Here is a 55438-nt window from a genome sequence, read left to right as displayed (position 1 = left end):
GGCGACGGGGGCGTGGGCCGGTATGCGGACGGCGGGCGGATCGCCTGCCGGGTGGTGGGCAGGGGTGGTGCCCGGGGTGCTCTGACTCGTGATCATGCTCGGTTCTCGGTGCTCTCTGTGCGGTCGGTGCTGCGTGCGCCGGTGGTGCTCCGGTGGCCTGTCGCCGTTCGGCTAACTGCCGTCGCTCTCCTGGAGGTTGGCGTTGTCCGACGCCACGCCGTCCCGTACGGACCCGACCCGGCCGCGTACCAGGAACCAGCCGCCGAACAGGAGGGCCACGATCACCGGCAGGGAGAGGATGGTGGTGCGCCCTGCGCCGCCGTCGGCATACATCAGGACCAGTACCAGGGCGAGGAAGGCCAGGGTCACCAGCTCGGTCCAGGGCGATCCGGGGAGCCGGTAGGAGGGGCGGGAGAGCTGACCCGCCCGCGCCTTCCGCCAGAAGAGCAGATGGCAGATCATGATCATGGCCCAGGTGCTGAGGATGCCGATCGCCGCGAAATTCAGCACGATCTCGAACGCCTTGCTCGGCACGAGGTAGTTGAGGCCCACGCCCAGCACGCAGACCCCCGACGTGAGCAGGATCCCGCCGTACGGCACCTGGCTGCGGCTCATCACGCCGGTGAACCGGGGAGCGGATCCGGACATCGCCATCGAGCGCAGAATCCGCCCGGTGGAGTAGAGACCGGAGTTGAGGCTGGACATCGCGGCGGTCAGCACGACGAGGTTCATCACCCCGCCCGCGGCCGGGACGCCGACGTGGGAGAGCACCGTGACGAACGGGCTCTGGCCCGCCGAGTACGCGTTCCACGGCAGCAGCATCGACAGCAGGACCACCGAGCCGACGTAGAAGAGCGCGACCCGCCACATGATCGAGTTGATCGCCCGCGGCATGATCTTCTCCGGCTCCGCGGTCTCACCCGCCGTGACGCCGACCAGCTCGACCGAGGCATAGGCGAAGACCACGCCCTGGATCACCAGCAGCATCGCCAGCGTCCCGGTCGGGAAGATGCCGCCGTGGTCGGCGATCAGCGCGGGGCCGGGGTGGTGGCCGTCGACCGGGTGCTGCGTGACCAGCAGGAAGACGCCGATGAGCAGGAAGACGACCAGCGCCCCGACCTTGATGATGGCGAACCAGAACTCCAGCTCGCCGAAGATCTTCACCGAGATCAGGTTCACCGTCAGCACGACCCCGAGCGCGATCAGCGCGATCACCCACTGCGGGATGGTGGAGAACATGCTCCAGTAGTGCGTATAGGTCGCCACCGCCGTGATGTCGGCGATCCCGGTCGTCGCCCAGTTCAGGAAGTACATCCAGCCCGCGACGAACGCCCCCTTCTCGCCGAGGAACTCCCGGGCGTAGGAGACGAAGGCCCCGGACGACGGCCGGTGCAGCACCAGCTCGCCCAGGGCCCGTACGACGAGGAAGGCGAAGAAGCCGCAGAGCGCATACGCCACCGCCAGCGAGGGCCCGGCGTCCGCGAGCCGGCCGCCCGCGCCGAGGAACAGCCCGGTGCCGATCGCGCCGCCGATGGCGATCATGTTGACGTGCCGTGATGTCAGGGACTTGCGGTATCCGGCGTCACCGGCGTCGACATGTGCGCCCGGTGCCCGCTGCCCTTCCTTCTCCTGCGGGTCCGCCTGTTGCAGGGCTTGCTCGCTCACCCGTGGTCCTCGTCTTCCGTGGCAGGGGCCGTACGGTCTGCCGGCCGCACGATGGTGGTCAGCGTCGACTCGACGCGTGCGAGGTGGTGCTTCATGGCTTCGACTGCGTCGTGCTCGGACCGGTCGACGAGCGCCTCGACGATCGCCCGGTGCTCCCGGTTCGACTGCTCGCGCCGGCCGCCGACGTCGTTGAGGAAAGCCGACTGGCGGGCCAGGGCGTCCCGGATCTCCTCGATCACCCGGCGGAAGACCGGGTTCCGCGCCGCCTCGGCGACCGCGAGATGGAAGAGCGTGTCCATGGCCACCCAGGCCGTGGTGTCGGTCTCCCGCTCCATCCGCTCCAGGAGATGCGTGAGGTGGTCGAGATCCTCCGGCGTACGGCGGACCGCCGCGTACCCGGCCACCGGGATCTCGATATGGCGGCGGACCTCCAGTAGATGGCTGGCCGCGTAGTCGCCGAAGGTCGGGTCGGCCACCGCACCGTCCGAGACGACGAAGGTGCCCTTGCCGGTGCGCGAGACCGTGAGCCCCATCGTCTGGAGCGCACGCAGTGCCTCGCGCAGCACGGGTCTGCTCACCTCCAGCCGCCGGCAGAGTTCGGCCTCGGAGGGGAGCTTGTCGCCGACGGCGTACTCGCCGCGCTCGATGGCGCCGCGCAGATGGGTCAGAACCGCTTCCATCGCGCTCACACGCCGGGGGATGTCGCCAGCTGTCTGGCTGTCTGACAGGTTCACCCGGGGATAGTCGGACGGGGGCGGGGGAGCTGTCAAGGGATCCGACGGGACCGGTTCACCTGGAGCGGCGTGGATGTTCACCGTCGATGTTCACGCGGGCCGGTCGCCCGGCCCGCCCCACCCCGTAGCGGTTCCGCCCGGCCGCTACGGCGTCTGTGCGGCGCGGGCGCGGTCCGCGCCGCGCCCGCCGTCCGCGCGGAGGTCCAGCATGTAGAACACCTTGTCCCAGCGCTGCTCGCCGACCGCGACGAAGCCGGGAATCCGGCCGTACTCGCGAAAGCCCAGCGACCGGTAGAGGCGCAGCGCCCGCGCGTTGTCGGCGCGGGCGTCCAGGGTGAGGACCTCGATGCCGGTCGCTCTGGCGTCGGCGACCAGGGCGGTGGCCAGCGAGCGGCCGACCCCGCGGCGGTGCGCGGTGCCGGCGACCGCGAGCTTCACCAGGTCCGCGTGCGGACGGTTGGTCTCCTGGGCGTAGCGCAGCCAGTAGCCCAGACCGATCAGCCGCCGGCCGACATAGGCGGCACGGAGCGCCCCGTCCCCGGTCCGGGCCGCGGCGAGAACCCGGCCGAAGAGCTCGGCCACCTCCTCCGGCGTGGGCGGGTCGACCCAGCCGAGCGGCGCCCCGTCGCGGACCAGGTCCGCGAGGATCCGGTGCGCCGACTCGGGGAAGACGGCGGCGAGTCCGGGGTCGGCCGTGAGCTCGCGGGCATCGAGGATCCGGGGTTCGGTGCCCGCGTCGGCGGCGGTGGCGGTCGTCATGGGCGGAGCCTACTCACGTGCCGCGTCGCACGGCTCCGCGGTGCGCGGCGGCGCCGGGCCCCCGGCCCGCCCTGGCGGGCGCTGGTGGACGGCCGGTCGGGCAGGGCGGAGGCCGGCCGGAGGTCCGCCGCAGCTCTGCCGCGGATCTCCGGCCGGACTGCCGGCCGGGCCTCAGGCGCCCGTGAGGCCGTCGATGCGCTCCCGGAGCAGGTCCGCGTGGCCGTTGTGGCGCGCGTACTCCTCGATCATGTGGACCAGGATCCAGCGCAGGGAGATCCCCTGGTCACCGACCTGCCGGGCCTCCTCGTCGGAGAGCTTGCCGGAGTCGTCCAGCGAGGCGCCGGTGATCAGTTCGCGGCCCCGGGCCACCTCCGCGCGCCAGGTCGCCAGCGCCTCCTCGATGCCGCGGTCCGGGGCGAGCGCGAAGCCGTCCCCGCCGCCCTCCTCGTACACCTGCGGCAGGTCGCGGCCGGCGAAGACCCGCTGGAACCAGTTGCGTTCCACCTCCGCCAGGTGCTGGACCAGGCCCAGCAGCGTCATCGGCGACGGCGCCACCGAGGCCACCCGCAGCTGGTCGTCGTCGAGCCCCGCGCACTTCAGCGCGAGCGTCTCGCGGTGGAAGTCCAACCAGCTCTCCAGCGTGGTGCGTTCATCAGCGTGCGGGGGTGGGACGGTGCGTCCGTCCGGTGTCGTTCCCATGCCCGCCACCCTCGCACGGGCCACTGACAGGCACCAGGGACATCCCCGTGGCGAGGCGGCGGAGCCGCGGCACGGGACGCCTGGGGACCGGCCGGGGGCGCGGGTCCGCGGGATGTCAGGCCGGTGCCGGTGCCGCCCGATCCGCCATCGGCCCTTCGTCCGGCTGCTGTTCGGCGAGGAAGCCGGCGATCCGGGCCACGAAACCGGCCGGGTCCTCGGCGGGCGCCCCGTGCCCGGCGTCGATCTCCGCGTAGCGGCTGTGGGAGATCCCGGCCAGCAACTGCTGCTGCTGAGCCGCGCCGATCACCCGGTCGTGGGCGCTGGCCAGCACCAGAGTCGGTGCCGTGACGGAGGCGAGCAGCGGGCGCAGGTCCACGGCCAGGTCCACCGCGGTCTGCCGGTCCGTACCGGGGGCCAGCGCGGTGGCGAGCGCCCGGACCAGCTCCTCGTAGGCGGCGGTGTCCGTGTGGTCCCAGTAGCGGGGGCCGAACGCCATCAGCGGCAGCATCCGGGCGAACAGCGAGGTGCCGTGCTCCGCGTCGGCGCGCAGGAGGTCGAGCCAGTAGGTGAACTCGGCCCGCATCCGGCTGTCCGTGTACGCCCAGCCGGCGTGCAGCACCAGGGAGCGGACCCGCGCCGGGTGGCTGCCCGCGAGGTGGGTGGCGATGGCGGCGCCGAGGGAGTGGCCGACCAGGTGGAAGGTCCCCAGCCCGGCGTGGTCGGCGGCGGCCAGGACCTCGTCGGCGAGGTCCGCGAGCGTGAGCGGGCCGCCGTGATCGATGGTGCCGCCCGAGCCCGAGTAGTCCGGTGCGACCACGGTGAAGCGGTCGGCGACCGCCTCGGTCAGCGGCAGCCACTGCTCGCGGGTGGCGCCGGTGCCGTGCACCAGCACCAGGCCGGGGCCGGTTCCGGTGCGGTCGTACTCGACGACGGCCTCGCCGCCGCTGATGCGTACGCGGGTGGTGGGCATGGGGTGATCTCCTTTGCGAGCGGGGGGTGTTCAGGCGGTGGCGCGGGCGGCGGGTGCCATCCCGGTGAGCGCGGTGCGCAGCGCGGCGTTGAAGGCGGCGGGGCGTTCCTGGTGCGGCATGTGGCCGGCGCCGGGGATGATCGAGACCTCGGCGCCGGGTGTGAGCGCGGCACAGGTACGGGGCACCTCCAGCGGGATCGCGGCGTCCAGCTCGCCGTGGAGGTAGTGGATCGGCACCTTCAGCCCGGGCAGGGTCGGGCGCGGGTCGTAGCCGCCGGCGGTGGCCTGGTGCTCGTCGATGTAGACGCCGGAGTCCAGGATCTGGCGGACCGTCCAGTCGATGAGCGCGGGCGCGGTGCCCGGCGCGTACCATCCCGGCACCCAGCCGGCGACCGTACCGGCCCGGTCGCGGCGCAGATCGGCCACCAGCCGGGCCTGCGTCCGTGCCGAAGGCCAGTACCCCGGCGCACCCACCGGGACCACGCCGCCGATCAACTCGGGGCGGCGTACCCCCAGTTCGACTGCGAAGGACCCGCCGATCGACGAGCCGACGACCACCGGCCGGTCCAGCCGCAGCGCGCCGATCAGCGCCACCAGGTCGCTGACCACTCCGGCGATGGTGTTGCCGCGGGCCGGACGGGCAGACCGCCCGCAGCCCCGCCAGTCGACGGTGAGCACCCGGTGGTCCGCGGCGAACTCGGGCAGCTGCGCACCCCAGGTGCGCCCGCTCGTTCCCCAGCCGTGCACGAACAGCAGCGCCGGGCCGGTCCCCTCGTCCTCGTAGTGGAGCGTGGTGTCGTTGACGTCCAGGTTGGGCATGCCGATTCCCCTGCTTCCTGTGCTTCGCCGTCCGCCGCAGCACCGTGCCTGCGCTGCTGCCTCCACCCAACCGCGATCACGGGTGCCGACCAATGAGCGATCCGCGCCTACACTGATCGCCGGCAGTGATCAATGAGTGATCAACAGGGGTCACGGCGAACGGGGGGCCATGGAAATCCGGCAGCTGCGCTACTTCCTCACCGTGGCGGAGGAACTGCACTTCGGCCGTGCCGCCGAGCGGTTGCACATCGTGCAGTCCGCGGTGAGCCAGCAGCTCCGACGGTTGGAACGTGAACTGGGCACCGAGCTGTTCACCCGCTCCACCCGCACCGTCCGGCTCACCGAGGCCGGCAGCCGGCTGCTCCCGTACGCCAGGGAGATGCTCGCCCTCCAGGCGCGCGCCAGGGAAGCCCTCGACGAGCTGCGCGCCGAACAGGCCGCGACGGTGCGGCTGGGCACCAGCTCCGGGCTCGGCGCGCGCCTGGACGCGGTGCTCGCCGCATTCGCCCGGCTCGCCGGCCACGCCCAGCTGGAACTGGTCACCGGAAGCACCGAGGAGCGCCTTCGGCAGGTGCGCTCCGGCGAGCTGGACGCGACCTTGCTGCGCGGCGAACGGGACGACCCCGGGCTGGAGTTCCTGCCGCTGTGGCAGGACGCGCTGATGGCGGCGCTGCCCGCCCGCCATGAACTCGCCGCACACGAGACCGTCGAGCTGGCCCGGCTCGCCGAGCTGCCGCTGCGGCTGTCGCCGCACTCCCGCAACCCCGCCCTGCACGACCTGGTCATGCGCTCCTGCCGGGAGGCCGGCTACGAGCCCGTACCGGGGCCGGAGTTCACCAACGCCCAGGACACCCTGGCCGCCATCGGCTACGGCAAGCCGTCCTGGACGGTGTTCTACGCCCCGCACGCCGACCAACTGCCGGTATCCGGCGTGGTGTTCCGCCCGCTGTGCGACCCCGCCCCCAGGATGCGGAGCTATCTCGCCGTACGGCCCGACCCGCCGAGGGCCGGGCTGCGCGCACTGATCGAGGCGTGCCATGCCGCCGCGGAGGCGGGGCCGGACCAGCCGGGCCGAGCGGACCCCGGCCGGGCCGAACGGGCCACCCGCCCTCCTCAGCCGGCCCGCGACCGGGTATAGAGGTGCTCGGGCCGCCCGGTGTCGCCGTACTTGAGGGTCAGCCGGATACGGCCGGTGCGTTCGAGGTGCTTGAGGTAGCGCTGGGCGGTGGAACGGCTGACCCCGGCGCGCTCGGCGACCTCGTGGGCGGAGAGCGGGAGCCCGGCCTCGTCCAGGATCCGGCGGATCAGGTCGACGGTCGCCGCCGAGTGGCCCTTGGGCAGCTCGGAGTGCGGGGACTCGGGGGTCCGGAGGGCCGCGAAGATCCGGTCCACCTGCTCCTGCCCGGCCTCGCCGCGCCCGCTCACGCCCTCGACGGTGCGGCGCAGCGCGGCATAGCCGTCCAGCTTGGCGCGCAGCCCCGAGAACCCGAACGGCTTGACGAGGTATTGCAGCGCGCCGCACCGCATCGCGGCCTGGACCGTGGCCACGTCGCGGGCCGCCGTCACCATGATCACGTCGGCGTGGTGGCCGAGTTGCCGCAGCCGCCGCACCAGCGTCAGCCCCGTCTCGTCCGGCAAGTAGTGGTCGAGCAGCACCAGATCGATCGGGGAGCGTTCCAACGTGGCCAGCGCCTGGGCCGCCGTATGGGCCCGGCCGGCGACGCGGAAGCCGGGCACCTGGGACACATACGCGGCATTGATCTCCGCAACGCGGAAGTCGTCGTCCACGACAAGGACATCGATCACGGTGACTCTCCAGTGGCCGTGAGCTGACGGGGGGCACCAGGTAAGGGGGCGTGGTCGACGGCGAGCCGCTCGGGCGCGAGCGCTTCGGGCAGCACGACGGTGAAGACCGCCCCGCCGCCCGCGCGGGCGGTCACCCGGGCCATGCCGCCGTAGCGCTCGGACAGCCGGCGCACCAGGGCGAGGCCGATACCCCTGCCCCGGGAGGAGACGGTGGCGCTCTTCGTGGACCAGCCCTCGGCGAAGATCTGCTCGCGCATGTCCGGCGGCACCCCGGGCCCGGTGTCGCTGACCCGCACGACCGCGGTGGTGCCTTCGGCACGCAGCTCCACCTCGACGAAGGGCTCGGCGCAGCGGCGCTGCGCGGTGGCGTCCAGCGCGTTGTCGATCAGATTGCCCAGGACGGTCACCAGGTCGCGCGGGTCGACCACCGCGTCGGGCAGCAGCGTCGCCGGGGACATCCGCAGCGCCACACCGCGCTCGGCGGCGATGGCCGCCTTGCCGACCAGCAGCGCGGACAGCAGCGGGTCGTGCACCCGCTCGGCGATCTGCTCCGCGGACGCCCGGTGCGCGCTGGCGACCTCGGCGACGAACTCCACCGCCGTGTCGTACCGGCCCAGTTCGAGCAGTCCGCGGACCGTGTGCAACTGGTTGGCGTGCTCGTGGTCCTGGGCCCGCAGCGCGTCCAACAGGCCCTGGGTGCTGTCGAGTTCCCGCCCCAGCAGCTCCAGTTCGGTGCGGTCGCGCAGGGTCACCACGGCCCCGCCGTCGCGGGTCGGCACGCGGTTGGCGACCAGCACCCGCCGGCCGCTGACGGCCAGCAGATCGCTGCCGTCCACCCGTCCGGCCAGGACGTCCGTGGTGCGGCCGGGCGGCAGCACCTCGTCCAGGGCGCGCCCCGCGGCACCCGCGTCGAGCCCGAGCAGCCGCCCGGCCTCGTCGTTGACCAGCCGGATCCGGCCCTTCCGGTCGAAGGCGACCACGCCCTCCCGGATGCCGTGCAGCATCGCCTCGCGCTCGGCCAGCAGCGCGGAGATATCGGCGGTGGCGACCCCGTGCGTACGGCGGCGCAGACTGCGGGCGACCACCACCGCGGCCAGCACCCCGACCGCGAGCGCGGCGCCCGCGTACCGCAGCAGACCGGGGATGGCGTTGAGCAGCAGCCCGTGCACCCTGTCGTAGGCGATCCCGACCGAGACCGCGCCGATGATGCCCCCGCCGGGGCCGCGCAGCGGCACTTTCGCGCGGGCCGAGCGGCCCAGCGTGCCGGTGTCGATCTGCCGGACCTCCTGGCCGGCCAGGGTCTGACTGGGGTCGGTGGAGACATGGCGGCCGATCTCGGCGGTGTTGGTGTGCGACCAGCGCACGCCGTGGGTGTCCATCACCACGACGTACAGCGCCCCGGTGGACCGGCGGATCCGCTCCGCGGTGGACTGCACCGGGCCGTGCGGCACCGGTGCGGAGGAGACCAGACCGCGGGCCAGATCCGGGTCCGCGGCGGCGGTCTGGGCGATCGACAGGGCCCGGCGCATCGCCTGGTCGTCCAGCGCATGGCTGAACGGGGCCAGGAACAGGCCGGTGGCCAGCACCATCACCCCTGTCGTGATGGTCACTTGGGCGATCAGGACCTGTGCGAAGACGCGACGGGGCCAGTGGATCCGCAAGCGGTCCCCCTTGTCTCGGCGGCCCTTCGCAGCAATGCGGAACCGACTCTTCCTGGTGATCTTCGACTTACGCAACGTAAGCCGCCGCAGCCCGGCTGCGCAGCCGATGTCGAACTTTTGTTGTTCTAGCGTGAGCAAAATGGGCACAACAGGGTTTGCGCGCAGAAAGACTGCTTGCGCCCACAAGGCTGCCGCTGTGGCCCGGCTCACTCCTAGCCTCCCGCTCCATGAACAGCCACACGAGCCCCGCCATCGAGCTACGGGGAGCGAGCAAGACCTTCCGCACTCCCTCGGGCGGACTGCACACCGCCGTCCGCGACCTGGACCTGACCGTCGGCCGCGGCGAGTTCGTCGCCGTGGTCGGCCCCACCGGATGCGGTAAGTCGACGACCCTGACCCTGGTCAGCGGACTGGAAGAGCCCACCGAGGGCGACGTCCTGGTCGCCGGCGAACCGGTCCGCGGCATCGGCGACAAGGTCGGCTTCGTCTTCCAGCAGGACGCCGTCTTCCCCTGGCGCACCGTGCTGTCCAACGTGATGGCCGGCCCCCGCTTCCGCGGCGTCCCCAAGGCCGAGGCCAGGGAGCGGGCTCGCGAATGGCTCGCCCGGGTCGGCCTCGCCGCCTTCGGGGACCGCTACCCGCACCAGCTCTCCGGCGGCCAGCGCAAGCGCGTCGCCCTCGCCGCGACCTTCGTCAACGACCCCGAGATCCTGCTCATGGACGAGCCGTTCTCGGCGCTCGACGTCCAGACCCGGGCCCTGATGTCGGACGAACTCCTCGACCTGTGGTCCGGGACCGGAGCCTCCGTCGTCTTCGTCACCCATGACCTCGAAGAGTCCATCGCCCTCGCCGACAAGGTCGTCGTGATGACCGCAGGACCGGCGACCGTCAAGGAGGTCTTCGCCATCGACCTGCCGCGCCCCCGCCGGGTCGAGACCGTGCGGCTGGAGCCCCGGTTCATCGAGATCTACCGGGAGATCTGGTCCTCGCTCGGCGAAGAGGTCCGCATCACCCGCGAAAGGGGTGCCGCCCATGCCGCCTGAGACCGCCACCGCACCGGCCGCCACCACCAGGACCGGCGCCGCCGGAACCCGTACACAGGCCAGGGCCCGGGCCGCACGGAACCGCAGGATCCTCGTCCACGGCACCCGGGTACTGCTCCTCGTCGGACTGCTCGGCCTCTGGGAAGGGCTGGCCCACGCCGCCGTCATCGACCCCTTCAACTTCTCGATGCCGTCGAAGATCTGGGACCAGATCTCCCAGTGGGCCGTCAACGGCACCCCGCAGGGCCCCCTCGTGGAGCAGATCTGGTACACGCTCTACGAGGCACTGCTCGGCTGGGTCATCGGCGTCCTCGGCGGTGTCCTCCTCGGCATCGTGCTCGGCCGGATCCGCTTCCTGGCCGATGTGCTCGGCCCCTACATCAAGGTCCTCAACGCCCTGCCGCGGATCGTCCTCGCCCCCATCTTCCTCATCTGGTTCGGCCTCGGGCCGGCCTCGAAGGTCGCCTCCGCCGTCGTCCTGGTCTTCTTCCCGGTGTTCTTCAACGCCTTCCAGGGCGCCCGCGAGGTCGACCGCAACCTCGTCGCCAACTCCCGGATCCTCGGCGCCAGCAACCGCCAGGTCACCCTCCAGGTCGTCATCCCCTCCGCCACCTCCTGGATCTTCACCAGCCTGCACGTCAGTTTCGGCTTCGCCCTGATCGGCGCCATCGTCGGCGAGTACATCGGCGCGACGAAGGGCCTGGGCCTGCTGGTATCCGCCTCCCAGGGCACCTTCAACGCCGCCGGCGTCTACGCGGCCATGGCCATCCTCGCCGTCGTCGCCCTGCTCGCCGAAGGGCTGCTGGCCTTCCTCGAAAAGCGGCTCTTCCGCTGGAAGCCGGCCGACCCCGGTGAAGCCCGCTGACCCCTCTTCCCATCCGCCCCCTCACAAGGACGTGACCATGCGCACCCAGCTCAAGATCTCCGCCGCCGTGGCCGCCGCGGCGCTCGCCCTCACCGGACTGACCGCCTGCGGCGGCTCCTCCCAGGGAGCCTCCGCGGACGTCAAGGACGGCAAGCTCAAGATCATGGTGGGCGGCCTCGACAAGGTCATCTACCTCCCCGCCCGGCTCACCCAGCAGCTCGGCTACTTCAAGGCCGAGGGCCTCGACGTCACCCTGCTCACCGAACCGGCCGGCGTACAGGCCACCACCTCCATGCTCTCCGGCGACGTCCAGGGCGTCGTCGGCTTCTACGACCACACCCTCGACCTCCAGGCCAAGAACAAACAGGTCGAATCCGTCGTCCAGTTGGCGCAGACCCCCGGCGAGGTCGAGGTGGTCGCCAACAAGGCCACCGGTGACCTCACGTCCCCCAAGGACTTCAAGGGCAAGACCCTCGGCGTCACCGGACTCGGCTCGTCCACCGACTTCCTCACCAAGTACCTGGCGGTCGACAACGGCGTCAAGACGGAGGAGTTCCACACGGTCGCGGTCGGCGCCGGGCAGACCTTCCTCGCCGCCCTCCGACAGGGCTCCATCCAGGGCGGAATGACCACCGAGCCGACCGCCGCCCAGGTCGTCGACAAGAACCTCGGCAAGGTGCTCCTCGACATGCGCACCCCCGAAGGCTCCAAGCAGGCACTCGGCGGCCTCTACCCCTCCTCCAGCCTCTACATGAGCACGGACTGGGTGAACAGCCACAAGGACACCGTCCAGAAGCTCGCCAACGCCTTCGTCCGGACCCTCAAGTGGATGTCCGCCCACACACCCGAGGAGATCGCCGCGAAGATGCCCGCCGACTACGCGCAGGGCGGCAAGGAGCTCTACGCCAAGGCCATCAAGGACACCCTCCCGATGTTCACCAAGGACGGCGTGATGCCCGCCGACGGCCCCGCGACCGTCGAGCGCGTCCTGAAGTCCTTCAACCCCAACCTCAAGAACGCCACCATCGACCTGAAGAAGACCTACACCACCGAATTCGTCAAGAAATGACGGCACGGCAGAGAGCTGCGACGCGGACGCGGTGAGACCCCTCGGGATCAGTTGCCGAAGCCCATGTGCACATGATCCCGATGGGTGTCGTCCGAGAAGAACTGGTCGGCAGCTCCACCCGACAACTGGAGCGGCCCACCGACGTTGTACGACCCGGCACCGGCCGCCGCCCGCATGAACTCCTCGACCAGTGCCCGCGACGTCCCCGGATCGACCACCGCATGCCCGTCGATCCGCCACACGTCGACGGCCCGCCCCCGCGGATGGTCACTGGGCCGGTCCGTCCCGAACACCTTCAGCGGATGCCCGGACCGCACCACGCTCACGTCCATCCGGTACGTACGGGCCAGGTTCAGCAGTGCCCCCAGGACGCTTGCATGGACCTGCCCGCTGCGGATGTCGGCAACCGCCGCCGGCGGCAGGCGGATTGCCGACCCCGCATCCAGCACCCGCTGCGCCTGTGCACTCAGCGCCGCCGCCGGCGCCCCGGACTCGGCCGGATGCAGGGCCGTCACCTCCCACCGCGGCCGGGCCCGCCGCAGCCGCACATCCACCGTCGTCCCCCCGGCCACCACCGCCCCGTCCCCGCGCCGCACCCACTGCCGGCACACCACCAGCACACTCGCCGAGTCCGCCAGAATCCCCCCGTACTGCGCATCGACCACCTCCAGCACCGCCGCAGCGCCCCCGGGCCGCAGCGCCCCGGCCTGATCCACCAGCGTCGGCTCCAGCCCCAGCGCCCCCACCCGCGCCATCGCCGCATCCCGCTCCCCGGCCGGCCAGGCACCGACGGCCTCCACCAGCTCCACGGCCCGCACCTTCACCTCCGGCTGAACGTCCCCCGGACTGGGCCGCCAGACCGGGACCTGCGGGAGCCGAGAGCGGGTGGTTGTCACGGACGGGCGCGGCGAGGCGGGCGCGCCGCCCCGGGTTCCCCCCGAGCACCCGGCCACTCCCAGCAGCACCGCGGGCGCCCCTTTGAGGAGTGTCCGCCGACGGGGGTGCGGGCCGGCCGGATCGCGGCTTTCGGCGATGCTCATACGAAGTTGACCTCCGCCCGCGCCAGCATCGGATCGTCGACCAACTGCCACAGTGGCACGGCGTAGTTGCCCTGGCCGTAGCGGCCACCGAAGTGGAGGCCCAGGACGCGGTGGTCGGCGAGGTCGATGACGGGGGAGCCGCTGTTGCCGCCCAAGGTGGAGCAGTCGTGGCGCATGACGTTTTCCTCCGGTTCCAGCCCGGTGGTCATGCCGGGCTGAAGGCGTTTGACGTTGTAGACATCCATGAAGATCCGGCGCATGGACTCCGGTTCGTTGCGGCGGCCGTCCCAGGCCGGGTAGCCGACGCAGTACACCGGGTGCCCCGGCAGGTCGGCGGGGGCGTCCGCGGCCACCGCCAGGGGAGTGGGGAGCGCGCTGCCGCCGAGGTACGGGGATATCCGCAGCAGGGCCAGGTCGACGTCCTCGTGGATGCCCAGGACCTCGGTCACCTCGTACGAGGGGCCGCCGTCCGCCGGGTCGTCCGTGTCGGTGTACTCCTCGCCCATGTCCAGTGCGGCACCCAGGCCCCGCTGGAAGGTCCAGCCTCCGTCGGCGCCGTGCGCGAACTCCGCCGCGACATGGCGGTTCGTCATCACCACGTCCGGGCCGACCAGGAACCCCGTACCGAGCCAGTCCAGGCTCACGTGTCCGGAGATCTCCACCCGGCCCACCCGGGCCAGGGTCTCCCGGATCGCGGCCCGGTGGCCGTCCAGCACCGCCCAGTCGCCCTGCTGCGCTGCGAAGTCGTGGTTCTGGACGAGGATGGCCGGCCGCCCTTCGAGGAGGACGATGGCCTCCATGCCGAAGGACTCGTCGTCGCTGATCTCGTCGGTGCGTCCCGCGGCGAGCTTCTCCAGGCCGCTGGCGCCCGCCGACAGCACCCGGGTCCGCTCCTGCCGGGCGTACTGCGAGATCTGGTCGGCGGGCAGTTCGTCGGCGGGCAGCCCCACCGAGGATTCGGGGATCTCCCAGGACAGCTGGTCCCGCACCCGTGCCGCCACCTCGCACAGATCCGAGAAGACCCGCTCGGTCCCGGTCGCCACCGGTGATCGGCTCAGGTTCTGCATCTCGCCCTCCTCCGTCGCGCTGTCGAGGTTGCCGTGTGCCTTTCGGTCGATGAGCCGGCCGGTCGATGGGTCGGTTGTCCGGTCGGCCGGATTCGGTCAGGTGCATCAGCTCCGTTGCGCCGCCGCGATCTCGGCGTGGACGTCGGGGCTGTGCGCTTCCAGATGCCGCAGCACGCTGGTCATCTGCGTGCCGACGTTGACGAACGCCGTCGTACGGCCCTGGAACACCACGTTCTCCACCCGCCGCGTCCCCCGGTGGAGCGCCACCACCCGCCAGTCGTCGGTCAGTACCGGCGAGCCGGACGATCCGCCGCGGGTGTCGGTGAAGTAGCGGACGTCGTGTTCGTCCGCCTCGTAGACGAGGTTGTTGCGCAGTGCCACCCGCTTCGGCAGGCCGCCCGGGTGCTGGATGATGTTGACGGCCACGAAATCGCCGTCGGCGAGCGTCAGCGGCCGGTCGGCCAGCTTCAGTGCGGGGCGGGCCGGCGAGTCGGCCAGGCGCAGCACCGCGTAGTCCAACTCCTGGTCGGCCGCCGCGAGTTCGGTGACACAGGCTTCGGCGGTCGCCTCGTCGTCGGTGTCGTAGTCGAAGCGGGCGTGGGTGTGCCGGGCCTGGAGGCGCAGATCGTCGGGGTCGGCCAGCGGGCGTGTGCCGCCGGTCCCGGTACGGGCGTTGACCACATGGTGGTTGGTGATGAGGAGCTCCGGCGCGATGAGCCAGCCGGTACCGGCGTGCGGGAAGCCGTTCGGCTGGAGCGGGGCGCCGCCCTGGTACGGGGGGACCTTGAGGCGGGCGACGGCCGCGCCTGCCAGGTCGCCGCCGCGGAGGAACCCGATGGGGACGGTGTCGTCCCGGTGGACGATCTCCTCCTTGATCTCCGGGGCCGCCCGCCCGGCCAGTACGTCCGGCTCGCCGCCGGCCTGCCGTGCCACGTCGTCCAGGGCGCGCTGGAACGTCGCGAGGGGGGCAGCCTCGGTGGTCTGTGCCACGGCGTTGCGCAGCCAGATCTCCAGGGGTACGGAGCCGTCCACCAGCCGCTCCACGCGGTTCATCTGGTTGAGGTCGGAGTGCAGTTGATGCCCGGGGGCGGGCAGCACCGGGAGGGTGCCGCGGTAGCGGGTCATGATGCCGTCGAAGAGCAGCGGGCGGAGGGCGGGGTCGCCCAGTCCGGTCTCCAGTGCGGTGTCCCGCAGCTGGAGGATGTCGTCCGCCGGGAGATATGCCGTCATGGTCGGCCACCGGGCCCTGCCGGGCCGCTTCCCTTCTCGTCACCGGCCGGTTCCGCCGGGTACGGTTCGGCTCGCTCCGGCCGGTCCTGTGCTTGCCGGTACGCCGCGTCCGGCTCCGGAGTCGTCCGTCCGCGGGTTCCCACGCCCATCGCCGCGGCCACGCCGGCCACGATCTCGCCGCTCTTGTCGGAGACGGCCAGCAGCCGCCGGGCGAGCGAAGTGAGGGTGCCGCGGTCGCGGGCCAGCCGCAGGATGTCGCTGATCCGGGTGGGGCCGTGGGGTGCGGGCGCCGTGGCCGGGCCCGTGGTCCCGGCGGCCTCGCCCGGCCCGGCCGCATCGTGCAGGATCCCCATCACGGCGCCCAGCAGTCCGGGCTGACGGTGCGTCGCCCGGCGCATCGCGGCGCCCAGGGTGTCCAGCGTCTCGTCGTCCGTCGGCAGCCCGACGACCTCCAGTGCGTGGTCCAGCGCGCCCGGGTCCTGACCGTAGATCTGGGAGGCGACGGCGCGGACGAGTACCGGCTGATCGGCCAGTACGGCGTCGGGCAACTCACGTAGCTGTGTGGAGAGTTGGTGGCCGGCCTCGGAGCCGGAGTGCTCGGCGGCGCCGGTGCCGGACGGCAGCCGGGCCCGTGCCAGCCGTGCGCCCATCGCCTCCAGGTCCTCTCCGAGGCCGACCGCGACGTCCTCCGCCGCCCGCAGCTGCCGGTCGGCGCCCGCCAGGTCGCCGGCCTCCTCGGCCAGTCGCGCGGAGAGCAGCAGCAGCTCCAGCCGCCGCTCGGGGCAGCCGCCCTGCTCGGCCTGTGCGATGGCCTCGGCGACGGCCGTGCGTGCCTCGCCGCGCTGCCCGAGCCGGTTGTGAGCCTCGGCCATCAGGGCGTGCAGCGGGCTGCACGGTGTCCAGGGCCGCCGCTGTCCGAGCCGTACCAGCGCGGCCTGGGCGAAGCCCTGGGCCAGCAGGTCCTCGACCTCGCGCGCCGCGATCCGCTCCCAGTCCTCCTGGTCGGCGCCCGCGGCCACCCGGTCCGGTGCCCCGCCGCCGAGCCGCGCCGTCAGCAGCCCCGCGGCCCGGGGGGACATGTCCTGCTGCGCCCCGGCCAGGAACCGTTCGACGCCGGGCAGCCACCGCTCCTCCACCGTCCGCGGATTCTCGTCCAGCCGCAGCCGGTGGTAGATCTCCTCGGCCCGTGCCTCCAGCCCGTCCCGTGCCGCGTAGTACTCCACCGCGCGCTGCTCGACCGCCCGCATCACCTCCGTACGGTCGCCGCCCGGCAGCCGCAGCATGATCGCCCGTACGTCGCCGCGATAGCGCACCGCTTCCGGCCGGGCCGGCTCCACCATGTCCAGTCGGCTGAGTTCGCCGTACAGCCGGCGCGCCTCGTCCGCCGACGGCACATGCAGTCCGCAGGGTTCGGCCAGCACGTCCTTGATGATCTCCGGGGTGATGATCCGCAGCGCCAGGCCGGGATAGGCGAGCCGGCGCACGTCGTCGTTGGCGATATGGCTGAGGATCCGGTCGTAGAGGATGCCCTGGACGAGCATCTGGTCGACGCGCCGGAACACCTCCTCGCGGCGGGCCGGCAGGCTGCGGATCAGGTCGCCCGTCTGCTCGGCCTCGCTCCCGGCGAGTGCCGCGGCCCGCGCGGCGAGCCGCAGGCTCAGCGGATGGCCGCCGACCCGCTCGGCCAACGCGGTTGCCACATCGGGGTCGTTGACGCCCAGGGACTGCAAGAGGGCGACGGCCGCCGGCGGGTCCAGTTCGTGGAGTCGGATCTCCAGGGAGGTGACCCTGCGTGCCGGATGATCGACCGGTGCCCGGCCGGAGACGATCACCCGAAGCCGTGGATAGACGCGCTGGAATGACGTGCAGATCGCCCACATGCGTCCCAGCACCGGCGATCCGCGGTACTGCGCCTCCTCGAAGGAGTCGACGGCCAGCACGAACGGCGGGTCCTGCCGGCCGGCCGCGGCCACCGCCCGCACCAGGACGTCGGCCACCCGCCGGATCAGATCGGTCTCCCGCTCGGTGGCCAGGGTGTGGAACTCCTCCGAGGAACTGCGCCCCAGCACCCGGGTGGTGGCCAGCTGGTGCAGCTGGGCCACCCGCTCCTGCTCCTCCCGCTGGCTGCACGCCGCCTGCTGGCACTCGTCCGCCAGCGCGTCCAGCTCGGCGCGGAACTCCGGGTACTGGACGCCGAGTTGACGGGCGGCCTCGGCGATCAGCGTCACCGGCTCCTGGATGGACAGGGTGGGCCGCTCGAAGTCGATATAGGCGAACGGAAAGGCGGAGGCGTACGCGACCGGGGACCCGCGGGCCGGATCCGGCACCGTGTCCAGCAGGAACTTGGCGAGCAGGGTGCTCTTGCCCATCCCGCCGGGACCGTGGATGACCAGCGGCGGCGCCGGTGCCGAGTGCGCGCCCGTACTGAGGAGCCGGCCGGCCGGCTCCCTGCGGGCCGCAGCGTACCCGGCCGGTAGGCCGACGTAGCTGCGCAGCTGGTCGAGTTCCCGGCCGCGGCCCTGGAACGGCGCGCGCACCAGGCGTTCCAGCGGATCGAGCAGCCGGGCCCGCTCCAGTGCGCTCTGGAGCTCGCCGGGGTCGGGCAGTCCGCGGACGTCCGGCACCTGTGACAGCCACAGCACCGCCTGGAGGGTGTCGGCCAGTTCTTCGACCGAGCGGTGTGCCGTCCGGTGTGCCGTCGCCGACAGGTTGCCGGTCAGGAACGCCAGGCAGATGGCCTCCGGGCCTCCGGGCTCGGTGGGGAACTGCTCGCGGTTGGCTTCCAGGGCCAGCCGGGCGGCCTCCGGTCCGGCCGTCGCGCGTAGCGCCGCTTCCCTGATCTCGGACTTGAGCGACCACTCGGCGTGTCCCGTGGCGCCCAGGGTGGTGCAGTCGTCGAGGAGTTCCAGGACGGCGCCACCGGTCGGGGCGTCCGTACCGGGCAGCCGCAGCCGCAGCGGATCGAAGCGGGACAGCAGGCAGGCCGCCTCGCGGTAGGCGCGGCGGGTGTCCGGTACGGCCGGCGGTGATCCCTTGCCCGTCCGCAGTTCCTGCCGCAGCCGGGCGCTGAACAACTCCCGTACGTCGGCGGAGCACGGTCCGGGGCGGTCGGGGTCAGAGGGTTTGGTAGACACGGATCGCCTTCTCCGCTGCCGTGCAGATCTTCCGCATGTAGCTGTCGCCGTCGTCGTCACGCGCCCTGGAGTCCTGGAGCACCGCGTCCACCGCCTCGTCGACCAGACCGGCGATGACGGATTCCTCGGGCTGCGCCGTATCGGTCAGCCGGGGCGGTGATTCGTGGAAGTACTGGTCGAAGAAGCTGTGCAGATCCTGGCGTTCGACCACCCGCGCGGTGTCCCAGCACAGGCTTCCCCGGAGGTCGTACGGCAGTTGGTACATCGACCGGCCGTATCCGAGGAGGACGAGCCGCGGCGCCTGGTCGCCGCGCACGGCGGCGTGCTCGTAAATCGCCAGCGCGAGTTGGCCGATGAAGTCCCAGACGTCGGAACGGGGGTCGAGCTTGTCGCATTCGTCGAGGACCAGCCAGTAGTGCTCGTCGGCGGCGGTCGCCTGGCCGATCACCCAGTGCACCGCGTCGTCGATCGCCGGGAGGAGGTCGTTGAGCTGGGTGGGGTCGAACGGCTGGGCTCCGGTGTGCGGATCGGAGAGGAAGGCGGCCAGCCGCCGGATGACCTGCGAGGCGGTGGAGGTGTGCGACAGGACGACGCGGACCGGGTGGAATCCGCTGTGCTGCGCGATATGGCGCAGAAAGGTGTAGGTGTACGACCGGCCGCTGCCCGGATCGCCGTCCACCGCCAGGACGAACTTCTCCCGGTCGTCGACGAACCGGCGCAGCGTCTCGCGCAGTTCCTTCCGGTCGATGAACGCCTCGGTGCCGTTCTTGAGGACGCAGGTGCGGAAGGTGTCCTGCCGGGCGTGGATCTCCAGGTCTTCCTGCAAGCGGTGGAGGAATTCCCGGGCGGTGCCGATTTCGGGCAGCGTGGACAGCTGGTCGAGGTGGTTTACGACCTTCAGGAGTTCCACCTGTTGCCGGATATTCCGGCGGGCTGCCCGCACCAGGGAACGGGCGTTTTCCGCGCTGACCGTCGTGATGGGGAGTGCTGTGACGAATTCCTCGGAGAAACCGTAGTTCAGGAGCTCGGTACGAGGGTGGTCGGTGTCGAGAAAGAGGTACTGCGCCAACCAATTGGTGACCGCGAACCATTCCGCTTCATTCAGTGGCATGCCACACCTACCCACCCGCCCCTCGGTAGCGCGGAACGGGCCGACTCCTGCACTTCCTCCTCTTTGTCATGTTTCCACCCGGTCTGTGCTCACGCAAGGTGATCGAAGATCCGCTGTACCGGCTCTCTGACCGGCGGCTGCGTCAGATACTGACCGATCCCGTGGTGGTTCCCGCTGTCGTTGGTGACCAGCAGATCGGTGATCCGCTCCGGCGGTCCGAACTCCGGCCGCAGGGTGTGGTCGAGCGCCACCAGATCCCGCAGGTCCGACGCGTTGCGCCAGGCCAGCACCCCCTCCGGAACCGCCGGCGGACGGGCCAACTGGTCCTGCACCTCGGTGATCGCCAGCGGCGACCCCAGCGTGACCAGCAGCTCCACCTCCTGCCCCCGCTCCGTCAGTACCTCGTAGGCCACCACCGATCCGAGGCTGTGGCCGACGACCACCAGCGGCCCGCCGTCCAGCCCGTCCAGCGCCTGCTCGACCACCCCGCGGATCGCCGGTCCGGCGCCGCCGAAGAAATACGCATGGACATCCTTGAACGTGTGCCTGGCCAGCTCCCGGAACACCCCCGTGCGCAGCGGCCGGGGCAGCGGCAGCAGCTCCAGCGGAAGTGCACCGCCGTCGCCCTCTTCCGCCTCGCCGCCGGTCTCCGCGTTGCCCAGGGTCTCGGCCAGATACGTCATGTCCCGCAGCCAGTCGACCAGCGCGCCTTCCACCACCGCCCGCTCGTCGTCCAGCCTCTCCCGGCCCCCGCCGGCCCGGCCCTCTGGTCCGACGGCGCCGCATTCCCGCCACGCCTCGGAAACGGTCAGCGCCACGAATTCCTCGGGATCGGCGAATACCCCGGACTCGGCCGCCCGCGCGGATTCCGTCATTTCCGTCGTCGCGGAACGTTCCGGACCGGCCGACTCCGTGAGTGCCACCGGCTCGCCGTCCATCGGATCCGGCCGGAAATCCGGCAGCGGTTTCTCGTACCGCAGCGGGGCCCAATACGCCATACGGGAAGCCTCGGCCATGTCCTTGCCGAAGAGCGCCTGGTCCCATTGCGACTTCAGTAATTCCGAGCGGACCTTGTTCCCGATGCCGTGCACATAGACCACGGTGGGCTGCCTGGGGTGCATGCCGCCTCCTGCCGCCGTTCCTCCGCCGCACCTCTTCCCGGCGGTGCGGACGACGCATCGGCACCGGCCGGTAAGCCACTCGAACAGCCGGGCGGCCGGCCGTCGTCAGGCCGCCGGGGCGGAAACCGCGGTGCCGGCCCCTCCGCGAGCCGCGCGAGTCCCCGGCGTCGTCCTCTCGAAGGGCTCAACTGCGCCACAAGCAGCCGCTGTTGTGTGCCGGACACCGCCCGGCCCACCGTGCCCGGCAGCCGTCACCCGCCGAACTCCGCTGGGCGCGGCGGGTGGTGGGGGCGGCGGGCGCGGCCGTGCAGGCTGCCGGCGAGACGACCGGCCCGCCGCATCGCGCACGGGAGCGCGCCCTGCCGGCGGTGCATTCCGTCATGCGTCCGCACGCTCACAGGGAGGGGTAGATGTCCCCGGCGCGCATGGCGCTCTCCTGCTCGCTCCGGCTCTGCAGCCGGCGCGACTTCTCCTGGAGCCGCTGCTTCTCCTTCGGATCACTGGTGTGCTGCGCGGCCTCGGCCAGCTCCTGAGCCTTTTCCCGCATGTGCTGGAGGCGTTGGCGTGTCTCGTCCGTGCCCATGACCATTCCTTACCGTTACCGATTCGCCCTTACCGACTCGTGCGGCGTCGCTGCTTTTACGAGGTCACCGATTCGTACGGCGGCTCCGTACGGCGTCGCGGAAATCTGCTGTATCCAGCGAATCAGGGCGCGCGCCCTTTAGCACGTCGAAATGTCACGCAGCGCGATAGCGCATTCACGAAATGCGGTCGGGTGCTTCCGAAACGTAGCGGGCATCCTGTCGGTCGGCATAAGCGCATAATGGTGGCCATGTAGGGAACCAGCCTGTCCGGAGGTTGATCCCGATGGTCCCTCTCGTGCTTGTCCTGCTGCTCGTTCTGATCTTCCTGGGTGCCGGTTTCGTGATGAAGCTGCTGTGGATCGTGGCCATCGCGCTGCTGGCGTCCCTGCTGCTCGGCTTCCTCTTCCGTTCCCGCGGCACGCGCGGTCGCCGGGACCACTGGTAGGCGGATTCCCATGTCGGTGATCATGCCCGCCACCGCTGCCATAGGCGGTGCCCCGTGCTGGGTGAGCCTGATGACCCACGACCTCCCGGGCGCGGAGAAGTTCTACGGCGAGGTCCTCGGCTGGAGCTTCCGCCCGGGGAAAATGGGGGCCGAATTCTCCATCGCCATCGCCGAGGGCCAGCCGGTCGCCGGGATCGGGCTGCTGCCGCCGAGCTGGCGGATCCCCGTCGCCTGGACCCCGTACTTCGCCGTGGACAGCGCCAATGAGACGGCCGCCCGGATCCGCGAGCGCGGCGCCACACTCGCGGTGGGCCCGCTCGAACTGGGCAAGGGGCGCGCGGCGCTCGCCGCCGACCGCGACGGAGCGGTGTTCGGCCTCTGGGAAGGCCAGACCCTCTCCTGGGCCGTGGGGGAGGGGGAGGCGCCGATGTGCCTGGAGCTGCGGACCCGCGATGCCTTCGACGCGGCGATCTTCTACGGGGAGGTCTTCGGCTGGGCCCCCGACCAGCCCGGCGGCTGCGACATCACCTACGAGCACGACGAGGTGATCGTGCGGGACGGCGCGCAGACCGTGGCCGCACTGCGCGGCGGGGCCGTCGAAGCCGCCCCGGACCCGCATGTCCGGCCCCGCTGGCACGTCTACTTCCCCGTGCACGACATCGAGAGGGTCACCGAAGCCGCCGTCGCTGCCGGCGGCTTCGTCCTCCCGGTCACGCCGATGGTCGACGGCAGCGGCTGCCAGGCCGTCATCCGCGACCCCCAGGGCGGACTGTTCACCGTCGCGACCACATAGGGAGCGGAGAGCGCACTGACCGGCGACGGAAGCCGACCCGCCGTTCGGCAGGAGCGGGACCGCGGGCCTGGCCGGCCGACGGACCCGCGCCCGTCACCGCCGACACGCCCGGCGTTTTCCCGGGTCCACGGCGTGTCTCCACCGGATGGCCATTCCTGAATGGCGCGGGCGGCCAAGAGGGACGTTGGCTGAACCAAAGCACGCACAACGCCCGATGAGTGTCAGCGCCTCCGGTGCCCGACGCTCCCCCTCGTTCAGTGGAGTCCCTACATGTCATCTGAACCAGCTCCTGGTGGGGGCGACGCCGACCTGTCACCGACAGACCCCGGCGAACACGTTCCGCCCACGCATCCGGAAAACGTCTCGGTCCGCACCCTCGTGTGGACGGCAGCCACCACGAGGCCCGTGGAGGAGGTCGCCGCCCTCGTGGAACTGCTCAAGCGCACCGGCGAAGACCCCAATCCAGGCGACGAAGTCCTGAAAGCGGCGGCGATGACCCGGCCGGTGAGCGAGCTCGGGCCGCTCCTCGCCATGCTCGGCGAAGCCCCGCACACCGCGGAGTCGAGCTACGAGGCGCTGCGTGCGGCGGCAGTGAACAGATCCGTCGACGAGGTCGTCCAGCTGATCCGGCTGTTCGACGGTGCGCGGGAGGCCCGCTTCCCCGTCGAGGGCCCGCCGGGCGGCGACAACTTCCCCGACGGCCACGCCGACATGATGGGCCAGGCGACCTCCGCCATGTCGACCGTCAACGACCCCCTCCTCGAACCGTATCCCGACCCCTACGGCCGCCCCGCCGACAGCGGCTACCCGGCCGACAACGGGTACCCGGCGGATAGCGGCTACCCGAACCAGGCTCCGCACACCGCCGCACACCACGACCAGGCGATGCGCGACGGGCTGCACCCGGACGCCCCGCCGTGGCCGCAGCACTCGCCCTGGCCCGGCGCCAACGGGCCCCAGGGCGGCGCCGGATGGCCGGCGGCCGGGGCGCCTCCGCAGCCCGGCCAGGCGGTCGGCGGGATGCTCCGCTCCGCACTGCGCTGGCCCGCCGCCGCGGCGCTGGCCCTCTGCGGGCTCAGCCATCTGCCGGTGGGGCTGACGGAGGCCCGCGGCGGCCCGTCCGACGGCATCTCGATGGCCATCGCGGCGGTCTACCTGCTGCTGGCCGGCTGGCTCGCGATGCGCGACACGGCCGCCATCTGGACGGCCAGTGCCACCGCCGCGGTCACCGTCATCGTCCTGCACGCCCTCTCCCGGGCCGGCGTCCTGGCTCCCCTCAGCAGCAGCCTGGGCGACGCCACCATGTGGCCGGAGCTGCTGGCGGTCGGTCTGGCGATCCTCAGTGCCGGCCTCGCCGGTGCGGCGCTGCTCCTGCGCCCGCGCAGGGTGGCTCCCGCGACGGCCGGTGCGTAAGCGGCAAGCGGATGAGGCGGCTGTCCCTTGGGGACGGCCGCCTCATCTCGCATGCAGCGCCGGGCCCGCGGCCATTCTGGTGTTGTCGGCCAGCTCCGTGACTCCCCGGATCCGTGCACAGTGCGCACAGCAGAAATACCGGCCGTCCGCCTCCAGGCCGTGGCCGAGAATCCGGCACTCGCAGTTCTCGCAGGTCGGGGCGAGCAGATGCGCCGCGCACTCCACACAGTCGAAGACATGGACCTCGCCCGCGGTGCGCACCTCGAATCCCCGCGCGTAGTCGTTCCCGCAGACTTCGCAGACTGCCATGGTGATCCCTCCGTTCCGCAGATCCCTGGACCCTTGGCTGGGTGTGGCTGGGTGTGACTGGGTGTGGCGACGGCTCCGGTGAACGCACCGCGAGGTGAGCCCCCTGCGATGTCGGGCGCTTCCGGCTCGGCGCGCCCGCCGGCACCTCCCTTCCATCGTCGCACCGGCCCCGTCCACCCGCAGAGGCAGCTCACTGCCGCGACGAGTAGCGGTGCAGGACCCAGGCAGGCAGTGCGAACCAGCACAGGACGAACCACGCGACCAGGCCCGCCACGACCCAGGGCGCGGCACTGCCGTTCAGCGCGATACGCAGAATCAGCAGCAGCGACGAGGCGACCGTGGCCAGCAGCAGTACGACACCGACGAGCGCCAGCCGCGAGGCCCAGAGCACGGTCTGCGGCTTGAGCCGGTGCCCGGTGACCAGCCGGTGGAAGGTCACCGTCCCGACCAGCGCACCGGTGGTGGCCGCGCCCAGCAGCACGGTGACGACGTAGATGACGCGGTCGGCCTGGCCGAGGACGGCGAACCGCGGGGTGAAGACGACGGTGAGCAGAAACCCGAAGAGGATCTGCACGCCGGTCTGGATGACCCGTACCTCTTGCAGGAGTTCGCTCCACCGCCGGTCGGCACGCTCCTCCGGCGTCTCGTGACGACCGTGCGGCTCCGGGCCGGCCGGCTCGCCCTGGTTCACCTCTCCTCGCCGTCTCCGCGCATTGCCGCGTACCCGATTCCCGTATCCGGTTCCCGGCTCAGCTCGTCGGCGCCGGGTTCTTCGCCTGCTCGGTGACGTGGAACGCCAACTCGTCGTCCTGGACGTCCACCTGCACCTGGTCCCCGGTCGACAGCGCCCCGTCGAGCAGCAGCCGGGACAGCCGGTTGTCGACCTCGCGCTGGATGGTGCGGCGCAGCGGCCGGGCGCCGTATTCGGGCTGGTGCCCGCGGCGGGTGAGCCAGTCCACCGCCCTCGGGGTGAAGTCGACGGAGACGCCCTGGGCGTGCAGCCGGCGGCCCGTCCCCTCCAGCAGCAGACCGGTGATCTGGTGCAACTGCTTGTCGGTGAGCTGCCGGAACACGATGATCTCGTCGAGCCGGTTGAGGAATTCGGGCCGGAAGTGCCCGCGCAGAGCCGCCAGCGCCCGCTCCCGCGCACCGTCGTCCGCCCCCGCTCCCGCCTCTGCCGTACCGAAACCGAGCACCCCGCGACCGCCGCTGAGCGCCTCCGAGCCGAGGTTGCTGGTCATCACGATCACGGTGTTCTTGAAGTCCACCGTCCGTCCCTGAGAGTCCGTCAGATGTCCGTCGTCCAGGACCTGCAACAGCATGTTGAAGACGTCCGGATGGGCCTTTTCGACCTCGTCGAGCAGCAGCAGCGAGTACGGGTGATGGCGTACCGCCTCGGTCAGCTGCCCCGCGTCCTCATGGCCGATGTATCCGGGCGGGGCGCCGATCAGCCGGCTGACCGTGTGCCGCTCCTGATACTCGCTCATGTCGAGCCGTACCATCCGGTCCTCACTGCCGAACAGCGCCTGGGCAAGCGCCCGGGCGAGTTCCGTCTTGCCGACACCGGTCGGACCGAGGAAGAGGAAGCTGCCGATCGGCCGGTTCGGGTCGGCGAGCCCGGCGCGCGAGCGCAGCACCGCCTCCGAGACGGCCGTCACCGCGTCCTCCTGCCCGATCACCCGCCCCTGGAGCCGCCCTTGCAGCCCGAGCAGCCGGTCCTTCTCCTCCTCCGTCAGACTGCTCACCGGTACGCCGGTCTGCCGTGACACGACCTCCGCGATGTCCTCGGAAGTCACCTCCACGATCCGGCCGTCACCGACCACCGGCCGCGCCTCCTGGTTCGTCTGGATGCCCTCGATCCGCTGGTTGAGGTCGGAGATCCGGTCCCGCAGCTCGGTCGCCCGCTCGTACTGCTCGGAGGCGACCGCCTGGTCCTTGTCCCGGACCAGCTGCTCCACCTCGCGTTCCAGATCGCGCACGCTGGTGGTCTTGGTGGCCGAGCGCAGCCGTACCCGGGCGCCCGCCTGGTCGATCAGATCGATGGCCTTGTCCGGCAGGAACCGGTCGGTGATGTAGCGGTCGGACAGCTCCACGGCCGCCAGCACCGCCTCGGTCGTGTAGCGCACCTGATGGTGGGCCTCGTAGCGGTCCTGCAACCCGCGCAGGATCTCCACCGTGTCGGGGATCGTCGGCTCGGGCACGATGATGGGCTGGAAGCGGCGGGCGAGCGCCGCGTCCTTCTCGATGTGCCGCCGGTACTCCTCCAGCGTGCTGGCCCCGATGACATGCAACTCGCCCCGCGCCAGCGCCGGTTTGAGCATGTTGCTGGCCTCCAGTGCTCCGCCGTCCCCCGTGCCGCCGCCCGCACCGACGACCGTGTGCAGCTCGTCGATGAAGACGATCAGCGAGTCGGTGTGCGCGCGGACCTCCTCGATGATGTTGTTCATCCGCTCCTCGAAGTCACCGCGGTACCGCGTACCGGCGACCACCGAGGTCAGATCCAGCGCCACGATCCGCCGCCCGGCCAGCGTCTCCGGCACGTCCCCGTCCGCCAGCCGCTGCGCCAGCCCCTCCACGATCGCCGTCTTGCCGACCCCCGCGTCACCGACCAGCACCGGGTTGTTCTTCCCCCGCCGCGACAGCACCTCGATCGTCTGCTCGATCTCCTCCTCGCGGCCGATGACCGGATCGATCCGGCCGGCTCGCGCGAGATCCGTCAGATCGCGGCTGTACTTGTCCAGCGTCGGCGTGTCGTGATGCGGTACGGCCCCGTGCTCGCCGCCCGACCCCGCCGGCGGATGCCCGCCGGCGCTGCCGTGCGAGGCGGCCGACGCCTGCGCATCGAAGTGCGCGAGGTTCAGAATCCGCCCGGCCGCCGAGTCCAGATTCCCGGCCAGCGCCTCCAGCACATGCTCCGGACCGATGTACGAGGCCCCCGTGCCGCGCGCCAGCTCATGCGCCCCCAGCAGCGCCCGCTTCACCGCCGGTGTCACCGCGACGCTCTTCTGCAGCGGCCCGGAGCCCGCATTGCGGTCGATCTCCGCCGCCAGCGCATCCGGATCCGCACCCTGCTGCCGCATCAGGCTCCGGGTCGGCTCCGTGCTGAGGGCCGCCCGCAGCAGATGCTCGGTACCGAGTTCGGGACTGCCGTGTTCGGCGGCGTACGCGGCAGCGGAGGTCACCAGATCCCGGGCGGAGCCGCTCATCAGCCGGGCGATGTCCGCCTGCCTGGGCATGGGCTGTCCTCCCTCGCCGGCGGGTGACTGCGCGCTGCGCCCGAAGAACCGCGAGAGAAAGTCACCAAACGAGTCCGGGCCATTACCCTCCGGACCCATGAATCCGTTGCTCATGTGCGTCCGTTCCGCTGTCACGACGGTGCCGCGACACGCTGTCTGGTCGGGTTCGTAGCGCTCATTCCTGTGCAGTGCTCCCCCGTGCAGTCGTCGGCTGCGACTCCTCGACTCCTCTGCTTCAGGATCCGCGCCCGGCGGGCTGTCCGCACCCGGGGGACAGGGGAGCGCGGAACCCGGGGGCGGCACCCCCGAATGACACCCCGGGCCAAGCCGCCCGCGGAGCGGCTTGGCCCGCTCAGAGCCTCACCGCTGCACGGCGCACGGCGCCGCACCGGCCCGGCGCCCGCCCGGCCGCTCGCCGCGCCGCCCGGCGCCGCAGGCGGCCTTCCGCCAGGTCGCCCTGGAGCCGGGCGACCGCGTGCCCCTCTACACCGACGGCGTCACCGAAGCACGGATGGCCGGCGGTGCCCCCCTGGGCCTCGAAGGTCTCACCGCCGACATCATCCGCGCCACCGCCGCAGGCGAACCCGCCGCCGAGGCGCTCCGCAGCCTGATCCACTCGACCATGGAGCACCACGGCAACACGCTGAACGACGACGCCACGATCCTGCTGCGCGAATGGCGGGTGCGGCCCTGGCCCGCACCCGCACCGGGCCCCGGGGCGCCGGACCCCGGCCGCACCCGGCTGGGGCCCCCGGGCGTCAGGCCGCGCCGGGGAGCCCTTGCCGTACGGCGATCGCGTTCAGCCGGATCCCGCACCGCACGACGTCGTCGAGGGCCAGCGTCCGCACCTCGTCCGCGGTCAGCGCCAGGGTCACGTCGACACAGCAGGCGACAGCGTAGACGTGGCCCTCGGTCTCCTCGTCCTGGAGGGCGAACAGCACGTTGTAGTAGTAGCTGGTGCTCTCCGCGGAGTCCCCGTGGAACGAGAGGTGCGTGCCCTCCTGCGCGTCGAGGCCGAGGAAGGCCTCGGCGAGCGCGGCCTCGGCCTTGTCCCAGAAGACGGGGTTGCTGAACGGGTGCGTGAGCGCCTGGCGGACCGCCTCCCTGAGCGAGAGCACCATGACGCCCACGGGAGCCGTCTCCTGGAGCCCCCAGCCGCGCACGATCTTGACCGTCGAACCGCCGGGGATGGCGCCCGCCGCCCGGCTGATCTCACCGAAGTCGAAATCCACGGTCGCCGGGGCGATGGCGTGCTGGAACGCGTCGGCAATGCCCTGCGCCTGCTCCAGCGCAGCGGGGCCCACCTCGAAGACCGTCCTGAAGGTCGTCTTCTCGGCGGTGGGCTGGTCGGACATGACTGCTCCTCACATGCGAATGATCGCGTCGCGCCGACCGGCAAGTATGCCGCCCGCCCCACGAGATGACGGGGGCGCCCTCGCACTTTCCGCGCCGCCGCCGCGCGCCGCGCTGCGCTACGGGCCGGTTGGCGCCGTTTGTGCGGTGGCGGTCGCGTCGGCCCCGCGCAGACCCGGCGTGCCCAGGCCCACCAGGACGACCGCGCCGATGCACAGCAGGCCGCCGCTGACCAGAGCCGCGGCACCCGACGTCGCGTCCGCCACGAGACCGCCGCGCATATTGCCCAGGTCCGGGCCGCCCTGCCCGACGATCTGCTCGGCGGCGCCCACCCGGCCGAGCAGTTCGCTCGGGGTGTGCGTCTGGACGAGGGTGTTCCTGGACACCACGGACACGGTGTCCGCGGCACCCGCCACGACCAGGAAGGCCAGCCCGCACCACGCGTTGGGCGACAGCCCGAACAGCGCCAACGCCCCGCCCCAGGCGGCCGATCCGCCGAGCATGACCAGACCGGGGCGGGGGAGCCGGGTAAAACTCCCGGAGAAGACGGACGCGACCACGCCGCCGGCGGCCAGCGCGGTGAGAAACAGCCCGAGCGTCCGCGGATTGCCCCCGAACCGTTCGGAGTTGACCAGCGGGAACAGGCTGATCGGCATCGACAGCACGGTGGCGGCCAGGTCCGTGAGCAGGGCCCCGCGTATGACCGGGGTGCGGACCAGGAAGGCCAGGCCGTCCCGTACGCCGCGCAGCCCCGGCCTCGCCGGCTCGTCTCCCGGCGGTAACGGCGGCAGACCGAACGCCCCGTAGAGCCCCGCGGCGAACGTCAGCGCGTCGACCAGATAGCAGGCGCCGATGCCGAGCTCGCCGAGGACCACCCCACCCAGCGCGGGCCCCAGCAGCATCGCGCCCTGGAAAGCGATCCGCTTCAGCGCGAGCCCGGCGGCCAGTTGCCGCTTCGGCAGCAGGTGCGGGACGAAGGTGCGGAACGCCGGTCCGCTGCCGGCGACGAAACAGGACTGCACCGCGACCAGGAGCAGGACACCCGCCGCCGGCAGGCCGCCGAGGAAGCTCTGCACGGCGAGCAGGAGCGAACACCCGGCCTGCCCCAGGGTCGTGCACAGGTAGAACGCCCGCCGGTCCACCCGGTCGACGACCGACCCGGCGAACAGCCCGAACACGATGAGCGGAACGGCCTGGGCGAGGGCGACCGCGCCGGTCCAGGCGGTGCTGTGCGTCAACTGCCAGACCTGGAACATCACGGCGACCAGCGTCATCTGGCTGCCGAGCCCGGACAGCGCCGTACCGATCCACAACCGCCGGAAGGTCGGTGACGACCGCAGCGGTGCCACGTCCAGCAGCACACCCCGGGCGCCCGTCCCGTCCCCCTTCCCCTTCACACGCCTCAGTCCCATGCCGGGTCCGCGGCCAGCTTCTCGGCGATCCGGTCGTGGAAGCTCCTGCGCTCCAGCGCCCGCTCGATATCGGTGACGACCTGGGTCAGCGGATAGGGAATCTCCGCCTCCAGCTCGGCGAGGGCGGCTTCGGTCGCCCGCCACTCCGCCGCCAGCCGGCCGACCACGGCGCCGGCCCGCTCCGTGAGCGCCACCTTCTTCGTGCGCGCGTCCTCGCCCGCCACGGTCCGCACCCACCCGGCCGCGCGCATCGCGGCCACCTTCTGGCTGAGCGCCGAATGCGTGTAGCCGACCGACTCGGCCAGCTCGGTGATCGTCATCGGCCCGAGGGCGTGCAGCCGGAGCAGCTCCCTCACGTAGTTCGGCTTCAGCCCGTCGATCTGCCGCTCCGCGTAGATCCGGGCGATATCCGCGTCCATCGATGCCTGGAGCAGCCGCAGTGGACGCCAGCGGCTCCGGTGGGTGGGGTCGGGGGTGGTGTTCGGGCGGAGCGCGGGGTCCTGGGCCATGAGCGGCAGCGTAACAGTACTTATATAAGCGCTGTTGGAAATGTGTACGAGACATGGTGTGGGAGACCAACAGCCTGGCAGCGGGCGTCAGTTGGGAGGTCTTCCGGTGAGGGCTTCGGTGGCGTCCGCGGGCCGCAAGGTGCACGGATGGCTGAGGAAGTTGCCGAGCAGGCCCTCGGCATCGCCGTTCTTGTAGGCGTAGGCCACGCCGGTCAGCAGGCCCTCGTCGAGGCGCAGACGCACTCCCAGCACGGGGCTGCTGACCCGTGCGTCGGCGGTCGGCAGCTGCAAGGGGACCTCGGCCCGCAGGTCCCACGCCTCCGAGGCATCCGCCGGGCCGGCGGCACGCTCACCCGCCACCCGCAGCACCATCTCGCCGCCCTCCGCCACCCGCAGCTCGACCGGGAGGGTGCCCTCCGGCGTGCGGATCCCGCCCGCCCAGATACCCTCCGGCAGGTCCAGCGGACGTACCGGGTCGTCGACCACGGGGGAGATCCACTCGCCCGTATATCCCGGCACCAGGGCATCCAGCACATACCGCACGACGGCATCGCGCGCCCCCTTGCCGGTGCAGTTGGTCAGCACCGCCACCGAGAGGCGCTGCGCGGGTACCGCGACCGCCATCGCCGCCACGCCGCCCCCACCGCCGCTGTGGCTCTGCACCACCGGCCCGTCGCCGTACGACACGCACCAGCCGAGCCCGTACCCGACGTGGCGGTTGACCGGCAGCGCATCCCGCACCGCCGCGGCCGTCTCCGGCTTCAGCAGGCGGTCGTACGACTGCGAGAAGACCGCCAGTTCGGCAGCGGTGGCCCAGCCGAGGGTGGCGCCGGGGTGGCTACAGCCGTAGTCCGGATACGGCCGGCCGTCGACCGTGTAGCGCACCGCCCGCGGGGCCGGGCCCGGATACGTCTCCCCGAGGTGGCAGGCGGTGAGCCCGAGCGGGGCGAACACCCGCTCCCGGACGTACGCGCCGAGTTCCTGCCCGGTGGCCTGCTCCAGCACCTGTCCCAGAAGCCGGTAGCCGAGGTTGGCGTACTCGAAGCCGGTGCCCGGCGGCCGGTGCAGCACGGTGTAGCGGTCCGCGTCGATCCGCCGCCGGCCGTCGCCGTAGTCCCAGTCGTAGTGGGCGCCGAGACCGCCCCGGTGCCGGAGCAGCTGACGCACCGTCGGAGAGGGGTGGCGGCGGTCGACCGGCACGGACGCGTCCAGGTCCAGCAGTCCGTCATCGGCCGCGGCGCAGACGGCGGTGGCCGTGATCGGCTTGGTGATGGAGCCCAGTGCGTACACGGTGCCGGGAGTGGCCGGACGCCCGGCGGCGACGTCCGCCAGTCCGTACGCCTCGGCGAGCACCACCTCACCCCGCTCGGCCACCGCGACCGAAACCGAGGGGCACCCGTGCTCCGTCAGCACCTCGGCGCAGTACCGGCCCAGTCCGTCGAGCATGCCCACCCTCCCCGTGCGTGGCAATGCGGTTCCCCGGGCGCCGCCGTGGCGGGATGCCGGACCCCCGCGCAGCCTATCGGGCTCCGCTCCCCGGTCCTGCGGCGAGTCGGACACCGTCGCGGACCGCCCCGCGAACGGGACGGCCTCCGGGCCCCACGCCACCCGATTCCCCCTCGACGTCCCTCCCTCTGATCCAAGTACCGTCAGGCCGACCGGAGTTCACGCCCCGCTCCCGTACCGCTCCGCCAACGTGGCCACCGCCTCCCCAACAGCCTGCCGCAGCGCGGGCGGGCCCAGCACCTCCGCCTCCGGGCCCAGCCGGAGCAGGTCGCCGACGGCCACCGCCGGCGCCTCGACCGGCAGTTCCACCACCACCCACCCGTCCGCGTCCGGCGGCCCCGCACCGTCCAGCGCCCGCCGGCCCATTGCGCCGTACATCATCGGCAGCAGCCGCTGCGCCTGCGGGGAGATCCGCAGTCGCGCCGTCCCCTGATGCAGCGCCGCCGCCAGCCGCCGGGCGGAATCCTCCCAGTGCGCGGCCAGGTCGAAACCGGCCGGCCGTACGAACACCTCGTCCGTGACGACCACATCCAGGAACCGCGCAATCCGGTATGTCCGCACCGCCTCGTCGACGAGCGCCACCAGATACCAGATACCGCCCTTGAGGACGATGCCGAGCGGGCGCAGTTCCCGACGGACCTCGCCGCGCCACCGGCGGTAGTGCGCCCGCAGCACCCGCTGCTCCCACACCGCCTGCGCGATCGGCGCCAGGTACGCGACCGGATCGGCATCCCGGAACCACGCCGGCGCATCGAGGTGGAACCGGTCCTGAATCCGCCGGGCCCGCTCCGCCAGTTCGGACGGGAGGGCCGCCTGAAGCTTCAGCTGGGCGGTCGCCAGCACCGCGCCCAGCCCCAGCTCCCGCGCCGGGCCCGGTGCGCCCGCGAGGAAGAGGGCGCCGGCCTCGGCATCGGTGAACCCGGTCAACCGGGTGCGGTATCCGTCCATCAGGCGGTAGCCGCCGTCGGGCCCGCGGTCGGCGCGGACCGGAACGCCGGACGCGCCCAGCGCCTCGACGTCCCGGTAGACCGTACGCACCGACACCTCCAGCTCCGAGGCGATCTCGGCAGCGGTCATCCGCCCGCGGTTCTGGAGCAGCAGGAGCAGGGAGAGAAGCCGGTCGGCACGCATGACGCGATTGTCCCGCGTACCTGACAGAAGGTGTCAGGTACGGCCGTCAGGATGGCCCCGCACCGCACACCACGAACCGTGCGGCAGACCGAAAGGACACCCCGCCATGCCCACGCAGACCACCGGCCGCATCACCTACGCCAACTGGGAGGAGAACCCGGTCGGTTCGACCGGGGCGAGCCCCAGGATCGCCCGCGCCTCCGTTGCCAACACCTTCTCCGGCGGCATCGAAGCCGCCCGCACGACCTGCGAGTACACCATCGCCTACGTCACCGACAAGACCGGCACCTTCACCGGCATGGAGCTGCTGACCGGCCAACTGGACGGCCGTGCCGGTACGTTCGTCGTCGAGGAGCGCGGCGTGTTCGAGGCCGACGGCACGGTGCGCTGCGCCTTCGAGGTCGTACCGGGATCGGGCACCGGAGACCTCACCGGCCTGACCGGAACCGGCAGCTACACCTGCAAAGCCGGCGAACCGTCCATATCATACAGCTTCGACTACGAACTGGGCTGATCCGGCACGGCCGTAGCCCCCGTCCCGCGCCCACAGCTGTCCGACCGGCCGCAGTGGCAGCTACTGTCGCCCAGGGCAGTGGCTGCCCGGCGAAAGCAGGGGAAGGCACGGGGAGGGCGACTCATGACGACCGACGCCACCAGGGAGGCGGCTCGTACCGAGGCCGAACCGGAACAGGCGTGCCCCATCGCCCCCGTGGTCGACATCGTCTTCAGCCGCTGGACCACCCCGATCCTCTGGGCGCTCCACGAGTACGGCCGGCAGCGATTCGTGGAACTGGAACGCCGCATCGCCACCATCTCGCCCAAGGTCCTGACCCAGCGCCTCCGGCAACTGGAACGCGACGGGCTGGTCGTCCGCACCTATTACCCCGAGGTCCCGCCCCGCGTCGAATACGAAATCAGCGAACTGGGCCGCAGCCTGGCCCCGTTGTTCGCCACCCTCGCCCAATGGTCCGCGGGCAACCTGCCCAAGGTCGAACAGGCCCGACGGGACTACGACGGCCGGGGGTAGGCCGGCAGTCGGCGCGTTGGACACCGGCGGACGCCCGGGCCGGCCCGGGCGTAACGCGGTGGACGTCTCCGCGCGTCCTTGGCAGCCTCTCGTCATGGAATCTCGCGTATGGCCCCTGTACCGGCTACGGGTGTTGACACCACGCCTTGAGCTGCGGCTGCCCGACCTCGGCCGGCTGGACGAGCTGGCGTGGGTGGCGGCGGAGGGCGTACATGACGAGGCCCGCATGCCGTTCACGGTGGCGTGGACCGACGTGGATCCCGATCGCGCACGACGGGAATCCGCCGGGCGCGCCAACTCTCGTGCGTCGGGGGAGTGGGGCGGTTGGTGTCCCCCAAGGAATGGGTTTACGTGCACATTCGAGTGGTGGGCGTTTCTCGGATCGTCGGGCTGCCAATACCGTCCACGGTCCCTAACTCGCTTCGTCCACAGGAGGATTCATGAGTGCACGCACCGTCTTCACCGCCGGCGCCCTGATCGCCGCCGCTCTGCTTACCGGCGCCGGTACCGCCGCAGCCGACACCGGCCCGGATGCCGCCGGCGTGGCCGCGTTCTCCCCCGGCATCGGCTCCGGCAATCAAGTGCAGTTGCCGCTCCACGTTCCGGTCAATGCCACCGGAAATTCCGGCAACGTGATCGGTGCCTTCAACCCCGCATTCGCCAACGAGAGTTCGGACAGCTGAGCCTGCGTCCGTGCCGATGCCTGTCCTTGCCCTGCCCGCCCAGCCGCCGGGCGGGGCAGGGACATGGCGATCGTCTCCGGCACGCCCCAGGCAGAGTGCCGCACGTTCGGTGTTCGTTCCCGTCAGGGGAATGCGTCCTCCGGGGGGAGACGGGGCGACGCGCGGGCATGTGCCGGGATCGGCCGGACGGTTACGCGCTCACCGGCGGGGCAGTGAGCGTCCCACCACATCCTGCTCCGCGACGGCCGTGAGCACGGCGTCCACCAGTTCCTCGACGGACCGGCCGCCGCCGGTGTCGATGCGATCCAGGCCCAGCCCGTCGACGATCTCCAGCAGCAGCGTCTGAAAGCGCGCGGACCGGGCCAGGAACCGGTCCATCAAATGCCGTTCGTGCTCGCCCACGTCCTCGTACCGGCCGCCGGTCCGCACCCGGGCGCGGACCACCGCGTCCTCCGCGGTGAGCCACACCGCGGCCGTGTACGGGACCGTCAGCGCCGCCACCCGCGCGGGCCACAGCGCCGACCCCTCCAGCACCAGCCCCGCCCCGGACTCCGCCCCGGTCGCATACGCCCGGATCATCTCCTCGATGCGTGGCCACAGCCGTGCGTAGTGGTCGAGAACGGACGTGATCAGTTCATCGACGGTGAGCGAGGCGTAGTGCTCGGCGACATGCGCCGGGATGTCCCGCTCCGGGGTCCGCCAGGGCCGCCCTGGATGCCGGGCGAGCAGATCCGTCGACCGGTAGGTGAACCCGAGCCGTTCCGCGACCACTTGGGCCACGGTCGACTTGCCGACATTCGACGTTCCCCCGACCAGAATCACCCGTACGTCGCGCATACCGCCGAACCTAGCTCAGGCAGGCCAAGCCGCAACAGCGGACCGGCCGCACGGACCGCGACATCCTCACAGCGCCCTCGTCATGTACGTGCTGTTCGGGTCGGGGCGGTAATCCGCGAACGGTTCGCAGTGCACGAAGCCGAATTTCCCGTACAACCTCCGTGCCGGCAGGAAGAATTCGGCCGAACCGGTTTCCAGACTCAGCCGTGTGAACCCCCTGCGGCCGGCCTCGGCGAGGATGTGCTCCAGGAGCCGTGAGGCAATTCCGCTGCGCGTGCGCCGCGGAGCGGTGCGCATCGATTTCAGCTCGGCATGGCTCGCGTCCAGCCGCTTGATCGCACCGCAACCGACCAGGCTTCCGGCGTCCCGCGCCGACCAGAACGTGACCTCGGGCCCGCGGAGTTCATCGAGATCGAGCGCATGCTTGCTCTCCACGGGCGTGATGGCCCGCATCTGCTGAACGTGCTCGTCGAGGAACCCGGCGATCTCCGGTCCGGAGAGGTCGTCCACCACAATCTTCACGTTGCTCGTCCTTCGTCGGGAGTCTCGGTCCCGCGGCTCTCACGGGTCCCGCGGGTCGGCTGCGCCGCGTGGGTGGATGGAGCGAGCGTGCTCGGCCCTCGGGGAGCCGGCCGTGGCGCGGCAGCCGTGAGCCGAGCGGCTCCGGATCACATGCCGGAGGCGAGGTCGCTCAGGGCGTCGGCCCAGTGTTCCGAACCGTGCTCGGCGAAGGCGAGCGGGTCGGCGGCGCGCAGGCGGCGTTCCAGTTCCTCGGCGCGCTCCTCCTGGGCTTCGGCGCCGTACTCCGGCTCCTGGTGCAGCGCGGCGACCGCGTACTGATAGGAGAACGCGACGAAGGCGGCGAGGCCGGAGTTGACCGGCAGGGCCTCTTCGTAATCGGTCTCGGCGCCGATCGTCTCGACCGCTCCGGCCGGGCTGAGGACCAGGTCGTCGTCATGCCAGGTGCCCAACCAGTAGTAGCCGTCCAGCCCTTCGGGGACGTACCTGGCGTCGGGGTCGTCCGGATCCGCCGGACCGACGCCGACCTCTTCCAGCGGGGCCGGTCCGTCCAGGGCCAGGTCCTGGTCCAGGGTCAGGCCGGGGAGCGGGGAGAGGGGGAGGCCGACATGGCACAGGATCTCCCGGTTGCGGCCGGTGATGTCCGCGGCCACCTGCTCCTCCGCGAGAACGATGACCTGGTCCGCGCCCCAGAGGTCCACGAGGTCCGGGTGGGACGGGCGGTCGCCCGCGTCGCGCGAACCGTCGTCCTCACGCACGGCGGGCGCCGGCCATCCGGCGAGGTCGAGGTCGTGTCGGTGCTCGTGTGCGTGATCGGCATCGTCGGCCGAGCCGGCGAGCAGTCGCGCGGTGTCGAGTTGCAGGGCGACGGGGCCGTCGAGCGTGCCGAGCAGCAGCAGACCGTCCGCGGTGAGGTGCGCGGTACGCGTCCGGGCGCTCGGCCGGAGGTCGAGCAGGACGCGCCCGGTGTCGGTCCGCAGCAGCTGGACGCCGTCATCGTAGGCGCAGGCCACGACGGACACGCCACCCCCCTCGGCGTCCAGCACCGCGGCGCCGAGGTGCAACGGCCTGTCGGGGAGGGGCCACGCCTCGCCGAGTTGTTCGCCGGTGTCCGGCGCCCAGGCCCGCAGGCGGGACCGGGTGTCCGCGGTGAGCACGGCGGCCGGTTCGCCGGCCACTCCCCGGGCCCAGATCATCCGCACGATCTCCGCACCGGAATCTGACGCTGTGTCAGGGATCGTCCAGCGTGCCACGACGTTGCCGGTGTCCGCTGCGTATGTGCACAGCTCGGTCCCGGTGCCGACCACGGCAAGGAGTCGGCCGTCGACGAGACCGGCGCACACGTGATCCGGGCTCTTCATGTCCCCGAGCGGTACGGCGGCGAGGCACTCGCTCGCGGTCGCGTCCCGGAACGCGATGCTCTGGAACGGGTGGACGGTGACCAGTACGGGCTCGGTCGAGCCGACGGCGGCGGTGACCAGCCCGACGTTGTCCGCGTCGCCCGCGTCCGCCGCGTAGGGGCGGCGCACACCGCTCAGCGGCTCGACCACGTCGCGCGCCCCGGCGGCCATGAGTGCCGCCGGGCCGGAGACCAGCGCGAACGTGTTCTGGTCGGCGTCGCAGAGGACCGGGGGTGCCGCCGTCTCCCCGGTGCCGGCGTCCACGATGTGCAGCCGGTGGGGCGTGGTGAAACTGATGCTTCCGTAGACCGTACGGCCCTCGTGCCGGGCGGTGTGCGCGGCGATCACCGGGCCGGGCCAGCTGGTCCACGCGTGCGGCGAGGCGTCGTCCGAGGGCCGCAGACGGGCCCACAACGGGGTGAACGGCGAGGTCATCCTGTGTCTCCAAGGCGGAACTTCGGGTCGGCTGAGCCTATCTACCCGGCGGCACCCGTGGCGGACGATGCTCCGGTGAGCGTCCGCAGTACGGCGGGGTCGAACGACAGGCGGATGCCGAATCCGCCCAGCTCGACGTCGAGTTCGTTGCCGGCCGTACGGCGGACGGCCGAGATGTTCGAGCCGAAGCGAAGCTCGGCCAGCGTCGATCCGTCGGCCAGGCGTACCACCCACAGCCGGTCGGCCGCCGTGCACACACTCAGCGGGTCCGGTGCCCCCGCGAGGGTGCACAGGAGCTCGGGGGGTTCGTCGGCGCGGACGACCGGGCGGAGCAGCCGGCCGTCGTCCGCGCTCCGGACCTGGAGCAGTCCCTCGCGGTCCGCCACCGCCACGACCGGCACACCGTCGAGCAGCTCGGCCCGTGCGGCGGTGCACGGCGTCCCGTGCAGCGTCCACCGCAGCGCCGCGGTCTCCTCCCCGAGCCGCTGCCCGACCTCCACGGCCCCCGTCTCCGTGACGGCGACTTCGGGCGCTCCCTGAACGGTGCCTCGAACGGCGCCTTGGGCGGGTTCCTGGACGGTGCTCCGGACGGCTTCCTGGACGGCTCCCCGTGGGGATTCCTGTGCGGATTCCTGAACGTCCGGCGCTGCCGGAGGCGGTCGCAGCGCACGGAACGGCAGCGGTGGGCAGGCGGACTCGACGGATGCCGCCAGATCGTTCAAGCCGTGCTGGACGGCGGCCACTTGGAGGCGGGCGGGCTGGTCGCGCGAGGCCGGGTACAGAAGGGCGAGTGCCGGACGCAGGGCCGCGGCAGCGGGCTCGTCGGAGCAGTCGAGCACGGCGCGGAGCCCGTCGAGGTCCGTGGTCAGCAGCACCTCGGGGAAGCCGAGCAATGGCCCGAGCGCGCCGGGAACGGCAGCCGCCTGCCTCAGCAGCTCCGACAGCAGGGCCGGGTCGCTCCGCCGCCAGAGTGGGCGAGGTGGTCCGTCATCGGCTGGCGCGACGGGCACCTGTCCGGCAAGGGAGTTGACCAGCGCCCTGCGGGCTTGCAGCGCAGCGTCCTGGGACCGGAGGGCGAGGAGCGCGGTGGCCACGGCGGAGTGGCGGAGGGCGAAGCGGCTCTCCGGCGCACCGGCACCGTCGGATCCGGCGCGCTCCGGCTGGAGCAGTGCCCAGGACAGCTCGACGGCCGCGGCGAACTCCTGCCTGTCGATCCGGCGACCCGCCACCGCAGTGGTGGCCAGGCGCCACAGGTCGCGGCCGAGCCCGGCCTGCCCGGCGAGGGCGAGGGCGTACAAGGCATCGGCCACGACGGGGGATTCGGCGGAGAGGCGATCGAGGTGCCGCGCGACGGCCCCGCCGATGTCGATGCCTGTGTCGGCGCCAGTGGCGGTGGCGATGCCGGTGGGTGGTGTGTCCGTGGCGGCGGCTTCCGGTTCCGCCTCGGAAGCGACCCGGTCCAGGACGAGGAGCTGGGCGAGGAGGAAGTTGGGGTAGGCGGCACGGGATATCGCATGGGCGAGTGCCCCCGGCCGCGCGCCGTCCGATTGCGGGCCGGGCTCCGGAACGTAGGCGCAGAGGGCGGCGACATACCGGTCGAAGGCCGCGCGATCGGTCCAGTCGGATGCGTCGAGGTCCACGATGACGCAGTCGTCGAAGTGCTGGGCCCACTTCTGGGCGCCCTCGGCCACCAGCCGTACGTTCGGCAGCCCCGCCATGGGGGCCAGCAGGGACTCGATGAGGCGAGTCGTGTGCCGCTCGTCCGGTACGGCGCCCGCCTCGTCCAGGTCGCCGACGGCCACGCACACCGGGCGCTCGTCCATGGCGAGTACGGAGAGCAACTCGGCGGCGGTGGCGGTCTCGTATCCGAGTTGCCCGCCGATGGCCACGGCCAGGTCGTCGACGCCGCGGCCCCGCGCACCGAGCGCGGCGTGGAAGAGCGGTCCGGTCCGGGGCCCGCTCGTCCCGGCGTCGCCCTGATCCGTCTGGCTGCGGAGGAACAGCCAGGTCAGCAGCGTGCTGCGCCCGCTGCCGGGGGACCCCGTCACATAGAAGGTGCCGCCGCTGGGCGTCGCCGCCACGAATTCCCGGAACGCGTCGGCAACGGCCTGCCGGCCATAGGGGAAACCCTCGTCCACGCCACCGTCCCCTGATGCACCGGCGCCTGCGGACGTGCCGGCGTCCGGAGGGGTGGCGCCGCCGGTCGGAGAGGCGCTGTCGGTCACTCTTCCGCCCCCTCCTCGCCCTCATCCGCCTCCTCGATGAAGGCCACCAGTTCCTCGATTCCCGCCTCGCGGTCTTCGGCACCGGGGCCGTAGCCGAAGCTGTAGGTGACCTCGGCTGCGGGAAAGGCGGTGGCCAGCCACGCGGCGCAGTAGCAGCCGGGCAGCGCGCAGGGTTCGAGATCGGCGTGGGCCCGGGTGATCTGCTGCGCTGCGATGCCGCGCTCCAGCAGTTCGCCGCCCAGGCGCCGGAGCGCATGCCCCTGCCCGGGGACGGTGTAGCCGGAGACCGTCCGCGTCGCCCCCGTGGCCGTACGGAACTCGCAGATTCCCGAGGAGTCCACGGAGGCGGTGAGGCGGAGGTCGTCGGTGACCAGCGGCCACCAGTGCTCCTCGTCTGCCATCGCCTCCGGGTCGAGAGCGGTGAGGCGTTCCCGGAACGCCGCGACCGCGGCCATCGCGGCCCGGCCGACCGGGTCGGACGCCAAATCCTCAAGGAGCAGGCCGAGTTCGGCCAGTGCTGCCAGCCAGGCGCGTGCCGTGGTGTTCACCAGTCGCGTCGGATACGTACCCGCGCACGACGCCGAGACGACTTCGCCTTCCGGTGCACAGCAGATCTGCGTACCGCTGTCGTCGCCCAGGTAGCAGAGCTCGCGCAGCTCTCCGAGCGGCTGGGGAAGCCCCGCCTCGGTCGCGTACCGGGTGAGGGGCAGAGGCTCGGGGGCAGCGCGGAAGTACGGGCCGACGGTCTCCGGCAGTCCCGATACGGCGAGCAGTTCCCGAAGGGGCGGCGGCACAGCGAGGTCTTCGAGTCGTGCGGAATCCCAGCGGCGTGTCGGCGACCCCCCGCGGCGTCCGGAAGCGGGCGTGGTCATTCAGGCGCTCCTCTGCGTCCGTACATCAGCTCCGCCGCTTGATCGGTTTGTCGCCGAAGACCCATCGGACGTGGTCTTCCAGATCACGATTGCCCTGTTTCTTCGACCCCGGCGTGTGGTGATCATATTCAAAAGCGTAGCTCCGCTCGGCATCCGGGAAGTAATGCCGTGTCCAGTCGTTGCAGTTGGGGGTTCGCTGGTTGCAGAAATCACGTTCCGAATAGATTCGGGTGACCTTGATCTTCCGCTCGGGGCCGGGGTCGTGCCCCTCCGCTATTGCCTTCTCCCGCTCCGCGGCGAGGCGTTTTTGCTGGTCGAGCACGGGAACGCCGACGATGCGCTCCGAATGCGTTCCGTCGCTGTGCCCGACCGCCGTGTCCTTCCGCCCGTGCTCGTCCTCCCACTCGAAGGCCGCGTAGTTCCTCTGGGAGCGGTCGCCATTGTCCTTGCGCTTGTTGTTCACCTTCTGCGCCAGGTCGTGCGTCCGTGGATCGACCTTCGTGGCGTCCTGCTTGGGGTTGCGGTCGGCTTTCGCCGGTAAGGGGTACTTGCTGCCCTTCCGTGGCCGTTTCGGCGGGGGACTGCCCGTGTCGGATCCGGACGACGAGCGGCTGGCGCGGCGTTTGGGACCGCCGCCGGAGTTCTCTCCGGATTTGGCCATTGAGGAGAATTGCTTGCTGTGCTTGGCCTCCGTCTCGGAGACGTTCTTCGCCACCTGCTCGGCGCCATGGGCCGTCTTGCCGTAGAGGCCGCCGACGGCATGGGCCGTGTCCTTGGACACGGCCTTGGCTATGGTGCCGGCCGTGTCCTCCAGCGCCTTGGCTATGGGGTGCTTCAACTGAAGGACATCCCTTCCGTGGCCGAGGCGAACTTCGCGGCGTGGCCGGCGACGTCCTCGGCGTGGCTGCGGAACTTCGCGGCGTGTTGGAGGAGTTCATCGGGATGGATCGTGTAGCCCGACCCGGCATCGCCGCCTCCGGACGCGACCCCCAGGGCCTTTTCCGCCCCCTGGAACACCAAGCCGCTCACCGCCCGTTCGACGGCCTGCTGGAGCGGCTGGGTCGCCTGCTGGACGAGTTCGCCGACGATCTGCTGTTCCACTTCCTTCAGGATCACATCGACGATCTTCTTCGTCGCCGCGATCAGGGCGACCTCCGCCGCCTCGGCCAGTCCCAGAGTGAAGACCGCGGCGGCCTGATCAGCGATGAACTCGGCAGCCATGACGACGAGTTCGGCGATCACCGCCACTTTGGCGCCTACGATCGCGACCGCTGCGACCTCCAGTACCGAAGCGGCCGTGTTGCACACTTCCACGAGCTCCGTCATGTGGCTGGAAGACATCTTCGACCACTTCTCGGCGAGTTGCTCGTACGAGGCTGCCTGGTAGTGCTCACCCATCTGCTTGAGGGTGTCGCTCGCCGACGCGTGGGACTTCTCCAGGTTGGACGCGAACTCCTTCACGTGACCGGCGAACTCGCGGACTCTGTCCTCGTTTACCTGGGGCCAGTTCAGCCCGAGCAGGTCCATCACCCAGACCAGCCCGTCGGGCAGTTCGATCGCCACACTTCTCCCGAGTACGTACGCACGCTTCGCACGGCGCCTGTGACGGCACCTCAACTCAGCTAACTATTACTGAGATTCACGAACAAGCGGCTCCCCGGCCACATTCCGGGAGGTTCTGTACACGGTGAAGGGGCGGGACGGAGTGACGAGGGCCCTGGCGCCTTGCCGGCGCCAGGGCCCGTCCCCTTACCCGCTACCGATTGCCGGTGCGCGGCCGGAGAGCAATGCGCGACGGTTGTGCGGCCCCGCCCGGCCCCGGCCCGTCGGGCGGGCCTAGTCGTCGACCGTGACCTCGAAGCGCTCCGGGGCCGCGCCCTCGGTGGTGACGGTGAAGCCGGCGGTGCCGGCGGCGTCGCCTGCCACGAGCCGGGGGCTCTCCGCGTAGCCCTGGGCGTCGGTGCGGGCCTGCGCGGTGGCTTCGCCGCCTTCGAAGAGGGCCTGCTGGCTCATGGAATCCCAGCAGAACGTCACCGGGACGTCGGCCACGGGGGCGTGCTGCTGCCTGTCGACGACCCGGGCCTTGAGCGGGTGGGTGAACGTCTCGTGAGGACCGGCGTGCTGCCCCGTTCCACCGGCCGGCTGAACGGCCCGCGCCCAGCCCCAGCCTGCTTCCGCACCCATACGGCCTCCTGACTCACACATTCCGCTGGTGGCAAGGCGCCCGGACCCATTCCCGGGAGACGTCGGTGATGCTAAACAAGCCGCCGTCGCATCCCCGCGCACGACCGCTTCGTTTCCGGGAAGTTCCTGCGGTGGGGTGACGGGTGGGGTGACAGGTGGCGCGGGCGGTGAGGGTGCTGGGTGGAGGGCGGCGTGGTGGGGCCGGCCGTCGGCCCGGCTCGTCCCGGGGCGCCTCGGCCTGCGCCGGGCCCCCTCGCGCCGGCGGTCCCCGTCAGGCCCGCATGGTGGGTGAACTCCGTTGCGGTGCGGGTGACTTGACGCTGTTGGTGAGGCGGTAGGCGTCGAGGTGGCCATCGATGCAGGCGACGATGGCCGGGATCACCGCTGTCATGCCGGGACGCCAGCCGGGGACCGCGTTGACCTCGCAGACGGTGTGCTCGCCGGTGGCGGAGAAGAGCAGGTCCACGCCGGCGATGGTGAGGCCCAGGGATTGCGCGGCCCGGACGGCCAGGGCTTCGGCCTCCGGGTAGCGGCCCTGGCAGAGGGTGGCGGAGCCGCCGCGGGCGAGGTTCGAGGCGAGCGCGCCGTCGCGGGCGGTGCGCAGCTCGGCGCCGACGGGTTCACCTTCGACGACGACCACCCGCAGGTCGCGCCCGTGCGAGGGGGCCACGTACTGCTGGAGGGCGAAGGGCACGTCGTCGGCGAGGCTGCCCGCCACGCCGCGCAGCAGGGCGAGGTCGGGCGCGAGGAACACCTGCTTGCCGCCGTGGCCGTTGACGGACTTGACCACGCAGGGCGCTTCGAGACCGGGGCTTCGCACGACGCCGTCCAGGGGGCTGGTGGCGTACGAGAGGGAGTCGGGCACCGGCAGGCCGGCCAGGGCCAGCTCTTGCAGTTGCCAGATCTTGTTCCGGCAGGTGAGGTGCGCTTCGAGTGGGTTGATGAGGGTGGCTCCCATGCGTTCCAGGTGCCGCAGGAGGGTCACCTCCCGGTCGTGGTGCATCGAGCCGGGCGTCTGGCGTACGCAGACGACCTTGGGTGCGGGCACCTCCACCCCGGCCAGGGTGCGCAGGAACAGCCGCCCGTCCTGGACGCCGAGGAGCAGCTCGTCGGTGTGCCAGACCGCGAACCGGGAGCCGTACGTCTCCGTCAGCGCGTCCGCCAGGGTCTTCGTGGTGCCGATCGGCCCGCACGGATGTTCGCGTACCAGTAGCCAGACGTCGAGCGAGGGCAGCATCGTTGACTGAGCCATGAATCCGCCTTATCCCATACGGCACCGGGGATCGGGGACCGGTATGTGAGTTCCCCTCAGGGCCGCACCCTACCCGGGGGCCCTGCGGCGTTCCCTCCGTACCGCGCGGTACCCGGGCCGGCTCGGGGAGACGGCGTCCGGGGGCACCGGCCAGGACACGATCCGAGGACGAGGTCGCTTCATGTGGACTCCGGCCCGGGGCCGCCTTCGGGCGAACCGGGGTGCCTTCGGGCGAATACGTGCCGGCTCGCGTTCGGTGACCCGTCCGCGGTGATATCAGACCTGGGGTAGGCGCAGAGGCGGGAGCCCTGTCTCCGGGGCGGCGTCCCTTCGGGGCGGGCGGGAGGAGGTGGCGGCCCGGATGCGGAACCGACCCCGCCGGCAGCGGGAACCCCATCCCGGCGAACGCGGCGGCACCGGTTCCCCGCGCGGGGACCGGGCGCGGAGCCGGGGCGTACGCGGACCGCGCCCGCCGGGCGGCAGGTCGGTTCGCCGCCCCGTGGCAGCCGCCGGCGTCCCCTCGGCGCTGCGCGTCGCCGCCGCGTACGCGTGGCGCCTCCTCGTCGTCGGTGCCGCCGTCTATGTCGTCTTCATGACGCTGGGGCGGTTCCATCTGGTGACGCTGGCGGTCTTTCTGGCGCTGGTGCTGACCGCCCTGCTGGAGCCGCTGACCAACGCGCTGACCCGCTGGATGCCGCGTTCGGCCGCGGTCACCACCGGCCTGATGCTCAGCATCGTGCTCGTCTTCGGCGTGCTGAGTCTGATCGGGGCGAATGTCGCCGACGAGTGGCCGGGGCTGCGCGAGGTCTTCTCCGGCGGGCTGTCGCGGATCGAGCGGTGGCTCCAGGGTCCGCCCTTCCATCTGCGGCCCGGAGCCCTCTCGCACCTCCAGTCGTGGGTCTCCCGATTCGTGGCGAGCAATCGCGCCAACCTGATCAGCACCGCGGTGAGCGGGGTGGGCCGGCTGGCCGAGGTCCTGACCGTGGGGGCGCTGGCGCTGTTCTGCTCGATCTTCTTTCTGCATTCGGGCACGCGGATGTGGCAGTGGTTCGGCGGCCGGCTGCCGGAACACCGGCGGCACGCCGTACGGACGGCGGGGCGTACCGCATGGACGACGTTCACCGGGTACACCCGAGGCATCGTGATCATCGCCGCGACCAACGCGGTCCTCGTGGGTCTGGCGCTCTTCGTCCTGCGGGTGCCCCTCGTCCTGCCCCTGGCGGTGCTGGAGTTCTTCGCCGCGTTCATCCCGCTGGTCGGTTCGCCGGTGGCGCTGGCGGTGGCCGCGGTCGTGGCGCTCGCCGGGCGGGGCCCGCTCGTGGCGATGCTCGTCGTCCTGCTGATCGTGGTCATCGGACAGCTCGAAGGCCATGTGCTGCACCCGTTGGTGATGAGCCGGGCGGTGCGTCTGCATCCGGTCGTGGTGGCCCTCGGGGTCGTCTGCGGGGGCGTCACGGCCGGGGTGCTCGGGGCGATCGTGGCGGTGCCGCTGGTCTCGGTCGTCTGGTCCGTCTACAGCGCCGTGTACGCACCCCCGCTGCCACCGGTGGCCTGACGGAGGAGCCGCCCGCACGTCCGACGCGGGGCGCGGGGGCGGCTCCGGCCGGAACACCCGGCCTCCCCGTACGGCCGGGGCCCCACCACGCCGACAGGGAGTCTGCCGACGATCGGCAGGCGCCGGCGGCGGGGCTTCGGGCTGCTCTGGAGCGCGGCTGCCCTGGGGCGCGGACGCTGCTGCCGGGGTCGCTCGCCGCGGGGACCGCGGACGCGTTGGCCGAGCGCGTCAGCGGCCCGCTCCCCATGCCGATCAGGGACGGTCCCGGCCCGATCCTCCATGGACTTCTGAGGCGCGTACGGTGAGGACGGCGGTCATGGCGAGGGCGATGCCGGGCAGACCGAGGACGGCGATCCAGCCGAGGCCGAAGAGGGCGAGGAAGAGTGAACCGCCCTGTACCGCCCGGAGTTCGCCGGCGTTGCCGAGACGTGCGGTCAGCGGGCCGACGCGCACGATGGCCGGCGGCAGGACGAGGGTGCGGACCTCTTCCCGGACGGCACGCCGAGAGTACGCACCAGGCGCCGCGGGGCCGCCCTTCGGGCGACGACGGGAATGCGACGACCGGCGCTAGCCGACCGGGGACGGCTCCTGCCGTGGACGACGCGCCGCGGCCGACCGCTCCCGCCTGTCCGCCTCGCGGCCGTACATCACCCGCAGGCTGACCACCGTTGTCGCGGCGAACGCCAGCATCCCGCAGCCGATGGCCACTCCCGCGGTCAGCGCCGTCTGCCGGTCGAGTCCGGCGTAGCGTTCGAACAGCAGACCCGCGGTGGCCGAGAGGACGGGAGCCAGGCACAGCGCGGCCAGATGCAGCCGCCACTCCTCGCGCGCCCAGCCGCGGCCCGCCCGGCCCGCGCGCCGGGCGCGGACGACCATCACCGCGTAGGTCACGGCGTACGGGATCAGATACGCGAGCAGCAGGCGCCGCCCGGCAACTCCCCATCCCAGGAAGGACCGTGTGATCCAGGCCAGGGCGAGAGCCCCGGCGAGATGCGCCGCGGCGAGTACCGGCACCGGCACCCACGTCCCGGTCACCCCCGGAACCGTCGTCCGCCTGTCCATGGCGCGGGAGCCGAGCAGCGCACCGAACGCGACGAGGGAGCCGAGGTGCATGATCGCGACCCGGTTGATGTCCTCCAGGGAGAGGCCGGGGAGGATCGCCGGGAGGGCGCCCCACTCAAGTCGCAGCAGTGGCGCGGTCATCAGGTAGCCGTAGCAGAGCAGCATCCACCGCTGGTGCAGGTCGGGGAATTTGGCGACCGCGGCGAAGATGCCGTAGGTGACGCTCATGACGGTGCCGACCAGGATGGTGGCGAGGACGATCCAGAATGCCGGCCCGCTGAAGGCGTCACCGGGAGCGGTGCGTACGAGGTAGATCGCGGCGCCCGCCATCGAGGCGTAGACGGTCAGCGCGAACACCACCCCTGCGGCGCGGTGCAGGCGGACGCGGCGCCTTGCTGCCGAGAGGAGTTGGACCGGTCCGAGCAGCATCAGCGCACCGCCGAGGACCGAATGGACGATCATCGCGATCAGGCTGCGCCCGTACGGGCCGATGCGGGTCGCGAAGGCGTCGGCGACGTAGCGGGGCGAGGTCGCGCGGGCCAGGAGCCATTCGCCGAGCGCCGGGGCGCCCCGGTGGGCATACGGCCAGAGTTCGGTCATCGCGATGGGGGCGTAGCCCACGCACACGAAGACCAGGGCGACCGCGGCCACGCGGCGCCAAGTGACCCTCCTCAGGCGGTTCATGGCGGCTCCCTCGCTCGCTGCACCCGCGTCGATAGTCCTATCTGGACTATCGAGAAGGTAAGGGCGACCCGCAGCCGTGGTCAACGGTCACCGCATCGGCATCACGACCCGCGCTGTTCCACCCACTGCCAGAAATCGACCATCATCCGCTCATAGCGGATACCGAATTCGAGCGCCTCGCGCTGCCCGCGGGTCAGCAACGCGCCCACGCTCTCCGCGAGTTGCTCGTAGTCCGTGAGGGTCCGGTGGTGCTCGGCGATCTGCACCGGGGAGTGCACCTCCGGCCGGGCGCCGAACCACAGCTTGAGGATGCCGCGCTCGCGCGCCTCGACCGGTACGAAGGCCGGGTCGGCGAGCCATTCCTCCAGGGCGGCCCTGCCCGCCGCGGTCAGCTTCATCAGGCGCCGGTTCCGCCCGCCGGCCTGCCGGTCCTCCGACAGCAGGCCCGCCTCCACCAGCCGGTCGCACTGGGCGTAGACCTGCGCGTGCGGCATCGACCAGAACGGGGCCACGGTGCGCGCGGCCTCGACCTTCACGTCGTACGGGCTGGCCTCGCCCAGTTTGTCGATGATGCCGAGCACGAGGAACGAGGGGGTGGTCAAGCGGGATTCAGCCATGTGGCGACCGTATCGCGCTGCACGACGGGTGGGGGCGGTGAGCGCCGGGCGGCCCGTCCCCGCCCGCCCGTCACCCGGCCCGGCTGCCCGCCGTCCGTGGCCGCGGCGTCCGGCTGCCGTGCCACACGGCTCCTGGAACCGCGTGGTCGCAGCGTCCGTCTCACCCACACCGGCCGCGTGCCGGCCGGCCGCGCCGACCGCCTGCTCTCCCAACTCGCCGCAGCGCAGGCGGACTTGACTGACCTCGGCAACGAAGTTCCGGGTCCGCTGCGCATCGGCGGGGTCGGCAGCGCCGTACGCACCCTGCTGCCCGACGCGCCGGCCGCCCTGACGGAAGCGCACCCGCGCCCGACCCCCACGGTCGTCGACGGCGGGGCGGTCGACCTGCTGCCCCGGCTGCTCGACGGTGGGCTCGACCTGCGCAACGTCGAACCGGGCCTCGTCGGAACGGAGATCGGCGCGGCGACCCGCGACGCGGACCTGCGCGCGGCCCTGGGCGAGATGCGCGCCAGGATCGAGCCGCTGACGGCGCGCGACATCGCCGATGCCCTCGCGTTCAGCGTCGTGGCCCCGCGCCGTGTGCCTCTCGCCGAGCTGGTGGTGATGCCCGTCCAGCAGGGCTGATCGCGCGGAACCCGGCGCGTGATCCGCCGCCGGGACGCCGCGTCCGGCGGTGGTTGCAGCACCGGCGCCCCCGCACGGCCCGCCTGCCCGAGGGCAACGGCGGTGCGGTGCGGGGGCGTTGTTCGGCGCGGGCCGGTCAGGCCGGGGCGGTGACCGGTTCCGCCCAGTCGATGCGGTGGAAGTGGAGCGGGCGCAGCATCTCCTCGGGGTCGGGGAACGTCGGCCCGGCCTGGGCCTTGCCCGCCTTGACCTTGTTGGCGGCTGCGGCATGGAGCCCGATCATCTCCACGCGCGGGCGGCGCAGCGCCTCGTAGGCGGCGAACGCCTCGGTGGGCGTGGGCAGATCGCGCAGGCAGCGGGCCAGTTCGACGGCGCTCTCGATGGCCAGGGAGGCGCCCTGGCCGGAGCTGGAGGACGGCGCGTGCACCGCGTCGCCGACCAGGACCATGCGCCCGCGGTGCCAGTGCGGCACCGACGGCATGCGCTCCATCGGGCCGACCGCCATGAGGTGTTCGGGGCCGGTGTGGTGGAGCAGCTGCTTGCCCGGGAAGTGGTCGGCGTAGAGGTCGCGCAGCCTGGCCAGCCAGTCAGCGGCCGGTGTCTGCGCCACTTCGGCGGGGGTCTGCGGGGTGTCGGTGGGCAGGCCGGCGAACCAGATCAGCCCGCGGTCCCGGTCCTGCCAGTAGCCGATGAAGGCGCGGCCGAAGGCGAAGTACATGGTGCCGGGGGCGGCGTCGACGCCGCAGTCCGGTGCGGCGTAGCCGCCGAAGCTCAGCACGCCGCCGTACTCCGGGGCGGGCGCCCCGGGGTCGATGACGCTGCGGACGGTGGAGCGGATGCCGTCGGCGCCGATCAGTATGTCGGCGGTGGCGCTGGTCCCGTCGGCGAAGTGGGCGGTGACGCCGTCGGGCGTCTCCTCGGCGGTGACCAGTCGCTTGCCGTACGCGAAGGGGATGCCTTCGCTCGCCGCGTGGTCGGTCAGCGCCCGGAACAGCTGGGCGCGGGTCAGGACCAGGGTGGCGGGCAGTTCGGCGAAGCCGTCGAAGGAGGCGAGGTGGCTCCCGGCGCCGTCCGCCATCACCATGGCGGGGGTCGGTTCGCCCATGGCGTGCAGCGCGGCGTCGGCGCCGATGGTCCGCAGCGCCTCCTGGCCGTTGGGCGCCAGGCCCAGCCAGGCACCGACGCCGTCCGCCGCTGCGGGATACGCCTCGAAGACGGTCGCCTCGATGCCCGCCCTGCGGAGGGCGAGCGCGGTGACCGGGCCGGCCACTCCGCCGCCGATGACCAAGGCCGTGCGGACGCCGGAGGCGGCGCCGCGGCTGTTGTCGATGGTCATGAGAAAAGACCCCCCTGTGGTCGTTGCTCGGATGTCGCGTTCTCTCGCGGACTCCATAGTTACATTGAGTCTAGTTGCAATGCAACTAGTTTCGTCGACGACTACGATGGCAGGCATGACCGCCCCCGTGAAGAGTTCGCCCCTCGCCCTTACCGTGCTGGCACTGCTGCACTACCGTCCGCTGCATCCGTACGGCCTCCAGCAGCTGATCAAGCAGTGGGGCAAGGAGCAGGTCGTCAACGTCGGCCAGCGGGCCGGGCTTTACCGCACCATCGAGCGGCTGCTCGTCGGCGGGCTGATCGCCGTACGGCAGACCGAGCGCGATCAGCAGTACCCCGAGCGGACCGTCTACGAGGTCACCGACGCGGGCCGCGCGGCGGTGCGCGAGTGGCTGGAGCAGATGCTGTCGGTGCCGAAGGCGGAGTTCCCCGTCTTTCCGGCGGCCCTGTCGAACATGATGCTGTTCACGCCGGACGAGGCGCTGCGGACGCTGGAGCAGCGCGCCGAGCGCATCGCCGCCCAGCGTGCCGCCATGGAGGAGGTCCGGTCCGGGGCCGCGGAGGCGGGAGTGCCGCGGGTCGCGCTGATCGAGGACGAGTACACGCTCGCCGTCCTCGCCGCCGAGCAGCGCTGGCTCGATGGGGTGATCAGCGATCTGCGGGACGGCAGCCTGACGTGGTCCCTGGAACTGCTCGCCGCGGCAGCGTCCCAGGGGCCGGCGGAGTCGGCTTCGTCGGACGGATCGGTGGGCTGACCGGTGCACTGGTCCGCGGTGAACAGGGCGCCGGGGTGGAGCGGTTGGTGAGAGGGCGCCGGCTGTCGGCTCAGCGCAGCGACGGGCGGCGGATCAGATATGCCGCGTGTGCCCGGGTCTCTCTGGCCTGCGGGTGGCGGTGGTAGGGGTGCAGTGCGTTGCGGAGCGCGGTGAGGGCCTTGCGGGCGCGGCACGAGGAGGTGAGCGGGTAGTGGTCGAAGAGCTGCCGGCAGTGGGGGAGGGCCGCCTCCAACTCGCCCGCCGACAGCAGGGTCTGGGCGAGCAGGGCGTGCAGCAGGACCAGGGCCGTGTGGTGCTCGGCGGGCCGCGTGTTGAGGGAGGCTTCGAGGGCGATCAGGGCGCCGGGGCGGTCTCCCAAGGCCAGCAGGACCAGGGCGCGCTGGTAGTGCAGCGCGGTCAGCGGATAGTGCGTGAACGGCCCGGCGTTGCGCGGGGCGGTGTCGTGGTGGCGTTCGGCGGTCAGGAGATCGGCGAGGGCCAGCCGGCGTCTGCCGTCGGTGGCGTGGACGACGGCGCGTCCGGCGTGCAGATAGGAGCGGACCGCCGGGGGAGCGGCGGGGCCGGCGGTTTCCACGGCCTGGTCCGACCACTGCCGGGCGTGGCGGACATCGTCGAGGTGCAGCGCCGACATGCTCATGGCGCGCAGGCTGATCGCGTAGGAGGTGCGGTCGCCGGCACGGTGGGCGAGGCCGAGAGCCGAGTGGTAGTAGAGATAGCCCACGTTGGTCAGGCAGGCGTCGATGGTCATGGCGCCGAGCAGGTGGGTGAGTTGGGCGGTACCGCGGATCAGCCGGCGGGGGAGGTCGCTGCCGGGGTGGGTGATCGCCACGAGGTGGGCGACGTCGTCGGCCAGGTAGGTCGCGAGCGCTGAGCGCGCGTGGGCGCCGCCGTACCTCTCCGTCAGGGTGGCGAAGACGACGGCCATGTGGTCGAGACGGTCATCGGACAGGTCGGTGAGGGCGGGCTCGGCAGGCGGCGGGTCCGGGGGGCCGGTGTTGCCCGTCGCGGGCCATCCGCGGGACGGAAGCGGGCGGGCGGTGATGAGTTCGCGGTTGAGGACGGCCCGTTGGGCGGGATCGATGTCCGTACGGCACAGGGTGACGAGCCGTTCGACGGGGTCGGCGGTGGTCAGTACGTTTTCCCGTAGTGACTCGTCCGGCGTGCTGTGGACCAGTCCGGTTTCGGCGACGGTCACCGTACGGGCGATCCGCCGGGTGAGGACCTGCGCCACCAGGTCGGGGACCGGGGGCCGGGGTATGGAGCCGTTGAGCCAGTGCGCGACCGAGGTGCGGTCGTAGCGCAGCCGCACGCCGTGTTTGGTGCCCAGAGCGTTGACCGCGCGGGCCAGTTCACCGGCGCTCCAGTTCGCTTCCGTCAGTAGTTCCGCCAGGTGCTCGTTGGGTCTGTGACGGGCCATGTCGCCCTCCAGGCTGTCCGGCCCCAACGCCCCGCGACTGCGGCCGTTTCAACGCGTTCACGCATCAAGGTCTGTTTTCGCTTCGCGCACGGCTCCTGGGCATGATTGTGTCGGAGATGTACCTCAGCGGTGGTTCTCGCCTCCCGTACCGCACGGTCGATCCGGCCAGTGCGCAGCGGTGCGGTCGAGAGGGGGATGAGGCTCGTGCGCCTGACGGTGCGGGCACGGAGCCGGTCCAGCGCGCAGCCGGGAGGGGCGTGCGCGGTCACCGCAGGTCACACCGCCGTCGGCGGGCTTGCCGCGGTGGTGCTGGACGGGGTGTCCGTACGGGAGCAGACGGCGACGCCGTTCAAAAAAGTCCGGAAATAGTCGAGAGAAAGTCCCATCTGTATCCGAGCACAGGCCCGCCCGGTGGGTGCCACAGCCGGTACCCGCTGCCTCGGGGCCGTCGCCCGCCAGGCACCCGGCGTCCGGTGGACAGCCGCGCCGGCGGCAGGGCGACGTACCGCTGTGCATGCGTGGAGGAGTGTTCCGTGTCCGATACATCCGGCCGTGCCGTGCCGCCCCTGGCGCGGCCCCTAGTGGTCCATCTCTTCCCCGGCCAGGGCGACTTCGCCGTCAGCCCCCTGGTACGGGCCGCTCGTGCGCATCCCGTGGTGCGGACCGCCGTCGCGGAGGTGTTCGAGCAGGTCGACGAGGCGAGCGGTGCGTACGGCATCCCGGCGCTGGGCCCGGCGCTGCTCGGTGCCGCACCGCCGAGCGGCCGGGACCTGGCCGAGGCCGCCGTGGGAACCCCGCAGGCCGCCCTCTTCGGAGCCTCGGTGGCGGTCCACCGGGCACTGTGCGCCGTGGGTGCCGCGCCCGACCGCCTGGTCGCCGTCAGCTTCGGCGAGATCGCCGCCCTCACCGCGGCGGGCGTCTTCGATATCGGCGACGGTACGAGGATCGCCTGCCGGCTCGCCCGGATCCTGACGCGCTGCACCGGAGGCATGACGCTGCTGGCGGCCGGCGAGGCCGCCGCCGGGCGCCTGATCGCCGGGGCGGGGACCGCGGAGGTGGTCGTCGCCTGCGTCAACGACCCTGGTGAGACGGTGGTGTCCGGCCCGCTGGACGAGCTGGTCCGCATCGAGAAGCAGGCCGCCGCACAGGACATCGAGGCCGCCCGGCTGCGGCTGCCCTTCCTGACCCACCACCCCTCGCTGACCCTCCCGGCACAGGCGTTCCGGGACGCCATGGGCGCACTGCGCGCGCGACCGGGCCACACCCCCGTCCACTCGGCCGTCCACGGGGGCGCCTACGGCAAGGGCGACGATGTGCGCCACGGGCTCGCCGACTGCCTCATCCGCCCCGTACGCCTGCCCCGCGTCCTGTCCCAGGCCGCCGCCCCGCCGCCCGCCCTCCTGCTGGAAGCCGGCACCGGGCACGCGCTGACCCGCAACGCCCGGCGCATCCTGACCGGCCGTCAGTACGCCGCGCACAGCCCGCTGTCCGACATCGACTTCCCGTGGCAGCGACCGCACGTACTCCACCCGGCCACCCGCCAGGGGCGGCCCCCGGCACCCGCGTCGGAAGCGACGTACGGAGCGAGCCGATGACGACCACCTCCGATCCGTCCACCGCCTTCGCGCCGGTGCTGCACGATCCGCTCCGCACCACCGCGGGCCGGCGGATCCTGGCCGCGCTCGCCACTGCGGACCCGCCGAGGGCACACGAGAGCCGGAACCACCGCACCCACCGCCAGCTGCGCATGCTCGCCGGGATGCTGCCGCCCCCGGACCAACTACTGGCCGACCCCGACCTGTTGACCACGTTGAGCGCCTGCACGGCCGTCGTCGACCCGGCGCTCTACATGACGGTGCTCAACCACTACGTGCTGTGCCTGGGGGCGGTCGTCGGAGCCACCGGTGACCTGCGGCGGAACGGGCCGCCCGGTTCGGGGGGCGAGCGGGCGGACGTACCGAAGGCGCTGGAGACCGCGGCGCGCAAGGGCGTCTTCCTCATCACCGAGATCGGCGACGCCGGCAGCCACCTCGCGGTGCGCACCGTCGCCGAATTCCAGCCGGACAGCCGGGAGTTCGTCCTGCGGACGCCCGATCAGCGGGCGGCCAAGTTCTCCGGCGTCGGCGTCCCGGGGATGCCGCAGAGCGCCGCCGTCTGCGCCCGACTGGTGGTCGACGGCATCGACCACGGAGTCTTTCCCTTCCTCGTCGACCTGTGCGACGAGCGGGAGACCGCGCCGGGCGTCGCGATCTCCGACCCCCTGCGCGTCGACGCGCTGCCCCTCGAATACGCCCTGGTGCGTTTCGAGGGCGTCCGCGTGCCGTACGAACGGTGGCTCCGCGGCAGCGCCTCCATCGATGAACTCCACTGCGTCCACGACCCCCTGACGGCAGATCAGCGGCTGCGGCACACCATGTCGGTGGGCGTGGCCCTGTGGGCCACCCTGCCCA

52 protein-coding genes and 2 pseudogenes (1 of these 54 running past the window's edge) are annotated in these 55438 nt (G+C 72.0%); 16 read left to right on the top strand and 38 right to left on the bottom strand.

Translation table 11 applies throughout. From position 1 onward, the window contains the following. From IEZ17_RS21715 to IEZ17_RS21685, 7 genes are all read right to left on the bottom strand, one after another. Positions 1-96, bottom strand: the start of a protein-coding gene (locus IEZ17_RS21715; protein WP_189302635.1) for an asparaginase. It extends 960 nt beyond the left edge of the window; 96 of the gene's 1056 nt are visible here — the first part of the coding sequence; it begins with the start codon at positions 94-96; its stop codon lies beyond the left edge, outside the window. A gap of 75 nt (positions 97-171) precedes the next feature. Further along, positions 172-1665, bottom strand: a complete 1494-nt coding sequence (locus IEZ17_RS21710) for an amino acid permease (protein ID WP_229852479.1) — start codon at positions 1663-1665, stop codon at positions 172-174. Beyond that, positions 1662-2345, bottom strand: a complete 684-nt coding sequence (locus tag IEZ17_RS21705) for a FadR/GntR family transcriptional regulator (RefSeq protein WP_373299885.1) — start codon at positions 2343-2345, stop codon at positions 1662-1664. The genes IEZ17_RS21710 and IEZ17_RS21705 overlap by 4 nt, the downstream gene beginning before the upstream one ends. A 198-nt stretch (positions 2346-2543) precedes the next feature. After that, on the bottom strand, positions 2544-3158 hold the full coding sequence (locus IEZ17_RS21700; protein WP_189302631.1) for a GNAT family N-acetyltransferase: 615 nt from the start codon (positions 3156-3158) through the stop codon (positions 2544-2546). A 171-nt stretch (positions 3159-3329) separates the two neighbouring features. Continuing rightward, positions 3330-3857, bottom strand: coding sequence for a DinB family protein (locus tag IEZ17_RS21695; RefSeq protein WP_189302629.1), 528 nt, complete (start codon positions 3855-3857; stop codon positions 3330-3332). 115 nt (positions 3858-3972) lie between these two features. Next, positions 3973-4827 (bottom strand): alpha/beta fold hydrolase, encoded by an 855-nt coding sequence (locus IEZ17_RS21690; RefSeq protein ID WP_189302627.1) that lies wholly within the window; start codon positions 4825-4827, stop codon positions 3973-3975. Between the two features lie 30 nt (positions 4828-4857). Continuing rightward, complete coding sequence (locus tag IEZ17_RS21685; protein ID WP_189302625.1) at positions 4858-5646, bottom strand: alpha/beta fold hydrolase; 789 nt, start codon at positions 5644-5646, stop codon at positions 4858-4860. A 169-nt stretch (positions 5647-5815) separates the two neighbouring features. Between IEZ17_RS21685 and IEZ17_RS21680 the strand changes: the two genes are divergently transcribed. Then, on the top strand, positions 5816-6784 hold the full coding sequence (locus IEZ17_RS21680) for a LysR family transcriptional regulator (protein ID WP_189302623.1): 969 nt from the start codon (positions 5816-5818) through the stop codon (positions 6782-6784). Here the strand turns inward: IEZ17_RS21680 and IEZ17_RS21675 are convergent. Continuing rightward, positions 6760-7452 carry a response regulator gene (locus tag IEZ17_RS21675; RefSeq protein WP_189302621.1) on the bottom strand — a complete coding sequence of 231 codons (693 nt, stop codon included), beginning with the start codon at positions 7450-7452 and terminating at the stop codon, positions 6760-6762. The genes IEZ17_RS21680 and IEZ17_RS21675 overlap by 25 nt on opposite strands. Continuing rightward, positions 7449-9113, bottom strand: coding sequence for a sensor histidine kinase (locus IEZ17_RS21670; protein ID WP_189302619.1), 1665 nt, complete (start codon positions 9111-9113; stop codon positions 7449-7451). The genes IEZ17_RS21675 and IEZ17_RS21670 overlap by 4 nt, the downstream gene beginning before the upstream one ends. Before the next feature lie 227 nt (positions 9114-9340). On the opposite strand from IEZ17_RS21670, the gene IEZ17_RS21665 reads away from it, so the two are divergent. From IEZ17_RS21665 to IEZ17_RS21655, 3 genes are read left to right on the top strand one after another with little or no spacing between them, the layout of a single operon-like run. After that, positions 9341-10156, top strand: a complete 816-nt coding sequence (locus IEZ17_RS21665; RefSeq protein ID WP_189302617.1) for an ABC transporter ATP-binding protein — start codon at positions 9341-9343, stop codon at positions 10154-10156. Next, positions 10146-11021, top strand: coding sequence for an ABC transporter permease (locus IEZ17_RS21660; protein ID WP_189302616.1), 876 nt, complete (start codon positions 10146-10148; stop codon positions 11019-11021). Before IEZ17_RS21665 ends, IEZ17_RS21660 begins: the two co-directional genes overlap by 11 nt. A gap of 37 nt (positions 11022-11058) precedes the next feature. Beyond that, positions 11059-12090: an ABC transporter substrate-binding protein gene (locus IEZ17_RS21655; protein ID WP_189302614.1), complete on the top strand. Its 1032-nt coding sequence runs from the start codon at positions 11059-11061 to the stop codon at positions 12088-12090. A gap of 47 nt (positions 12091-12137) precedes the next feature. On the opposite strand, the gene IEZ17_RS21650 is transcribed toward IEZ17_RS21655, so the two are convergent. The 7 genes from IEZ17_RS21650 to IEZ17_RS21620 form a co-directional block, all read right to left on the bottom strand. Next, a complete protein-coding gene (locus IEZ17_RS21650; RefSeq protein WP_189302612.1) occupies positions 12138-13130 on the bottom strand; it encodes a hypothetical protein in 993 nt (330 codons plus the stop codon). After that, positions 13127-14197: a trypsin-like serine peptidase gene (locus IEZ17_RS21645; RefSeq protein WP_189302610.1), complete on the bottom strand. Its 1071-nt coding sequence runs from the start codon at positions 14195-14197 to the stop codon at positions 13127-13129. The genes IEZ17_RS21650 and IEZ17_RS21645 overlap by 4 nt, the downstream gene beginning before the upstream one ends. Before the next feature lie 105 nt (positions 14198-14302). Next, positions 14303-15427, bottom strand: coding sequence for a trypsin-like peptidase domain-containing protein (locus IEZ17_RS21640; protein WP_189302608.1), 1125 nt, complete (start codon positions 15425-15427; stop codon positions 14303-14305). Beyond that, positions 15424-18561 carry an AAA family ATPase gene (locus IEZ17_RS21635; RefSeq protein ID WP_189302606.1) on the bottom strand — a complete coding sequence of 1046 codons (3138 nt, stop codon included), beginning with the start codon at positions 18559-18561 and terminating at the stop codon, positions 15424-15426. The genes IEZ17_RS21640 and IEZ17_RS21635 overlap by 4 nt, the downstream gene beginning before the upstream one ends. Next, positions 18542-19672: a P-loop NTPase family protein gene (locus IEZ17_RS21630; protein ID WP_189302604.1), complete on the bottom strand. Its 1131-nt coding sequence runs from the start codon at positions 19670-19672 to the stop codon at positions 18542-18544. The genes IEZ17_RS21635 and IEZ17_RS21630 overlap by 20 nt, the downstream gene beginning before the upstream one ends. 89 nt (positions 19673-19761) lie before the next feature. After that, positions 19762-20793 carry an alpha/beta fold hydrolase gene (locus IEZ17_RS21625; protein WP_189302602.1) on the bottom strand — a complete coding sequence of 344 codons (1032 nt, stop codon included), beginning with the start codon at positions 20791-20793 and terminating at the stop codon, positions 19762-19764. A 394-nt stretch (positions 20794-21187) separates the two neighbouring features. Further along, on the bottom strand, positions 21188-21376 hold the full coding sequence (locus tag IEZ17_RS21620; RefSeq protein ID WP_189302601.1) for a DUF6381 family protein: 189 nt from the start codon (positions 21374-21376) through the stop codon (positions 21188-21190). A gap of 284 nt (positions 21377-21660) precedes the next feature. Here IEZ17_RS21620 and IEZ17_RS21615 point away from each other — a divergent pair, with 284 nt between their 5' ends. From IEZ17_RS21615 to IEZ17_RS21605, 3 genes are all read left to right on the top strand, one after another. Continuing rightward, positions 21661-21822 carry a hydrophobic protein gene (locus IEZ17_RS21615; RefSeq protein ID WP_189302599.1) on the top strand — a complete coding sequence of 54 codons (162 nt, stop codon included), beginning with the start codon at positions 21661-21663 and terminating at the stop codon, positions 21820-21822. Positions 21823-21832: 10 nt separating this feature from the next. Next, positions 21833-22615, top strand: a complete 783-nt coding sequence (locus IEZ17_RS21610; RefSeq protein ID WP_189302597.1) for a VOC family protein — start codon at positions 21833-21835, stop codon at positions 22613-22615. A gap of 270 nt (positions 22616-22885) precedes the next feature. Next, entirely contained in the window at positions 22886-24028 is a 1143-nt protein-coding gene (locus IEZ17_RS21605; RefSeq protein WP_229852478.1) for a hypothetical protein, read from the top strand. Positions 24029-24070: 42 nt separating this feature from the next. Here IEZ17_RS21605 and IEZ17_RS21600 read toward each other — a convergent pair whose 3' ends face one another. The 3 genes from IEZ17_RS21600 to IEZ17_RS21590 form a co-directional block, all read right to left on the bottom strand. Further along, on the bottom strand, positions 24071-24337 hold the full coding sequence (locus IEZ17_RS21600; RefSeq protein ID WP_189302595.1) for a metallothionein: 267 nt from the start codon (positions 24335-24337) through the stop codon (positions 24071-24073). 190 nt (positions 24338-24527) lie between these two features. Continuing rightward, a complete protein-coding gene (locus IEZ17_RS21595) occupies positions 24528-25028 on the bottom strand; it encodes a DUF6328 family protein (RefSeq protein ID WP_189302593.1) in 501 nt (166 codons plus the stop codon). Between the two features lie 58 nt (positions 25029-25086). Then, positions 25087-27687, bottom strand: a complete 2601-nt coding sequence (locus IEZ17_RS21590) for an ATP-dependent Clp protease ATP-binding subunit (protein ID WP_189302591.1) — start codon at positions 27685-27687, stop codon at positions 25087-25089. A 361-nt stretch (positions 27688-28048) separates the two neighbouring features. On the opposite strand from IEZ17_RS21590, the pseudogene IEZ17_RS44195 reads away from it, so the two are divergent. Beyond that, positions 28049-28192, top strand: a pseudogene (locus IEZ17_RS44195) (serine/threonine protein phosphatase); the annotation flags it as partial. 139 nt (positions 28193-28331) lie between these two features. On the opposite strand, the gene IEZ17_RS21580 reads toward IEZ17_RS44195, so the two are convergent. The 5 genes from IEZ17_RS21580 to IEZ17_RS21560 all read right to left on the bottom strand — a co-directional run bounded on the left by IEZ17_RS21580 (position 28332) and on the right by IEZ17_RS21560 (position 33484). Beyond that, positions 28332-28928 carry a Type-2Aa cytolytic delta-endotoxin gene (locus tag IEZ17_RS21580; RefSeq protein ID WP_189302590.1) on the bottom strand — a complete coding sequence of 199 codons (597 nt, stop codon included), beginning with the start codon at positions 28926-28928 and terminating at the stop codon, positions 28332-28334. A 117-nt stretch (positions 28929-29045) separates the two neighbouring features. Continuing rightward, the gene (locus IEZ17_RS21575; protein WP_189302588.1) at positions 29046-30338 is read right to left on the bottom strand and encodes an MFS transporter; all 1293 of its coding nucleotides are present in this window, start codon (positions 30336-30338) and stop codon (positions 29046-29048) included. After that, complete coding sequence (locus IEZ17_RS21570) at positions 30329-30847, bottom strand: MarR family winged helix-turn-helix transcriptional regulator (protein WP_189302586.1); 519 nt, start codon at positions 30845-30847, stop codon at positions 30329-30331. Before IEZ17_RS21570 ends, IEZ17_RS21575 begins: the two co-directional genes overlap by 10 nt. 87 nt (positions 30848-30934) lie before the next feature. Further along, entirely contained in the window at positions 30935-32293 is a 1359-nt protein-coding gene (locus tag IEZ17_RS21565) for a serine hydrolase domain-containing protein (RefSeq protein ID WP_189302584.1), read from the bottom strand. A 219-nt stretch (positions 32294-32512) separates the two neighbouring features. Then, positions 32513-33484, bottom strand: coding sequence for a helix-turn-helix transcriptional regulator (locus IEZ17_RS21560; protein WP_189302582.1), 972 nt, complete (start codon positions 33482-33484; stop codon positions 32513-32515). 106 nt (positions 33485-33590) lie between these two features. Here IEZ17_RS21560 and IEZ17_RS21555 point away from each other — a divergent pair, with 106 nt between their 5' ends. From IEZ17_RS21555 to IEZ17_RS21545, 3 genes are all read left to right on the top strand, one after another. Further along, a complete protein-coding gene (locus IEZ17_RS21555) occupies positions 33591-33998 on the top strand; it encodes a DUF3224 domain-containing protein (protein ID WP_189302581.1) in 408 nt (135 codons plus the stop codon). A 123-nt stretch (positions 33999-34121) separates the two neighbouring features. Further along, positions 34122-34511, top strand: coding sequence for a winged helix-turn-helix transcriptional regulator (locus IEZ17_RS21550; RefSeq protein ID WP_189302580.1), 390 nt, complete (start codon positions 34122-34124; stop codon positions 34509-34511). A gap of 440 nt (positions 34512-34951) precedes the next feature. Further along, positions 34952-35194: a chaplin gene (locus IEZ17_RS21545; RefSeq protein ID WP_189302578.1), complete on the top strand. Its 243-nt coding sequence runs from the start codon at positions 34952-34954 to the stop codon at positions 35192-35194. A 198-nt stretch (positions 35195-35392) separates the two neighbouring features. On the opposite strand, the gene IEZ17_RS21540 is transcribed toward IEZ17_RS21545, so the two are convergent. From IEZ17_RS21540 to IEZ17_RS21500, 9 genes are all read right to left on the bottom strand, one after another. Continuing rightward, positions 35393-36031 carry an AAA family ATPase gene (locus tag IEZ17_RS21540; RefSeq protein WP_189302577.1) on the bottom strand — a complete coding sequence of 213 codons (639 nt, stop codon included), beginning with the start codon at positions 36029-36031 and terminating at the stop codon, positions 35393-35395. Between the two features lie 66 nt (positions 36032-36097). Continuing rightward, a complete protein-coding gene (locus tag IEZ17_RS21535; protein ID WP_189302575.1) occupies positions 36098-36553 on the bottom strand; it encodes a GNAT family N-acetyltransferase in 456 nt (151 codons plus the stop codon). 146 nt (positions 36554-36699) lie between these two features. Then, positions 36700-38385, bottom strand: coding sequence for an SUKH-4 family immunity protein (locus IEZ17_RS21530; protein WP_189302573.1), 1686 nt, complete (start codon positions 38383-38385; stop codon positions 36700-36702). A 41-nt stretch (positions 38386-38426) separates the two neighbouring features. Continuing rightward, on the bottom strand, positions 38427-40610 hold the full coding sequence (locus tag IEZ17_RS21525; RefSeq protein ID WP_189302570.1) for a hypothetical protein: 2184 nt from the start codon (positions 40608-40610) through the stop codon (positions 38427-38429). Continuing rightward, positions 40607-41482 (bottom strand): SUKH-4 family immunity protein, encoded by an 876-nt coding sequence (locus IEZ17_RS21520; protein WP_189302569.1) that lies wholly within the window; start codon positions 41480-41482, stop codon positions 40607-40609. The genes IEZ17_RS21525 and IEZ17_RS21520 overlap by 4 nt, the downstream gene beginning before the upstream one ends. A gap of 25 nt (positions 41483-41507) precedes the next feature. Then, positions 41508-42320 carry a hypothetical protein gene (locus tag IEZ17_RS21515; protein ID WP_189302567.1) on the bottom strand — a complete coding sequence of 271 codons (813 nt, stop codon included), beginning with the start codon at positions 42318-42320 and terminating at the stop codon, positions 41508-41510. Beyond that, positions 42317-43045 (bottom strand): WXG100-like domain-containing protein, encoded by a 729-nt coding sequence (locus tag IEZ17_RS21510; protein ID WP_189302565.1) that lies wholly within the window; start codon positions 43043-43045, stop codon positions 42317-42319. Before IEZ17_RS21510 ends, IEZ17_RS21515 begins: the two co-directional genes overlap by 4 nt. A 273-nt stretch (positions 43046-43318) precedes the next feature. Continuing rightward, entirely contained in the window at positions 43319-43666 is a 348-nt protein-coding gene (locus IEZ17_RS21505) for an Ig domain-containing protein (RefSeq protein WP_189302563.1), read from the bottom strand. Positions 43667-43937: 271 nt separating this feature from the next. Further along, the gene (locus IEZ17_RS21500; RefSeq protein ID WP_189302561.1) at positions 43938-44918 is read right to left on the bottom strand and encodes a RimK family alpha-L-glutamate ligase; all 981 of its coding nucleotides are present in this window, start codon (positions 44916-44918) and stop codon (positions 43938-43940) included. 361 nt (positions 44919-45279) lie between these two features. On the opposite strand from IEZ17_RS21500, the gene IEZ17_RS21495 reads away from it, so the two are divergent. Next, positions 45280-46473 carry an AI-2E family transporter gene (locus IEZ17_RS21495; protein WP_189302559.1) on the top strand — a complete coding sequence of 398 codons (1194 nt, stop codon included), beginning with the start codon at positions 45280-45282 and terminating at the stop codon, positions 46471-46473. Between the two features lie 252 nt (positions 46474-46725). On the opposite strand, the gene IEZ17_RS21490 is transcribed toward IEZ17_RS21495, so the two are convergent. The 3 genes from IEZ17_RS21490 to IEZ17_RS21480 all read right to left on the bottom strand — a co-directional run bounded on the left by IEZ17_RS21490 (position 46726) and on the right by IEZ17_RS21480 (position 48836). After that, on the bottom strand, positions 46726-46926 hold the full coding sequence (locus IEZ17_RS21490; protein ID WP_189302557.1) for a hypothetical protein: 201 nt from the start codon (positions 46924-46926) through the stop codon (positions 46726-46728). Positions 46927-47040: 114 nt separating this feature from the next. Next, complete coding sequence (locus IEZ17_RS21485) at positions 47041-48219, bottom strand: DUF2306 domain-containing protein (protein WP_189302555.1); 1179 nt, start codon at positions 48217-48219, stop codon at positions 47041-47043. 101 nt (positions 48220-48320) lie between these two features. Then, entirely contained in the window at positions 48321-48836 is a 516-nt protein-coding gene (locus tag IEZ17_RS21480) for a PadR family transcriptional regulator (protein WP_189302553.1), read from the bottom strand. A 177-nt stretch (positions 48837-49013) separates the two neighbouring features. On the opposite strand from IEZ17_RS21480, the gene IEZ17_RS21475 reads away from it, so the two are divergent. Then, the gene (locus tag IEZ17_RS21475) at positions 49014-49460 is read left to right on the top strand and encodes a hypothetical protein (protein ID WP_189302551.1); all 447 of its coding nucleotides are present in this window, start codon (positions 49014-49016) and stop codon (positions 49458-49460) included. 136 nt (positions 49461-49596) lie between these two features. Here the strand turns inward: IEZ17_RS21475 and IEZ17_RS21470 are convergent, their stop codons facing one another. Continuing rightward, complete coding sequence (locus tag IEZ17_RS21470; RefSeq protein WP_189302550.1) at positions 49597-50796, bottom strand: FAD-dependent oxidoreductase; 1200 nt, start codon at positions 50794-50796, stop codon at positions 49597-49599. Positions 50797-50911: 115 nt separating this feature from the next. Between IEZ17_RS21470 and IEZ17_RS21465 the strand changes: the two genes are divergently transcribed. Further along, positions 50912-51550: a PadR family transcriptional regulator gene (locus IEZ17_RS21465; protein ID WP_229852477.1), complete on the top strand. Its 639-nt coding sequence runs from the start codon at positions 50912-50914 to the stop codon at positions 51548-51550. 70 nt (positions 51551-51620) lie between these two features. On the opposite strand, the gene IEZ17_RS21460 is transcribed toward IEZ17_RS21465, so the two are convergent. After that, complete coding sequence (locus tag IEZ17_RS21460) at positions 51621-52988, bottom strand: NsdA family TPR-like regulatory protein (protein WP_189302546.1); 1368 nt, start codon at positions 52986-52988, stop codon at positions 51621-51623. A 533-nt stretch (positions 52989-53521) separates the two neighbouring features. Here IEZ17_RS21460 and IEZ17_RS21455 point away from each other — a divergent pair. Continuing rightward, a complete protein-coding gene (locus IEZ17_RS21455; protein WP_229852475.1) occupies positions 53522-54583 on the top strand; it encodes an acyltransferase domain-containing protein in 1062 nt (353 codons plus the stop codon). Continuing rightward, positions 54580-55438 (top strand): annotated as a pseudogene (locus IEZ17_RS42590) (hypothetical protein); the annotation flags it as partial. The gene IEZ17_RS21455 and the pseudogene IEZ17_RS42590, both read left to right, overlap by 4 nt.

It is taken from the genome of Streptomyces albospinus, assembly GCF_014648695.1.
Lineage (GTDB): Bacteria > Actinomycetota > Actinomycetes > Streptomycetales > Streptomycetaceae > Streptomyces > Streptomyces albospinus.
The sequence above is the reverse complement of the archived record's forward strand: the minus strand, read 5'-3'. Positions and strand labels throughout refer to the sequence as shown.

Bases quoted from the DNA above. Each gene is read 5' to 3' on its own strand.
- IEZ17_RS21705 (WP_373299885.1), bottom strand. From the start codon at position 2,345: ATGGAAGCGGTTCTGACCCATCTGCGCGGCGCCATCGAGCGCGGCGAG.
- IEZ17_RS21700 (WP_189302631.1), bottom strand. From the start codon at position 3,158: ATGACGACCGCCACCGCCGCCGACGCGGGCACCGAACCCCGGATCCTC.
- IEZ17_RS21695 (WP_189302629.1), bottom strand. From the start codon at position 3,857: ATGGGAACGACACCGGACGGACGCACCGTCCCACCCCCGCACGCTGAT.
- IEZ17_RS21690 (WP_189302627.1), bottom strand. From the start codon at position 4,827: ATGCCCACCACCCGCGTACGCATCAGCGGCGGCGAGGCCGTCGTCGAG.
- IEZ17_RS21685 (WP_189302625.1), bottom strand. From the start codon at position 5,646: ATGCCCAACCTGGACGTCAACGACACCACGCTCCACTACGAGGACGAG.
- IEZ17_RS21680 (WP_189302623.1), top strand. From the start codon at position 5,816: ATGGAAATCCGGCAGCTGCGCTACTTCCTCACCGTGGCGGAGGAACTG.
- IEZ17_RS21665 (WP_189302617.1), top strand. From the start codon at position 9,341: ATGAACAGCCACACGAGCCCCGCCATCGAGCTACGGGGAGCGAGCAAG.
- IEZ17_RS21660 (WP_189302616.1), top strand. From the start codon at position 10,146: ATGCCGCCTGAGACCGCCACCGCACCGGCCGCCACCACCAGGACCGGC.
- IEZ17_RS21655 (WP_189302614.1), top strand. From the start codon at position 11,059: ATGCGCACCCAGCTCAAGATCTCCGCCGCCGTGGCCGCCGCGGCGCTC.
- IEZ17_RS21650 (WP_189302612.1), bottom strand. From the start codon at position 13,130: ATGAGCATCGCCGAAAGCCGCGATCCGGCCGGCCCGCACCCCCGTCGG.
- IEZ17_RS21645 (WP_189302610.1), bottom strand. From the start codon at position 14,197: ATGCAGAACCTGAGCCGATCACCGGTGGCGACCGGGACCGAGCGGGTC.
- IEZ17_RS21640 (WP_189302608.1), bottom strand. From the start codon at position 15,427: ATGACGGCATATCTCCCGGCGGACGACATCCTCCAGCTGCGGGACACC.
- IEZ17_RS21630 (WP_189302604.1), bottom strand. From the start codon at position 19,672: ATGCCACTGAATGAAGCGGAATGGTTCGCGGTCACCAATTGGTTGGCG.
- IEZ17_RS21625 (WP_189302602.1), bottom strand. From the start codon at position 20,793: ATGCACCCCAGGCAGCCCACCGTGGTCTATGTGCACGGCATCGGGAAC.
- IEZ17_RS21620 (WP_189302601.1), bottom strand. From the start codon at position 21,376: ATGGGCACGGACGAGACACGCCAACGCCTCCAGCACATGCGGGAAAAG.
- IEZ17_RS21615 (WP_189302599.1), top strand. From the start codon at position 21,661: ATGGTCCCTCTCGTGCTTGTCCTGCTGCTCGTTCTGATCTTCCTGGGT.
- IEZ17_RS21610 (WP_189302597.1), top strand. From the start codon at position 21,833: ATGTCGGTGATCATGCCCGCCACCGCTGCCATAGGCGGTGCCCCGTGC.
- IEZ17_RS21605 (WP_229852478.1), top strand. From the start codon at position 22,886: ATGTCATCTGAACCAGCTCCTGGTGGGGGCGACGCCGACCTGTCACCG.
- IEZ17_RS21600 (WP_189302595.1), bottom strand. From the start codon at position 24,337: ATGGCAGTCTGCGAAGTCTGCGGGAACGACTACGCGCGGGGATTCGAG.
- IEZ17_RS21590 (WP_189302591.1), bottom strand. From the start codon at position 27,687: ATGAGCAACGGATTCATGGGTCCGGAGGGTAATGGCCCGGACTCGTTT.
- IEZ17_RS21580 (WP_189302590.1), bottom strand. From the start codon at position 28,928: ATGTCCGACCAGCCCACCGCCGAGAAGACGACCTTCAGGACGGTCTTC.
- IEZ17_RS21575 (WP_189302588.1), bottom strand. From the start codon at position 30,338: ATGGGACTGAGGCGTGTGAAGGGGAAGGGGGACGGGACGGGCGCCCGG.
- IEZ17_RS21570 (WP_189302586.1), bottom strand. From the start codon at position 30,847: ATGGCCCAGGACCCCGCGCTCCGCCCGAACACCACCCCCGACCCCACC.
- IEZ17_RS21565 (WP_189302584.1), bottom strand. From the start codon at position 32,293: ATGCTCGACGGACTGGGCCGGTACTGCGCCGAGGTGCTGACGGAGCAC.
- IEZ17_RS21560 (WP_189302582.1), bottom strand. From the start codon at position 33,484: ATGCGTGCCGACCGGCTTCTCTCCCTGCTCCTGCTGCTCCAGAACCGC.
- IEZ17_RS21555 (WP_189302581.1), top strand. From the start codon at position 33,591: ATGCCCACGCAGACCACCGGCCGCATCACCTACGCCAACTGGGAGGAG.
- IEZ17_RS21550 (WP_189302580.1), top strand. From the start codon at position 34,122: ATGACGACCGACGCCACCAGGGAGGCGGCTCGTACCGAGGCCGAACCG.
- IEZ17_RS21545 (WP_189302578.1), top strand. From the start codon at position 34,952: ATGAGTGCACGCACCGTCTTCACCGCCGGCGCCCTGATCGCCGCCGCT.
- IEZ17_RS21540 (WP_189302577.1), bottom strand. From the start codon at position 36,031: ATGCGCGACGTACGGGTGATTCTGGTCGGGGGAACGTCGAATGTCGGC.
- IEZ17_RS21530 (WP_189302573.1), bottom strand. From the start codon at position 38,385: ATGACCTCGCCGTTCACCCCGTTGTGGGCCCGTCTGCGGCCCTCGGAC.
- IEZ17_RS21520 (WP_189302569.1), bottom strand. From the start codon at position 41,482: ATGACCACGCCCGCTTCCGGACGCCGCGGGGGGTCGCCGACACGCCGC.
- IEZ17_RS21505 (WP_189302563.1), bottom strand. From the start codon at position 43,666: ATGGGTGCGGAAGCAGGCTGGGGCTGGGCGCGGGCCGTTCAGCCGGCC.
- IEZ17_RS21500 (WP_189302561.1), bottom strand. From the start codon at position 44,918: ATGGCTCAGTCAACGATGCTGCCCTCGCTCGACGTCTGGCTACTGGTA.
- IEZ17_RS21495 (WP_189302559.1), top strand. From the start codon at position 45,280: ATGCGGAACCGACCCCGCCGGCAGCGGGAACCCCATCCCGGCGAACGC.
- IEZ17_RS21485 (WP_189302555.1), bottom strand. From the start codon at position 48,219: ATGAACCGCCTGAGGAGGGTCACTTGGCGCCGCGTGGCCGCGGTCGCC.
- IEZ17_RS21480 (WP_189302553.1), bottom strand. From the start codon at position 48,836: ATGGCTGAATCCCGCTTGACCACCCCCTCGTTCCTCGTGCTCGGCATC.
- IEZ17_RS21470 (WP_189302550.1), bottom strand. From the start codon at position 50,796: ATGACCATCGACAACAGCCGCGGCGCCGCCTCCGGCGTCCGCACGGCC.
- IEZ17_RS21465 (WP_229852477.1), top strand. From the start codon at position 50,912: ATGACCGCCCCCGTGAAGAGTTCGCCCCTCGCCCTTACCGTGCTGGCA.
- IEZ17_RS21460 (WP_189302546.1), bottom strand. From the start codon at position 52,988: ATGGCCCGTCACAGACCCAACGAGCACCTGGCGGAACTACTGACGGAA.